Raw genomic sequence first — 51,350 nt, forward strand, 5'->3', positions numbered from 1 at the left:
GTCCGTGAACGATTTCGTACAAATTGGAGAAATCCATTTACCAAACGAAGAAAATAGGGTATTCTTGTCCATGGGTTGGATCCTTTTCGGTGGATTATGGACAGTACTACCTGCCATTCCATTGTAAAGGATCTTTTTTCTGTTCAGATATTTAAATGATAGAAGATTGTGAAGATTCAGAGAAAATTAATGCAACGCTAGTGGTTTTGATTGATAAATTGATGTTCCGTGTAGTAAACGGTTTGTTTACCTTCAGTAAACCTGTCACCGTTTTCTGTTCGGGTGTAAAATGAGTTTCGATATCACCGATACTGATATACCCCTGTGAATCGTGTACCGTGAACATGCTGTCGCTCCCCAGATACACATCAATTTGAGGTTTATCAGGGTCAGAAATGCTCTTTGATCGATAATCAACTGTTGCTCCAGTTGTTTCAGCAAATAGCCGTAGAGGTACATAAGCTTTATTGTTATAATTAAGAACTCCATTTTCACCCGTTCCATCGATTTTCTTCACTTCTCCATTTACATGAAATTGAAGAACGGCAGGAAACAACAATGCCTGAATGGAAGGTGATGCAAACACAGCGGTTGAAGCCGTAAGGCCAATTCCACATATGAGACCTAATATAAATTTTTTCATAACTCCCTCCAATTTCTCATAATTGGGATATTTTCACTTCATACTCGTGTATCTTTATTTTACTCTCCAGACCCAGGCTCGCCAATACTGTAATTCGGAAGCTCTATCGATGGATCGAACGGAAGCTGAACAAGCGAAAACCCACCGCGTAAGGTTGGTCGCCTGACGGTGGGTTACATTTGCTTTTTGTCCGAAAGTCTTTGACTTGTAAAAACGGGACTTTCCATCACATACTCATTTATTTGGCGATGCTCAAATACTCCAGCTCTTCCAGTTCCTTGACCTGAATGGTGAATGCAAACTCCGCCCCTTGCCTAGACGGAACCAGCTCGATCGAACCGCCCATGAGCTGAACCAGATTTTTGCAGATGGCAAGCCCGAGGCCGGTCCCCCCATATTTGCGCGTCAAGGAGGAGTCCACCTGACTAAACGGCTGAAACAGCAATTCCCGCTTCTCCGGAGGAATCCCTATCCCGGTATCCGACACACGGAACTCCAGCGACAGCTTCCCTTCCGTGCGGGCAGCCTCATTGACGGAGACGTGGACGCCCCCTCTTTCTGTGAATTTGACCGCGTTGCCGATCAGATTGATCAGCACCTGCCTAAGCCGGGACTCGTCGGCTACGAGTACCTCCGGGAGACTTGGGTCGATATCGTAAGAGAGCTCCAGGGACTTGTTCTTGCAGTCGGCGTGAAAGATCTCGAAGGTTTCGATCAGGCAATTGCGTAAGTGCACCGAATTCTCTTTCAGCTCCATCTTCCCCGACTCAATCTTGGTTAGATCGAGAATATCGTTGATAATATAGAGCAGAGCGGCCCCGCTGCGTCGGATCGTGTCCGTATATTCCCGCTGTTCGGAGCTCAGATCCGTTTCGTTCAACAGATCGGCCATCGCGATGACCCCATTCAGCGGGGTACGAATCTCATGGCTCATCATCGCCAGAAAGCTTGATTTCGCCTGTGCAGCCTGTTCGGCTTCCTCCTTGGCCCGCTCCAGCTCACGCGACCGCTCGTTCAAAAGCTCCGTTTGCTGCTGCAGCTTCTTCTGAGCTACGTACATACTGACGAAGCCCTCGATTTTGGACTTCAGCGTACGCGGCACGAAGGGCTTCACAATATAATCGATGGCGCCTACCGAATAAGCCGTGAAGGCCAAATCCTGCTCATCAGGCGCAGCCGTAATAAAAATGATGGGAACCGTCTTGGTCCGCTCTCTGGACTTGATCCACTGAGCCGTCTCAAACCCATCCATGCCCGGCATCTGAACGTCGAGTACGATCACGGCGAATTCATGCTTGAGCAAGCAGCGGAGCGCCTCTTCGCCCGAGGTCGCCTTGACCAGATCATAATGGTGATCTTCCAGCACAGCCTCAAGCGCCAGCAAATTCTCTGGTTGATCGTCTACAAGCAATATGCGGATCGCCTCGTCCATTCAAACCCACCTCATTTATACTTCCGATAAATTTTTTCCCGGGCATCGATCGCCTCGTAACCGTCGGCATGACCGGTGAAGGCGATGGACTCCTTATGCCCGAGCACCAGTACGCCGGATATGCTCAAGCTTTCATAGAATAGATGATGCACCTGATTCTGCAGCACATTGTCGAAGTAAATCAAGACATTCCGGCAAAAAATAACATGAAATTCATTAAACGAACGGTCCGTTACCAGATTATGCTGGGCGAACACGATTTTCTCGCGGAGGAACGGGTGAAACGCAGCCATCTCCCCGACGGCCGAATAATAACGGGAGAACGAATCCTTGCCCCCGGCATGCATATAGTTTTTCGTGTAGTCCTGCATTTTCTTCAAGGGATAAGCCCCGCGCTCGGCAACCTGAAGCACTTCCTCGTTAATATCGGTCGCATAGATGCGCACTTTATCGTAAAGGCCCTCCTCATAAAGGAGAATCGCCATCGAGTAGACTTCCTCGCCTGTCGAGCAGCCCGCATGCCAGACGCGAATAGCGGGAAGCTGCCGCAGCAGCGGAATGACCTGCTCCCGAAAGGATGCGAATAGTGTAGGGTCTCTGAACATCTCGGTCACATGAATAACCAGATCGCCCAGCAGTCGTTCCATACAGTCGCGGTCATGCAAGACCCGCTCTTGAAGCGCGGAGACGGTTGATAGCTTCTCTCCATGGACGCGGTGCCAGATCCGGCGTCGAATGGACGGATACGCATAATTGCGGAAGTCGTAGCCGTACATCTGAAACAAGCCTTCCAGCAGCAGACCGATTTCGATCCGCTCCCGTTCCTCCTCTTCCTTGTTGGGCAACGATTCCTCGCTTTGAAGATACACATCGCCCAGTCGACGAAGCGAATAAATTCCCGGCTGGCTCATGCGCAAGTTTTCGTCACTCATTTGCACAACCACACCCTCATCAGAGACAGCAGCTGTTCGGTATGAATCGGCTTGGTGATGTAGTCGGAAGCGCCGGCTTGAATACATTTCTCTCGATCGTCCTTCATCGCCTTGGCCGTCAAAGCAATGATCGGAAGACGATCGAACCGTTCATCGGCCCGGATCGTCCGCATGGCTTCATAGCCGTCCATTTCCGGCATCATGATATCCATCAGCACCAGGTCGAAGTCCGGCTCGCGTTCAAGCTGAGCGAGCGCCTGCTTGCCGGTTTCGGCAAAGGCGACTTCCATATCCAGCCCTTCGAGCAGGTTGGATAAAGCAAATACGTTGCGGATATCGTCGTCGACCAGCAGCACCTTTTTTCCGGAGAACACGGCTTCGATGCTGTGCAGCTTCTGCAGCACCTGCTGCTTCTCCTCCGGAAGCCGAGTCTCGATCCGGTGCAGGAAGAGCGAGGTTTCATCCAGCAGCCTCTCCGGCGACTTGACATCCTTGATGATAATCGACTCGGCATATTTTTTGAGCCGCATCTGATCCCGTTTATCCAGCGTCTTGCCTGTGTACAGGATGATCGGGATACGCCTCAGCGCCTCATCGGCCTTAATCCGGTCGAGGAACTCGTACAAAGCCAGATCGCTGTGTCCATAATCGATCACCATGCAATCGTAAGGCTGCGCCTGCAGCCGCTTAATCGCTTCATTCTCATCGGAGATGGCCGTAATGCTTACGTCGTCATGCGAGATCAGCTCGATCAAAGCGTTATGGTTGGTTTCGGGAGACTGCAGAATCAACAGCTTCCTCAGATCGCTGTTCAGGAAGGTTTGGATATGAGCGAAAGCCTCCTCCAGCTGCTCCTTGCCGGACGGCTTGCGCAGCCAGGCAATCGCCCCCATCGACAGGCCCTGCTGAATCTCATCTACGACCGAGATGACATGGACAGGGATATGACGGGTAGCCGAGTCGCCTTTGAGCTGGACGAGCACCGACCAGCCATCGATGACCGGAAGCTGGATATCTAGCAGAATCGCATCCGGCGTATGCTTTCTCGCCAGATGAAGTCCTGTATCACCCTGCAGGGCTACTATCGTCTTGAAGCCGCGGCTGCGGGCCATCTCGAGCAGAATCGTAGCGAACTGCACATCATCCTCGATGATAAGCAGGACGCGGTCGCCCGGCTCGATGGCATCCCGGTCATCCGTCAAGGAGCCCAGCAGCGGGCTGTTGACCAGCTTGCCGGAGCCCGGATAAGCATACGCGGCTGCCGCTTCCTTCTGTTGAATCGAAGGGTAAGCGGGCGGCTTGCGGAGCATCTCCGAGGCGGAAGCAGCTTCGCTCAAGGCATGATCCTGCTGCTCCACAGGAATATATAAGGTGAAGCAGCTGCCCTTGCCCTCTTCGCTGTCCAGCTCTATAGTACCGCCCAGCAGAGCCGCGAATTGGCGGCTGATCGAAAGCCCGAGTCCGGTCCCGCCATACTTTCGGCTTGTCGTGCCATCGGCCTGCTGGAAGGCTTCGAAGATCAACTCCTGCTTATCGGCCGGAATCCCGATGCCGGTGTCCTGCACCTCGAAGGCCAGCAGCAGGCCTTTCTCCTTCGCCTGATCCTCATGGCGGCGGATCGTCACTTCTACGCTGCCTTTAGGGGTGAACTTCAACGCATTGGACAACAAATTTTTAAGAATTTGCTGCAGGCGGCCATAATCGGTTTCGATCCGGTCGGGAACCCCCTCCGAGATCCGAATGTCAAAGTCGAGCCCTTTCGTGCGGGCAAGCGGCCTGAAGGTTTTATCGATGGAATCGACAATATCATGAATCATAACCTGCTCGGCTTGCACATCCATTCGTCCCGATTCCACCTTGGCCAGGTCCAGCACATCGTCGATCAGCTTCAGCAGGTCGCAGCCCGATGAGTAGATCGTCTCCGCATATTCGACCTGCTTGTCGCTCAGATTGCGGTCCTTGTTCTCCTTAAGCAGCTGAGAAAGGATGAGTAGACTGTTCAGCGGAGTCCGCAGCTCATGAGACATATTCGCCAAGAATTCGGTCTTGTACCGCGAGGCGAGCGCCAGCTCGAGCGCCTGCTCCTCGAGCGACTGATTCACCAGTTCCACCTGCCGGTTCACTTCCTCCGTGGCGGTCACCTGCTCCTCAAGCTCCGCCGATTTGCGCATCAGCGCATCATTGGTTTGCTCAAGCTCTTCCTGCTGGCGCTGCAGCAGCTCCTCCGAGGCTTGCAGCGCCTTCGTCTGCTCTTCCAGCCTTTCATTGGACGCCTTCAGCTCATCCTGCTGGGAGAGCAGCTCCTCGGACTGGGTTTGCAGCTCGTCGGTCAATGCTTGATGAATGCGCAGCAGCTCTTCGATCTTCAGTCGTCCCTGAAGCAGATTAAGCAGTACGCCTACGCGCTCCGCCGCTTCCTCGACCAGCTTCAGCTCCAGCTCCGAGTACTCCTTGAAGCCTACCAGTTCAAATACGGCGATGACTTCGTCCTCATATCGGACCGGCTGTACCGTCACGCTCATCGGCTCCATACCTCCGAAGGCGGAGCGGATCACGCCGTAATCGCCGGCATGCTGGGCGATCTTGATCGCCCGGCCATCCTTCGCGGCCTGGCCGACCAGACCCTCTCCGAGCGCCAGCATCCGGAGAGGTTGATCCTGACCGCTAGCATAGGAACCTGCCAGCTCCATCTTCTTCTCCTTCATGACGTCGGTCTGTACGACGTAGAAGGCGCCGCTGTATGCATCCAGCACGCGGGCTAACTGACTGATGAAGCCGTCGGCGAGCTCCTCCACCTTATCGCTTTCCTGCAGCTCCCTATACAGCTTGTCGGCTTCGGTCTGCAGCCAGAGCATATCCTCATTGATCTTGTTGAGCTCGCGCTCCTTGATCGCGGACTGTTCGAGATCGTCAGCCAGCCGGTTGAACATCCGGGCGACCTGGCCGAATTCGTCATTCGACACCACAGGAATGCGAAATGAGTTTTCTCCCCATTTGCTTCCGCTGAAGCTCGTGATCATGGTGGACAGAATGCCGACACCCTTGCTCATACTGTGGACGATCCAATACATGATGCCCGCACCCATAATAAGGCCGAGCAAAGTCAATATCCCTGTCATGCTAAAGGTCTGTTTATTCTGCACCAGCGTTGAGTTGACCTCACTGTCCATGAACTGCTCTTGAAGCTGATTCAAATCAGCCATGGATTGCATCATATCATCGCGCAGCTTGGTCCCTTCGCCGTTGCGCAGCTGGATCGCCTGCTGCTTCTTGCCCTCTTTGTACATCTGGATGATCTGATCCGCATAGACCAGGAATGCATCGGTCCTGACCTGCAGGTTATCGACCAGCGAACGCTCGGCGGCATCCAGAGGAAGCTTATCGATCGCCTCCAGTTTCTTTTTAATGGAGTCTCCCAGCGTATTCATCCGCTCTATCGTACTGCCATTGGCAGCTTCATCCGTCGCCAGCAGCAAATTCCCCAGTGCCTGCGCGAGTTCGTAAGTTTCCTTCCGCATCTGCATGCTGATTTTCACTTTGGCATAACGGTTTTCATAAATTTCCTTGATACTGTTATCCGTACTGGTAAGACGATTGATTCCGATGCCGGCCAGTGTAAATAAAATGACGAGCAGAATCCCGAATCCCAGCAGCAGCTTCGCTTTCATTTTCATTCCCCGTTACCCATCCTCATCCCCAGCCTTAGGCCTTAGTCTCATACTTCCTCAATGGTAAAGTTAGAACGCATTGATCAGCACCAGGCAGATGTCGTCTTTGCGGGCTTCCATAATTTCCGCGGGCAGCACCTGCTGCACCAGATGCTCCGGACACCGGCCTTCCAGCACATGATCATGAAGGCGGTCGCGCAGAACATCCGCTTCGGAGCTCTCTGCCGGAAAGTCCGGCGGCAGCGGGAGCTCCTCTAGCAAGCCGTCCGTATACAGCACAATCCGGATCGGCTGCTCATAGGCGTACTTGCACTTGACAATATCCATCTGGTCAAAAAAACCGACGGCGCAGCTGCCCTGATCGAGCGCCACCGGCTCCTTCCCTTCTTCAAACAAAAAACCGGGCGGATGGCCGGCATTGACGTATTCGACCGTCCTGTTCTCTGTATCGATCAGCAAGTAGATAGCTGTGAAATAATAGCTTACGCTTGCACTCTTCTGATTCAACTGGTTCATGTACCGATTAAGCTCCGCCACGACAAATTCCGGGGAAACAAAGCGAGTGATCGTGTCTTGCATGACAGAGGAGATAAACATGCATACCAGCGAGGAGGAAATGCCATGGCCCATGATATCCAGAATTATAGCGCCATACCGATGCTTGTCGATGCGGTACCAGGCGTAAAAGTCGCCCGCAAGCTCCGAGGAAGGGTAATAAGCAGCCCCGATCGACAGCTGCTCCTGAATAAGCGGCAAGCTGAGCACGCTGCCCTGAACCTGTCTGGCCAGCTCAAGCTCGCTGCGGATGCGCGCCTCATTCTCCTTGTGCCAGTCCTTCTCGAACTTAAGCCGTAGCGCCACTCGAATACGGGCTATCAGCTCCACCTTATTGACCGGCTTCATGACATAGTCGATCGCGCCCGCTCCCATAGCCTCCGCCAGCTTGTTGGAATCGCCCAGCGCGGTCACGATGATGATCGGGATGTCCTTCATACGCTCGTCGCCCTGAATAATACGGCAGGCCTCTATGCCATCCATCTCGGGCATCATCATATCCAGCAGGATCAAGTCTACCGGAATTTTGCCTTCTTCCGCATGACTGTTCAACCGCTTAAGCAAATCGATCGCTGACGATTCTTTCCAGAAAGATCCATATCCGGCGCTTTTCAAAATCTTCTCGATGACGATAATATTGACCGGATTGTCGTCCACAATCGCGATGTTCATGTCTTGTCGCCCCCAACTTGGTTCAATGCCGATTTCTTGGTCTGGGTTGCGGCCAGCGACTGCCCATGCCCCCGCAATTGTCCTCTTCTAACCATTATAGCGAACTTCCTGATATTATGTAACCGCAACAAGGGCATTTGAAACATAAAGAGCTTGATTCATCGCGGAAAAGGCCGGGTAAATAGGGGACATGCAGGCCGGACTGCACGGCCTCGCCGCTCCAAGCCGTTCCGTCATTCCCTTCTGGCATCGACGGCAGGCATCAAGCGGCAATTCATTTCGGGAGGTACACATTCATGAATACCAAATTCAAGCTGGCAGACCATACGGATCAGGCGATTCGCGCGATTCGCGAATTTCGTGAAGAAGGACACCCGCTGAGTGAAATATACGTGCTTGCCCATGAGAGCGACCGGACGGACGAATTAAGCAAGCTCACCGATGCCAATACGATCGGCATGATGGAGGAAGGCGTCGCGACGGCCTTCGCCAACCTGTTCCGGTCGCGCGGGGACCAGCTCCGCGCCAAGATTGAGTCCTTCGGCATCTCCGCGGCCGAAGCCGGAAGACTGGAGTCTGAGCTCGACAAAGGCAGAGTGCTGGTTCTCGTCCGGCACGACGAAGATAATCATGTGAGAAACGAGGAAGAGGCGGCCTTGCGCCGCGACCGTCGGGAGGAGACGTTCGTTCCCCCTATCGGAGGCTTGTATTGACAAGACCGTCTTCCTTAGCGCGCAACGGGACAAGCTGACGCCTCCGGCACCAGCCGGCAGGGCTTCAGCTTGTCTTGCTGCTTTCCTGCAGTGCGCCCTCCTTGAGATCATCTTGCAACCGTTTTCTTTAACGGACCGAGCCTCTAAATTTTTTCTGCAAATGGACCTAAAAATCATGAACCGCCATTCGATCCGTTTCGTCAAATTAGGTAATCATCCGACTGTCGCATCGCCCCCGGCGGACGCAGCAGATGTAGCCGACGAAAGAGGAAACGGATATGGCAATACGAGTAGAGACAGACCCAAAATGGAAGTGGACCGGAGCTTTCTTCCTGGGCGCCGGAGCCGCACTGATGACTTCCCTGATCTGGAGCGGGTGGATAAACGTCCCGATCCCCCCTTCCGATCCAGCCGATCAGATGGCGTATGTGCGGGAGGGCCCCGTGGAGCCGGGCGCCGGTATCCGAGAGGCGGGTCATCCGGCGGATGTACCGCCAACCGCACGGCATACCCAGCCGCCGGAAGCTGCGGCAGAGCTCGCCTCCGCTCCGCCTGCACGGGCTGAGACCAAGCCTCAGGCCGCGGCACATGAAACAGCCGCCCCTGCTTCAACCAAACGCGCCGCCCTGACGTTCGATGACGGCCCGGATGCCAAGTATACGCCGGCTATACTTGACCTATTGAAGGAGCATCAGGTGAAGGCTACCTTCTTCGTCGTCGGCAAGCAGGTCGATAAGCATCCCGATGTCCTGAAGCGCATCCTTGACGAAGGCCATGCGATAGGCAATCATTCCCTGTCTCATGCTAATTTCTCCAAGCTTACTCCGAAGCGTATGGACGAAGAGATCAGGGAAACGGACCGGAGAATCCAGCAAGCGGCCGGAGTCTCCACCTCCATGTTCCGGGCTCCGTATGGAGCTTCGCCCCACGACCTGAAGACTTACTTGAAGACGACCGACCGGGAGCTCGTAGGCTGGACCGTCGATACGCGTGATTGGGCGGGCACCTCGCCCGGGGATATCCTGACTCTCATCCGGGATCAGACGAAGCCTGGCGGCATTATTCTGATGCATAGCTTCGGCGGCAAGGGAGGCGATCTCAGCAATACGCTCGAGGCGCTGCCCCTGGCGATCGACTATTTGCACGCGGAGGGCTATACCCTGGTGACAGTGCCTGAGCTGGCGGCTCCGTAAGCTCCCGATTCCCGTATCCTGACGGAAACCTCTTTATTAATATCTTCGATCCAAGTACACTGGTAAGAGACTGAACTTTTGCCTGGAACTGATCGTCCAAAGATTAGAGGTGTCCGTTTTGGATTCGGAAGTGAATTTCGATTACTTAAAATACTTGTCCGACAGTACGGACAAAAAAGAGATTTTGAATGAATTGATGACCGCTTACGGTAAGGATGTATGGAATTATGCCTACAGTATCACACGCAAGTGGGATCAGGCTGACGATATTACGCAAGAGGTTTTCATCAAGGTATACCGGAATCTGTACACGTTCCGCAGCGAATCCTCGGTGAAGACGTGGCTGCTCGCCATCACCCGGAATATGACGCTTGATTACCGGAAATCCGCCTTTTTGCGGAAGGTCACGCTCGTGGACGCCTTCTCGGCCAGAGAAGAGCAGGCCGCCGCCTCTTCTGCGGAGCGGGAAGTCCTGGAGCGGATGACTCTGAATGAAGTGTGGGATCTGGTTCTGAAGCTGCCGGTCAAATACCGGGAGGTTTTGATTCTGTTTGCGCATCATCAGCTGTCGATGAAGGAAATTGCGAATGTGCTGGGAGTCAGTGAAGGGACGGTCAAATCCAGACTGTTTCATGCACGCGGCAAAATTTCTAGGTTGAAGGAGAGTCTTGATCATGGAACCGATCGACCCTAAGTGGAAACAGCAACTGACAAACGGCCCTTTCGATCAAGATGGCTTTACCGACGCCTTGCGCCAACGTATCGAAGCTCGTCTGGAAAATATCGTCCCTGCGGCCTCCATTCCTTTGTGGAAACGTCCTTGGACAGCAGCCGCATCCGGCCTAGCCGTCACCCTGGGCTTGGTAGTCCTCGTCCTGGGCGGACAGCAGCTCTTCCCCTCCGCGGACCTGCCTGTGCAGCAGCAGCAGGAGCAAGCACCGCAGACGGCGGTCCAGACGGCGACGGATTACGAATCTACCGTACGCTCCGCTCTGCTGGTTGGGCTCCGGGCCGACAAGCCCAGCGGCGAAGCTGCGGGAGAAGCAAGCGAATACCGCACCCTGCTGGTCGCCCCCGTGGCCAAGCGACTGCAAGTAGCAGCGGAAGGATCAGGTATTCTGATGCCGTATAAGATGGATTTCTGGCGGCTGGCCGAGGAACAGAGCTCGACCCCGGAAGGCGGCTCGATCGCCCGCTGGAAGGCTATGCTGGCGAATGCTTCCCGGTCCCAAAGCCCGCTTTCTCTGAAGATCGCGCCACCCAAAGCCGGTGCGTCTTCCCGATCCGAAAAGCTGCTGTTCGTAGGCAATCGCTATGTAGCCATGGAGCAGCGGATCATCGCGCTGGATGATAAGGGCGGCCAGGAGGATTCCCGCTATGTCTGGGTCAAGGACGTCCCTCAGCTGGCCTCGTCCGCGATGATGGAAGTCGCGCCCCTGCAGCAGCCGCATGTCAAGCTGGAGGACATATTCGGCAGCAGCATCGAGCCCGCGCTTCGGCAAATCACGCCTGTGCTTCCACAGGCGCCCGAGCAATCCAAGGTAAAGGCCGTGAAAGCCGCCTCGGTCGATACATCCGGCGAAAGCTGGACCGTCGCCCGGCAGCCGGGGCGCTGGGTAGCCCAGGTCGCCTCGTACGAGAATGACGCTCCTGCAGGCGAGCCCGATTACCAGCTGAAGGAGCTGCCGCTCGCGCTGCCGGCCGAAGTGGTCTCCCATGACAAGCTGACCCCCGATTGGGTGGAAATCAAGCGTATGCAGCCGGCGGCGGTGGACGCTTATTCCTCCCCTAACCTGGATGTCGTGCTGGTTGTCACGGAGCGCCATCTGATCCTGTATCCGTTCCAGGGCACTCTGATCCCGAGCCCCCTGCTGACCGTCGAGCTTCATGCCAACGAATCGGTCATCATGGCGCATTGGGCGGTTGACCCTTACGTCGAGCTATGGAAGAAAAACGTCCCCGTTCTGCTGGCTCAATAAACGACATGCTCTTCGAATGTCGGCTGATCCGGCACGATCATCACATGCGTTTGTCCCGGCATCAGCGAGATCTCCCGGCCCTGTTCGAACCATCGGATAGGGTCGCTTTCTTGCGCCCGCTTCCACTCTACGGTCCGGACTGTCCCCTGCTGAAACAATAAGGCTGGCCCCGAACCCGTCATGACAACATCCCGTCTTCCTTCATTATCCAACACCCGGTGTTTCGTCCCCATCACCAGCACATTCGCGGCCTTGAGCGTTTCCCCGTTGTTCTGATCGATATGCGGGTTATCATTAATAGACCGCTTGTACAAGCGGGATGTTTCTTCATATTCGTACGACACCCGATAAGACTTGAGCAGGAACGTAATATCCACCTTGGAAGCTTGCTTGACTTCCGAATCCGCGGTCCCCAGCGCTACTCGGGCGGCTTGCGCTTCATCCGCCGGCTCCGGTCGAACAAAGGAATACACGGGAGACATCGGCCCCAGCTCTCCGAACCCGCGCTTGACGGCTCCTTGTCTGGCGCTGTCTATGCTCGTGTACAGATTATGCGGCGCTTGGCGACTCTTATCCCTCCAGAAGTAGGGACCGCTGTTCGTGATCTCATCCAAATTCTCAATTTTCTGCTTTCGGATCGTTTCATACCCGTCAGGGCTCCCTCCGGCATGTACTTGAACGGCGCCGTAACCTTTGCCGAGACTGATGAAGTAGGGGCGGATACTACGGACCGGTCCTACCGGATCCGTGGTGGATTGGCTCTGAAAAAATGCGATCAGCCGTGTGATCTCCCCCTCGGCCAGTACCTCGAACAACAGATCAGCCTGCATCAAACCGCTCTGCGGGCGGGCTTGCGGAGCATTGTTAACGACAACCATGACGGTTCTCGCTTCCTTCCTATCCTCCGACTCCACACCGGTTAACGGGGCCAGATGGGCGGGCCTTCTTACGACCGGCGTCTCCACCGGCTTGATCACAGTCTCGACCGGCTCTTGACCGCTAGGGGCGACGATCGGCGGTTTGTCCGGACTGCAGCCCGCCGCTGTCCATGCCAGCGCGCAGGCAAGCAGCGCGAATAAGGCTCTGCTGCCCTGTCGCTTGCCTTCCTTCATACGGATCACCTCGTTTGCTTGTCTACTTACCTAACCCTAATCTAGCGTTAACCGAACATCCAACTGCTTAACGACAACGAACCGTACTGATATTGACGATGAAGGAGCTTCGCCTTCTTCCCCGTATGAGCCGCCCCCATAGCTATCAGCAGAGGAGCGAAATGCTCGGCCCGAGGGACAGCATCCTTGGCATACGGCGCTTCGAGATCATAGCGGAACAACCGGTGCGTATCCCAGGTCTCCAAACAAGCGGACAGCCATTCATCGAACGCGATGGCCCACTCGTCCGCCGCCGTCTCCTGCCAGGATAGCTTGCCCAGATTATGTACGGTGCCGCCGCTGCCCAGGATCAGCACCTGCTGCTCGCGGAGCGCGCCGAGCGCCCGGCCGATCCGGTACTGCTCCTCCGGAACAAGCCCCGGGTTCACCGACATGGCGACCACCGGAATGTCCGCGTCCGGGTACATCAGCTTCAACACGATCCAGGCCCCGTGATCGAGTCCCCGCTTGTCATCCAGCTCGCAGGAGATGCCCTCCTTCTCCAGCTGCAGACAGATCTGCATCGCCAGAGCCATATCCCCCTTGGCGCGATATTGAGCCGTATACAGCTCGTCGGGATAACCGAAGAAATCATGGAGCGTCTCGTAATAAACGGACGTACCCACACGCTGCGGAGCTGCCTCCCAATGCGAGCTGAAGATCAGGATCGCACGTGGTCTGGGCAGCCTGGAAGCTAGCAAGCCCAGGAAGCGGCCATAGCTGTGAGGCTCCGTAGCCAGTGTCGGTAAGCCGTGTGAGGCAAATAGCGATGGAAGCATGGGACAAAACCCCTTTCCTGCTGAAGCCGCTGCCGAGGGTACCCTGCTTGAACCGGAACGGATCGCATCGAATGACGGGATAGGCCACGTCATAGGTACTCCCTGAGTGTGATTATACAACATTGGCGGGAACAGGCTCCACTAACATTTGCTAGTTCAGGAAATGCCAAAGAGACCGGGACGCATGACGATGCGCCTCCGGCCTCTTTCTGCCCCGCGGATTCTTCGCCCACTTCGGCCAAACAACCAGGGTTAGTTGCGGGCTAGGCTTCTCTTACAGCTGGGACTGAACCCAAGCTTCAAGCTCCTGGGCAGGCCTTACGCCAATCTGGGTTCCCACCTCTACGCCGTTCTTGAACAGCTTCAAGGTCGGAATACTCATTACACCATACTGCCCCGCTGTCTCGGGATTGTCATCCACGTTCACCTTGGCGATCGTGACCGCATCTCCGACTTTGGCATTCAGCTCTTCCAGCACCGGAGCAATCATTTTGCAGGGACCGCACCACGGCGCCCAGAAATCAACCAATACTACGCCTTCCTTCACCGTCTGAGCAAATTCGCTGTCTTTCACATTTACAATAGCCATGTTGGATCTCTCCCTTTATCGTTTTTTAGTTACTTATACTGTAACCAATTTGGTAACAGATGAATCATGACAATACGGAACAGCGGCCCGAACCTAGGGTTTTGCCGCATGCGCCGCTCTCAACCGTTCCAGCACATCCGCGATTTTGACTTGCGCCAGATACGTCAGCATCCGGCTCTCCGCCTCTGAAAATATACCGTCCATCACATCCGCCATGTTACAGGCGATCAGACAGTCCTCCTCGACGTCTCCCGAACACCAGGAAGGCTTGATCGAGCCGATCGAGGTTACCCGATACACCTCGGCAAGCGTTACTTCATGCGGATCGCAGGCAAGCGTGTAGCCGCCGCCGCTTCCTTCCCGCGTCGCCACATGGCCGGTCTTCTTCAGGCAGCTCAAAACCTTACGTACGCGCGCCGGATGCGTGCATACATTGGCAGCGATCATCTCGCTCGTAGCCGTTCGGTCCGGACGATAGGCAAGCAGCACGAGACTATGTACGGCTATGGTGAATTCGCTGTTCAACCTGATCATCCTTTCCTCATCCGACTTACTGTTATTATAAATATTACAGTTCAAATTGTCAATGGCAACGCCAAAGAAAGAGAGAGGTCCAATCTCCTCTCTCTTAAAGTCCGTCCGTTGAATGCGCCCTCCTTAGCTGCCCGAAGCGGCCGGCTGGCGGACCGCCGGATGAACCGGACGCTGCAGTCCGAGATTCTCTCTAAGCGTTTGTCCGGTATAAGCGGTACGGAACAGCCCGCGCCGCCGCAGCTCCGGTACGACCAGATCTACGAAATCCTCCAAGCCTCCCGGCAGATAAGGCGGCATAATATTGAAGCCGTCAGCCGCCCCGCCGACAAACCATTCTTCCAACTGATCGGCGATCTGTACCGGAGTTCCCGCGATTTCCCGATGACCGCGCGCGCCTGCGATCCGCTGATACAGACGGCGAATGGTCAGCCCCTCCCGCTCGGCCAGGTCCTTGAGCAGCTGGAAGCGGCTCTTGCCGCCGTTGATGTCCGCAAGCTCCGGCAGGTCGGGGAGCGGTCCGTCCACCTCGTACGGGGACAAGTCAAAGCTGATGAGATTGGACAGCAGGCTGATGCCGGCGGCCGGCGGGATCAACTCCTCCAGCAGCGCTTTCTTCTCCGCGGCCTCCTCTTCCGTCCGCCCGATAATCGGGAAGACGCCCGGCATGATCTTCAGATCGTCCGGCGAGCGGCCATAAGCCCCGAGGCGCCCCTTCACATCGGCATAGAACCGCTGTCCCTCCTCCAGCGTCTGCCAAGCCGTAAAAATAACCTCCGCCGTCCGCGCCGCCAGCTCCCGTCCCGACTCCGAAGCCCCGGCCTGCACGATAACCGGATAGCCCTGGACCGGTCTGGCTACATTCAGAGGGCCTCGCACTTTGAACCAAGGACCGTCGTGATTCAGCGTATGCAGCTTGCTCCGGTCCGCGAACGTGGCGCCCGGCTTGTCGAAGACGAACGCATCATCCTCCCAGCTGTCCCATAATCCGGTCACGACATCGTAGAATTCCTGCGCCCGTTCATAGCGCAGCGCATGCAGCAGCAGGCTGTCCGCGCCGAAGTTCAGCGCTTCGGCCGGATTCGCCGAGGTGACGATGTTCCAGGCCGCACGCCCGCCGCTCAGATGGTCGAGCGACGCAAACTTGCGGGCTACATGGAACGGCTCATTATAGGTCGTCGATACCGTAGCGACAAGCCCTACATGCTCCGTAACCGCAGAGAGCGCGGACAACAGCGTGATCGGCTCAGGACGAACGGTGACTGTCTGCGCTACCGCCTCGGGGAATTTCTCGGAAACCGCATACCCGTCGGCCAGAAACAGCATATCGAACTTCCCTCGTTCCGCCGTCTGCGCCAGCTTCTTGTAGAACTTGAGGCTCAGCACCTCGGACGCTTCCGTCTCGGGGTACCTCCAAGCCGCCACGTGATGACCGGGCGTCATCAAGAAAGCACCCAATTTCATTTGCCGCTGTTGATCACCCATTGTATATTCCTCCTCGATTCATCGATTACTTATTCGCTATAGGTTTGCTTCCAGCCCGTAAGCCGCCGCTCCACGAAGAGCAGCGTATAGTTAATGATGACGCCAATTACCGAAATGGTAATAATCCCTGCATACATATCAGTGATGAGAAAGCTGAACTGCGCATACTGCACCAGGTAGCCGAGTCCGGACTTCGCGCCCACCATCTCGGCCGCTACCAGCACCAGGATGGAGCTGGCTCCCGCCTGCCGGATGCCGACGAATATCGTGGGGATCGATGCCGGGAGGATGACCTTGCGAAATAGACGTACCGAGGAAAGACCCATCGATCGGGCGGACTTGATCAGCAGCGGGTCGACATTCTTCACCCCGCTGATCGTATTGAGCAGCAGTGGGAAGGCGCAGGCGTAGAACACAATAGCGATTTTGCTCGTCTCGCCCAGACCCAGCAGCAGAATGAATACAGGCAAGATCGCAAGCGCCGCGGTATTGCGCATCAGCTCCAGAAGCGGATTCAGCAGCTCCGCCACGGTCTTCCACCAACCTATCGCCAGGCCCAGCGGAATACTGAGCGCGATGGCAAGCGCAAAGCCGCTGAAAGACCGGGACAAGCTTGCCGCCGTATGCTCGGCCAGGTCGCCCGCCGCAAGCAGCCGCCACCAGGCCTGCACCACCTCCGAGAAGGGCGGGAAGAAGGTGACATTGACCAAGCCGAGCCTTGGCGCCGCTTCCCACACGGTGAGCAGCCCGATAATCGCTATAGAGTTCCTGAGCGCCTTCCGCAGCGAAGACCAGGATCTGCCTTGCTCGCGAAGCCATCCCCGCTTCTCATAGAGAACAAGCGTCTCGCTTCCTCCTCCGTTAGCCATCTCCAGCAACCCCTCTCATCAGACTTGATCTTTCCTTGAAGCTGTCCAGCGTCTTGTGCTTCTCCTGCTCCTGGGCCCGGCTGACCTCATCCTTCAGCAGCTCCCAGATCTCGTGACGCAGACGGACGAAATCAGGATTGGACCGAAGATCCTCCTCGCTCCGCCGCGATTGGAAGGGGATGTCGATGACCTGCTTGATTCTCCCCGGACGAGAGGACATGACCGCTACGCGCTGCCCCAGATACACCGCTTCCTCGATCCCATGGGTGATGAAGATAATCGTCTTCTTCGTCGCCTCCCAGATGCGCAGCAGCTCGCTCTGGAGCGTTTCCCTCGTCTGCGCGTCCAGCGCGGCGAAGGGCTCATCCATGAGCAGCACCTCCGGATCGTAGGCCAGACTTCTGGCGATCGCCACCCGCTGCTTCATGCCTCCGGACAGCTCGTGGGGATAGCGGTCCTCGAACCCCGATAAGCCGACCAGCGCGATAAACCGCCGCGCAATCTCCTGCCGTTCCTTCCTCGGCACCCCTTTGGCCTCCAGGCCGAACTCCACGTTGCCCAGCGCCGTTTTCCACGGAAACAGCGCATACTGCTGGAACACGATGCCCCGGTCCAGATCGGGACCCGTAATGGCTTTTCCATCAAGCAGGATTTGCCCGCTGCTCGGCTTCGTCAGGCCCCCGAGCAGGTCGAGCAGCGTCGACTTGCCGCAGCCGCTCGGACCGACGATGACCATGAATTCTCCCTGTCTGACATCAAGGTTAATATCCTGTAGAGCCGACAGCGGTCGCTGGCTTTCTTTCAGCTGACTAAGGTTGCGCTGAATACGGAATGATTTCTGCACATGCTGGATACTGATCTTATAGGCCATAATCGGAACTGCCTCCTCCCTGATTGCCTTCTCACTTCTTCGCGTAAGGGTTGAATGCGTTGGTATACAAGCCGTCCAGCTTCAGCTGCCCTTTCTTCAGGGTACCCTCGCTCTCCAGCCAGTCGATCCACACCTGGAATTCCTTGTCGGAGATCAAACCACCCTGTCCGGCCACTCCGGTGCTCTGCCAAAATTTCACGGTAGACGTATCCTCCTTTCGTCCACGCTCGTTGATGATCTTCTCGTACCGGGCCACAACCTCATCCCGCGGTGTGGTGCGGGCCCATTCGATCGCCTTGGCCGTAGCTTCGACGAACAGGCGCGCCGCTTGAGGGTTCGACTTGATAAACTTCTCGGTCAGTACATAGCTCCCCGCGCTGAATTCTCCGAATACGTCGATATCCCGGAACAAGGGACGGATGCCTCCCCGCTCCAGCGCCTTATCCCGGAGCACCCCGCCCAAGGTGGCCGCATCGATCTGCTCCGCACGCAGCGTCTGCTCTCCTGTCACCGGAGGCACGACGACCAGCGTAACCTTGTCGATCTCCTCCTTCGTCAGGCCCTCCCTGCGAAGATGCTCGCGAATGACAAATTCATGATGGGCTCCCAGCGTATTGACGGCTATCTTCTTGCCGATCAGATCCCGAGCCGTCTTGATCGGGCTGTTCTCCAGCACGTAGTAGCCGGTCCACGTATTCTTGTCGACTCCGTAGTAAGCAATCACCGGCTTGATCGGAGCCTTGGCCGCAAGCAGCTTGACGATCGCTCCGTTAAAAGCTCCGCCGAAATCCGTATCGCCCGTGACGACGGACTGGATATCCTGCGGGCCGCTGATCGTATTGCCGATGTACTTCAGCTTAAGCGGGGCCAAATACCCGAGATCCTCGGCCAGCTCGGGAAACGTAACGGCGCCTACCGAGCCCTGATAGCGCAGCTCCGTCACCTCGGGAGCCCCGTCTCCCGCAGCGCTGGCTGTCCCTTCCGGCTTCGTGCCGCATGCCGAGAGCAAGAGCGTGGATGCCAGCACAACCGCCAGCGTCGAGCTTGTCAAGGTGCGTGTAGAAATACTCATTCGATAACCTCCTGCTCTCTGCTTAATGTCAAATCCTTATAATTCCCATAGACTTACTCGAATTCAAGTTCTATAATGGAATGTACTACCTTATATTGGAAGCGTCAATGAAAGTGACCACAACTGACCATGAATGACTAGGATTGACCATTCTGACTTAGCCGAATAAGGAGGCGTATAAATCCATGTCGAACCAACGTGCCGATTATTTAACGCTGCATGATGCGATGCACCGCCTGGGCGTCAGCCGCTCTACCTTCGACCGATGGCGCAGAATGAAGCAGCTTCCCTATATCAAAATCGGCAAAGAAATCTGGATTGATCCCGCTGAACTGGAGAGGTGGGTCAAATATCACGCTTCCGGCGTGCCCTATTCCCATATCCGGTCATCGTCCGGGTCGATCGGCTCTCTCCGTCCGGAGGCGGAGACGATTACCGTCGGCTACCAAAGCGGAGCGGCGCATACCTGGACCGCCCTGCTGATGAAGGAGCTGGGCTGGTTCGAGGAAGAACTGGCCAAGCTGACCGGCTCTCCCGCCGTGCAGGTGCGCTGGCTGGATTCGACGGCTAACGGCCCGGTTCTGCTGAAGGGCTTGATCGGCGGTTCAATTCAGCTCGCGTCGCTGGGCGATTATCCCATGGCACTCGGCTTCGGACTCAGCCGCCTGCTGCCGGACTTTCGTCCGCTGCTGCTCGCCTTCGACGGGAAGACGGCCGGCGGTCAGGGCATCTCCCTGGTGCTTCGCAGAGGGCTGACCCTTCGCGGCGCCTCCCAGCTAACCGGTCTAAAGCTTTACAGCGTAGCTCAGTCCAGCGGGAGCAGGCGCATCTCCAGGCTGCTGCAGGAGCTCGGAGGCGGAAGCGGGCAGCTGGAGCACAGGGAAATGAACGAGAGCATGGCCGCCCTCGTAGAGCGGCAGGTCGACGGCTGCGTGCTGACGGAGCCCTACCTCAGTCTCGTCCGACAGCATGGCACGGGCCAGGTACTGTTCCCCGAAGGCATAGGGGGCGATTATCTAACCGGGCTCATCGTCGATGAAAGCTGGGCCCTTCATCATCGGCCCCAGGTGGTCGCTTACTTGAAGGCGCATCTTCGCGTTCATCTTCTGATGCGGGAGGAACCCGCAAGAGCCGCCAAGCTGATAGCCCGCATCAAGGGATTGCCCGCGTCCGTTGTGGCCCGTATCATGGAACAGGTCCGCTGGGATGCCGCGCTGTACAGCAAGGACCTCCAAACCCTGGAGCGGCTGTACCGGGAAAATAGCTATGCGGAAGGCCATATCGGGGGGATGGAGGGCGACATCCGCTACGCCTCCGATTACTTGCAGCAAGCCGCCAAGGCTCTCAAGCTGCCGCTTCCCGTCGACCAGCCCTTCGATGGAGAGTGGCTTCGGGAACAGCTGTAGATTTCAGCAAACCGGCCAGAGAGTGACGGCAAAGGCTCTGGCCTTGGAGCCTTTCCACACGACTAGTCAACTCTGCGCGGGCGCTGGGCCTCCAGTCCTAGCCGCAAACGCCAAAAGGCCGCCCTTCCCCTTGAGGAAGAGCGGCCTTTTATTTCCAGCCATTAATCGCTAATCAGATTAAGGTTTAATCTCATAAATGGTGTACAGCTCGTCAAGCATCAGGTTTGCTGCCTTGACGCCGCCTGCCGTATTCCAGATGACATCATTCACGCGGTGCACCTTGTTGTTCTTCACGGCATTCAGGTTTTTCCACAGAGGATCGTTCAGCCAATCCTTCTCCTGCTGACTGCCTTTGCCGTCACCCGTTTCGTAGGTGAAATACAGAATCATGTCCCCATCGGCTTCAGGCAGACGTTCCTTCGTGATCTCCTCCGCGAAAGTATCCTTGGACTTCACCACAGGACGAGCGATCCCGATCTGCTTGAAGATAATGCCGGTAAACGTATCGGCCAAATAAATACGGGTCTTGCCTGCCATAAAGCGCACGACCGATACTTTCTGCTGCAGCTTGTCGCCTGCTTTTCCTTTGAAGTCCTCGATCCGGCTGTCAAAGGCAGCGATCACCTTCTGACCTTCTTCTTTTTTGCCCAGCGCTTCCGCATACAGCATTACGATTCTGCTCCAACTGTTCATAGGACTGCTTAATCGTGGATAAGGTCTCAATATGACGATATATATTATTTCCTGCGGTAACTAGCACGGATAACATAAGCAAACCGATTAGCACTTTTTTACCCAAGCCCCGACGGATACGAATTACGAAACCTCCACCCAACAGGAAGATTGCAAACAGATAATGTCCTGCATACAGGTACATATCGTATTGAAACGCAGCAAGACCGAAGCCCACGACAACGTGAAGTAAGAAGGCAAACAAAATATGGGGAACGAGGGTCCACACTTCACGTTCACGAATGCCCTTGATGAATCCTATGAGTGCCAGCAGTAAAATGAAGATACCTGTAACCTGCACATAGATTGGATTGGAAACGGACAGATCCGTAACAAAGGCGACCATACCCGGGTCCAATAAATGCACCTTCGGAGACAACATCGGATTGATGGCTAACTGCGTCAATGCTTTCCAGTGAACTGCGAATTGGAATGGTGTTGCATAGCTGGTTCCTCCATTTTGAATGCCCAACAGCCAGTTACTAACCCAGCTGCGACCTCCAAATGCAACATACTGAATGCCGGTAAACATGACAATGATCAGAACTGCTAGCACCATGATGCCAATATATTTCTTCCAACTCGCCTTATTGCGCCATGCATTCATGTTGAAGAATGTGGCAGCAGCAAACGGTACGATATTGGTCGAGGTTAGTCCGAAGTTAATCGATGCAAGCAATGCATTGGGTACATAACGTACGTCCTGACGCTCACGAGTATACTGCATGTAAACCACAGAGAGCAGGATAACGAATTGTACATAAGGATACGAGTCCGGGATCAATGCGGTATACATCAAGTAGGAACTGAAACCAAATAGTAAGCCGAGCAACGACGGTGTGATGGTTGATTTCCCTTCTATTTGACTTAAAAACAGAAATACTAACATAACCGAACCTGCATTAACCACAGATTGCAGGACTAGAAAGAACCAATTACCTCCAATTACCTTCGCTACAGCCGCAAGTATGACTGATAGAAAGGAAATTAGCGGATGAATCACCGAGGAACTGTTTTCCCCGTAATACATCGAAGGATCAAAGTTGAATAGATTGATTGGAAATAAAGTCGTATTAAATGGGGTATACGCCCCCAGCATCTCTGCATGATTTTCAATATACAGAACATACGAGCCGTTCATTAAACCATAGAACAGAGCGAACCCCGCAAACAGAAAAAAAGCTGTCCAGTTGTTTCTACGATTGTAAAATAAGTAATCTAAAAATTTCATACTTTCACATCCAGTTTCGAATAAGTTCTAGAACACCAATAAACATAGCCCGCCCATCATACATGCCACACCTGTCCAGCGTAAAGGGCCCACTGTCTCCTTAAATAACAATCTCGCAATGATGAGGGTCCAGACATACGTTAATGCGTTGGCAGGCAGTACGACGGTTAATGGAAGAAACTTCAACAACACAATGTTCAGTAACGCACCAATTCCGTAAAATCCGAGTCCCATGAGCACATGCAGACGATTGCGACTTGTCGCATAAGCTTTCAATCCTGCCCCGCCTATTGCTCCACACAATGTCATGAGAATTAAAACGGCAACCATCCAGCTATCGATCAACACTGGTTAATGTCACCCCGATTCCAAGCAGCACAACCGCAGCCAGCTTCTGCACCGTAATTTCTTCCCCAAGCAAAAAATATCCATAGATTAAGGCAAACACGTAGCTGGCACACATCAGCGGATAAGCAACCGAGAGTTTTTCCAGAGCAAAAGCTTTGATCATCAGAATCGCTCCAAGTCCATAGCAAAGAAAACCAATGCCTAGGTAGATCCACTCCGTTAGTCCCCATTTCCAGAACAATTGACCCGTTGCTGTCAGAAAAGCAGAGACCAACATCAGCCATTTACCTGTATGTCGCGACTTTATCTCCCCCACGATAATTCCTCCATGTCCGGAACACGCTTGTTAATAAAGTACCTCAAAATATAAACACAGCCTGCGACGAGGCTAAATAGAATAAAACCAAGCAATGTCGCTAGTATGGTTTCAGTCCGAATCTCCTCAAAAGAGAATAGTAATGCTGCAAATAACAACAGATTTTTGGTCCATTGTTTAGGTCTTAACAGTCTAACTAATCCTGATACTGTACTGCCTGCTCCTGTAGCCGGTGAAGATACTGTATTAGTTCGTGATGATAACAATTGTAATAACTCCCTTCAAGAACAACTTCTGTATATATCTAATAACGTAAAGATCTAATCATATGTTGTTTGTATAATTTTGTAAATAGAGTAAATAAAACATGACATATGCACTTCGAGGTAAACACTGGTAAATATCTGGTCTAGGTGTAATCCAAAGAAGCATGAGGTAGTGCTCAGGCCAAAATAATTCAATAAGTCTTGCAAACTTCCGTACATTTGTGTCACAATCAATGGAGATTCGTCGGTTGCCCTTGTGGTTGACCGCGCGAACCTGGCAACGAGTGTGGAAGAGGCCGCGAACCATTTCGCCGTGGGTGTAGCCTCCATCATCACTCGTTTTTTCTTTGTTCAATTCAAATAGAGCAACCGCCAGAAGTGTCTCCGCTGTGAAAAGCAATTCGAAATGCGCATGGTGATGCGTCTCGGATTCGGAATGGCAGCTTTCAAAAGCCAGTTCTTGTTTAGCTGTTCGAAAAAACACCTCGATCCGCCAACGCTTCACGTAAGTTTGCAAGGCTTCTTCGGGAGCGTCAAAGCGGTTGCTAATGAGTAAATACGCTCCTCTGTAGGTAGCCGGAGCTTCGTCCTCAGACGCGTTCAAATCGCACTCTTCGTTATCTTTCAACCGCATGACAGCTACAGCAGCCACCTGGACATATCGCTGTTTCATATAGATGTCGGGAATCGCCATCGACACCAGACCCTGGGACGCACCGCGAGTTAGGGTTGTGAACACTTCACGGATCAGCATAACCGGCGTGAGGGGCACGTATCGTTCTCTACCCGTCAGTGGCTCGATCACCTTGCGGAATAAGGCCGTATTGCGCTTGGCCTTGGTCACCCAATCAAAGCCATGTACTTCCAGAAACGCGAAAAACTCTTTACATAAATACCTGCGATCCATGGCGACCCATAGCCTGCAGGCCGTGGATTCTCGCAGCATAAGAAGCATTTGTTTGGCGAAATCGATTTTCGTAAGACCTTCACCCTTGATTGCAGGTTGATGCCACACGCGATAAAACAAGGGATATTCCAGGCCACTTTTCAGCACCGCTTGAATCACAACCACATTCATCGCCCATACATAGGCTTTCTTTGAGGAATCGAACAGCCACGCCAGAAACGGAAGTTGTTTGGCGTAAGGATGAGCGAGGTGAGTGTCGTCCAGATTAATTACATCACCATCCTCAAGCCGGGTGAGTTCATCTTGCTGAAGGCGAGCGACGCGGTTCTTGCCAAAGGTCGTCCATGCATGGGGGTTCGAAAGAAACCGGCTTTATTCCTCTGCTGAACAAAAGCAGACGTCGTTGCGGTGTTAACGTCATAGCCCTGCGATTCCAAGAGTTCCTTATATAGGCTGTTGCCGCCCATTGAGATCAAGAGCTGCATAACCGTTTCAAAGGGCAGCTTCTTCTTTCGGAAAAAATCTTTTTCAGGGTTTTTGACATAAGGCGCTGGTGCGGCTGCCATTTCTCGTATGAGGGATATCAGCGTTTGTTTTAGCGATTTCGCGTACTCATTCATTGGCGAAACCTCCTCGTTTTTTCTAGGGGCCACGCTACACACTTCCACCTTCTTGTCAAGTCCTATTTTTCATTTTCGTGCAAAAAAAGAGCGGCTATCTTTCGATAACCTGCTCTTTTTCTTTATTTTGACTCTGTGCCCTAACTTAATGACATTGAGTTCCGGTTTCCTCTCTTTTGAAGTCCAACGTTCTTTCTTCCGCCGAGCGCATCACCCGCCCAATTGTCCCATAATTCGGCCACGACATCGTAGATTTCCTGCGCCCGTTCATAGCCCAGCGCATGCAGCGGCAGGCAGTCCTAGCCGCAAACGCCAAAAGACCGCCCTTCCCCTTGAGGAAGAGCGGCCTTTTATTTCCAGCCATTAATCGCTAATCGGATTAAGATTTAATCTCATAAATGGTGTAAAGCTCGTCAAGCATCAGGTTTGCCGCCTTGACGCCGCCTGCCGTATTCCAGATGACATCATTCACGCGGTGTACCTTGTTGTTCTTCACGGCGTTCAAGTTTTTCCACAGGGGATCGTTCAGCCAATCCTTCTCCTGCTGACTGCCTTTGCCGTCACCCGTTTCGTAGGTGAAATACAGAATCATATCGCCATCGGCTTCAGGCAGACGTTCCTTCGTGATCTCCTCCGCGAAAGTATCCTTGGACTTCACTTCAGGACGAGCGATGCCGATCTGCTTGAAGATAATGCCGGTAAACGTATCGGCCAAATAAATACGGGTCTTGCCTGCCATAAAGCGCACAACCGATACTTTCTGCTGCAGCTTGTCGCCTGCTTTTCCTTTGAAGTCCTCGATCCGGCTGTCAAAGGCAGCGATCACCTTCTGGCCTTCTTCTTTTTTGCCCAGCGCTTCCGCATACAGCATGTAGTTGTTCTTCCACTCGCCGCGCAGCGTCTCCGAGAACACGGTCGGCGCGATCGCCTTGAGCTGATCATACACTTTTTCCTGACGCATCTTGTTGCCGATGATCAGATCCGGCTTCAAGGCCGCGATCTGCTCCAGATTCGGCTGGCTTTCTTCCCCGAGCACCGTCACGCCTTCCATGTCGGCTTTAATATGGTCATACCATGGATTTCCCGTAAAGGACTTCACCGCGCCCACCGGCTTGACGCCCAAAGACAGCAGCGCTTCCGTACCTTCGTTCGTCAGGATCACGACGCGTTTGGGCGCGGCCGGAACTTCCGTTTCGCCCATCGCATGCTTAACGATATGAGGAGCTGCCGTGGAAGCTGGCGTTTCAGACTTGTTCCCGGCTGCCCCTCCAGATGTATCGGCCGAACCGGCCGGCTTCGATCCGCAAGCGCTGATCGCGAGAGCGAACGTAAGGATGACGGCAAGTATAGCGGTGGACTTGATATTACGAATAAAAGCCATGATGTAAGATTCCTCCAGTTTCATATCTTTTCCTTCAGCTGATAATGATAATAGTTATCACTTTGAACCCTATTTATCGTAATGGCTGTTCACGCCGCTGTCAACAAAAATCTGATAATGATTCTCACATTCATTGACTTATGATAGAGGTTCTCCTACAATAAACTAGGAACTTTAATTACGTTAACTATTGCAGTTATAAATGAAAGAACTAAGTTAATGCCATGTATAGAACAGGACGGGGCTTTATGCAGAATCTTTTACCCAACGCCGCACTTCGCTTGACCGGCCTGCTTGCGGGCCTTATTCTGCTTGCTCTGGCCATGCTCGCCAGTGTCAAGTACGGTGTCAACACCTATTCGTGGGAGCGCATCCTGTCCTCCTTCACGGCTTACACCGAGGCGAACGACCATCTGATTATCCGTACGTCACGCGTCCCTCGTACGCTCATAGCTGCCATCGTAGGCGGCAGTCTGGCCATAGCGGGCGCGCTCATGCAGGCAGTAACCCGCAACCCGCTCGCCTCCCCCAGCTTGTTCGGAGTGAATGCAGGGGCATCCTTCGCCATCGTCTGTTCGGTCGCCTTCCTGCAGATCAGCGGCTTGACCGCCTTCACCTGGGTTGCGTTCATCGGGGCGGCCGTCAGTGCAGGAGCGGTTTACTTTCTCGGCTCGATAGGCCGGGACGGTCTTACTCCGATCAAGATTACGCTAGCCGGATCAGCCCTCTCCGCCTTCTTCGCCTCCCTGACGCAAGGCATCTTGCTTGCTGACGGGAAGGCGTTCGACCAGGTGCTGTTTTGGCTGGTCGGGTCCGTGTCGGGACGTACGATGGAGATGCTGACGGCTGTGCTTCCGTACATGGCCGTTGCCTTCCTGGGAGCCTTGCTGCTGGCGCCGCATATGAATGTGCTGTCGATGGGCGATGATGTCGCCAAGGGACTTGGCCAGCGCACGGTTATCGTCAAGGCCGCAGCCGCTGTCGTCATCGTCCTGCTTGCAGGAGGCTCGGTGGCGGTAGCGGGCCCCATTCTGTTTATCGGGGTCATCATTCCGCATGTGGTCCGTTTTTTGGTCGGGATCGATCACCGGTGGGTCATTCCCTATTGCGCCGTCTTTGGAGCGCTGCTGCTCGTAGCCGCCGATGTCGGAGCGAGATTTATCGCCATGCCTACCGAGGTGCATGTCGGCGTCACGACTGTGCTGATGGGCGTGCCGTTCGTCGTTTATATCGCGCGCAAGGGAGGCCAACTCGGATGAGCAGATCTCGCTTGCCTGATATGATCATACGCAACCGCCTGTTTTCCGTTCTGATCAGCAGAAAGGCCCTCAGGGTATCCTTGCTGCTGACGGCGGCTCTCCTCGCCGCTATGATCATCTGCACGGGGTTCGGCAGCCTGTATATCTCGCCTTTGGAAGTCATCCGGTCCGTATTCGGCTATGGCTCGGATACGAACGAGATGATTATCCGCTCGCTTCGTTTGCCGCGGATTGTGATCGCGGTCCTCATCGGCGGATCGCTGGCCGTAGCCGGCGCGATTCTCCAGGGAGTCGTGCGCAATCCGCTGACTTCGCCCGATAATGTCGGTATTACCGGCGGCGGTGTGTTAGGCGCGGTATCCTTCTTCTTCTTTTTCTCCGGCAAGCTCAGCATTCATTGGCTGCCTCCGTTCGCCATCGTCGGCGCTTTGGCCGCCACCCTGTTGATCTATGCGCTGGCCTGGAAGAAGGGCGCCTCCCCGCTCAGACTCGTACTGATCGGGATATCGCTGACCGCCGCTATGAATTCCTTGTCGTACATGATGATGATTATGGGGCCGATTATTTTGGCGAATCAATCGCTTACCTTTATGACGGGGAGCATCTATGGTACCTCCTGGGAAAAAGCGGTGCAGCCTCTCCTTCCGTGGGTGGTCGTATTGCTTCCGCTGCTGCTTATCTACTCGCGCCATGTGAACGTGCAGGGGCTCGGAGACGATGTCGCCCGCAGCGTAGGAAGCGCCGTGCAGCGCCAGCGCTTCATCCTGATTCTGCTGAGCGTTGCGCTGGGAGGCGCGGCCGTCGCCTTCGGCGGCGCGATCAGCTTCATCGGATTGATGGCCCCGCATATGGGACGACGCCTGGTGGGACCGAGCTTCGGAGCGCTGCTGCCGGTGTCCGCGCTGATCGGCGCGATCCTGCTGCTGCTGGCCGATCTGGCCGGGCGCACCCTGGTGCCTCCGCTCGATATTCCCGCAGGCGTATTCACCGCTGCGGTCGGAGCGCCCCTATTCGTATACCTGCTCTATCGCAGCCGTAACCGGTAAACCCGGCTTTTACTCGAAACCACTCTTAAGGAGACGATCCCTAGTGACCGCTATACAATCCCATGACCTCTGCCTCAGCTACGGGGACACGACGATCTTCCAGGGGCTTAATCTGTCTTTGCCCAAAGGGCAGGTCACTGTGTTTATCGGGGGGAACGGCTGCGGAAAGTCTACCCTCCTGCGCTCGCTCGCCCGCCTGCTCAAGCCGCAGAAGGGCCAGGTCGTGCTGGACGGCAGCGATATCGCCACGCTCGGGACCAAGGAGGTCGCCCGCCGGATGGCCATCCTTCCTCAAGGTCCTTCCGCTCCGGAAGGACTTTCCGTGCTGCAGCTCGTCAAGCAGGGCCGATATCCTTACCAAAATTGGCTGCAGCAGTGGTCGGAGGAAGACGAGCGTGTCGTACGGCGCGCCCTAGAGCTGACTCATATGGAGGAACTCGCGGGCCGAAGCGTCGACTCCCTGTCCGGCGGTCAGCGCCAGCGCGCCTGGATCGCCATGACCCTGGCGCAGGGAACGCCGACCATCCTATTGGACGAACCGACGACCTATCTGGATCTGGCGCATCAGATCGAGGTGCTGGACCTGCTTCACGAGCTCAACGAGCAGGAGCAGCGCACCATCGTTATGGTGCTTCATGATATTAACCTGGCTTGCCGGTACGCCCACAACGTCGTCGCTATCCGGAGCAGCAAAGTATATGCCCAAGGACGGCCCACGGAGATCATCAACGAACAGCTGATCCGCGATGTATTCGATCTGGAATGCCGGCTGATCGAGGACCCGCTGTTCGGCACCCCCCTGGTCGTGCCCTTCGGCAAAGGCAAGCAGCCGCTGGCCGGAGCGCTGCAGGAGAAACAGATGGAACAGCCGGTAACCGGGTAATCACACATTATCGCACAAAAAAAGCTGCCCCGGACAAGTAACCTCTACTTGTCCGGGTACAGCTTTTTTTCGTTTTAGTTAGACAAGCGCACGCTTGGCAATATCGGTGCGCGCATGCTTGCCTTCGAAATAGATGCGGTCCGCCGCCGCATAAGCCTTCTGACGCGCCTCGGCAATATCCGCGCCGAGTCCGGTCACGCCGATCACGCGGCCTCCGCTGGTGACCAGCTTGCCGTCTCCATTCAATGCCGTCCCCGCGTGGAACACCAGGGCGTCCTCTACCCGGTCGATCCCCTCGATCGGCAAACCCTTCGGGTAGGAGGCGGGATATCCCGGCGAAGCGAGGATGACGCAAACCGCCGCCTCATCGCTCCACTCGATCTCCATTTGATCCAGCCGTCCGTTCAGACTGGCCAGGAAAATATCGAGCAGATCCGTTTTCAACCGGGGCAGCACGACCTGCGTCTCCGGATCTCCGAAGCGCGCGTTGAACTCGATCGTCTTCGGTCCGTCCGGCGTCAGCATCAGACCCGCGAACAGCACCCCGCGGAACGGACGGCCTTCGGCGACCATCGCTTTCGCCGTCGGCTTCACAATCGTCTCGATCGCCTCGTCGATGACCGCCTGCGAGATATGCGGCAGCGGCGAATAGGTGCCCATGCCACCGGTGTTCGGGCCTTGATCCCCGTCATAGACCGCCTTATGATCCTGCGCCGGCGACATCGGACGGACGACCTCGCCGTCCACGAACGCCAGAATAGACATTTCCTGACCGGTCAGGAACTCTTCGATCACAACTTGATTCCCCGACTCGCCGAATACTTTGGCTACCATAATTTCCTGCAGCGCCTTGTCAGCCTCTTCCAGCGTTTGGGCGATAATAACGCCCTTGCCTGCGGCGAGGCCATCCGCCTTGATCACATAAGGCGCACGCAGCTGATCGAGATAGGCGCGTGCCGGCTCATAGGCGTCGAAGGACTCATAGGCGGCTGTCGGTATGTTGTACTTTTTGAGCAGCTGCTTGGTGAATACCTTGCTTCCCTCGATAATCGCCGCATTTTGCCGAGGTCCGTATACGGTCAGGCCTTTGCCTTCCAGATGGTCGACAATGCCTGCAGCCAGCGGATCGTCCGGTCCGATCACAACCAGATCGATCGATTGATCCAGCGCAAACTGGGCGATCTCCGCGAATTTGTCCACAGAGATCGGCACACATTCGGCTACCGCAGCGATCCCGCCATTACCTGGCGCACAATACAGTTCACTTACTTTCGGGCTTTTCTTCAACGCCCAGCATATCGCATGCTCCCGGCCGCCGCCGCCTACTACCAACACTCGCACCTGTCCCACGCCCCCATTCGTCGTTCTGCCCTGCCGTGCGGTCACGGTCAGGTCAGTCTTCAACCGGCCAAGCCGGCCTAGGTTTCATCTATTGAATTAGTCTTTATTTCGGACCAGCAGCTCGCTTGCTCCGTCCTCGATCCGAATCGTCTTGACCAGCAGCGAGATTTTATTTTCTTCATTCAAGGCGTTCCAGTACATGTCCACGATTTCTTCCGCATTATTCGCCAGCGGAACCAATGCCGGCTCTCCCTGGAACGAAGGCAGCGGGTTGCCGTCGCCTTCATACGTATGGATGCAGTGGCCGTAGCCGGGCAGCGCCTTCTCGTACGTATAGGTGTGACGAAGCGTTTGCTCCTCCGTATTGCCTGCAGACTTCAGGATAGAGAGCTTGTAGGCGAACTGCTCGTCGTTCAGATCCACGATGCCGCTGATGCGCGGAGTAAAGTTGGGAGCATCCGGCTCATAGGTCCGCGTCGCGAGCGCCGACTCGAACGAGCCGCCTGCCAGCAAGGCCTCGTGGATGGTATCCGTTTGATCCCCGTTGGTCACGATATGAGCTCCGTTCGCATGCTTCACCGGGTAATAAATAATGAGCGATGGATCGGTCAGCTTCGCCGGGTCCTTCGCTTCCGTGCGGAGGAAGCCATTCGGCTCCTCGATAAATACGCGGTTGCGGCTGTTCTCGCTGCGTCCCATGATCCAGTATACCTGGACCAGGCGGGTACCGTCCGGCGTCAATCCGATGATGATGCCCCGTCCGGGGTATACGTTCTTCTGCAAGCCTGCTGCATAGGCTTCCGCTTGTGCGGCTCTTGTACTTGTCACGGCTTATCCATGCCTCCCGAGAATGAGTTTGATTCTAATGATGGAACAAACGGACGCCCGAGTAGGACATAACCATCCCGTAATCGTTCGCGGCTTGGACGACTTCCTCATCGCGCATGGAGCTTCCGGCTTGAACGACATATTTCACGCCGCTGCGGCTGGCGCGGTCCAGGTTGTCGCGGAACGGCAGGAAAGCATCCGAGCCATACGAGACGCCTTGAAGCCTGGAGAGCCATTCGCGCTTCTCTTCACGCGTCAGACGGGCCGGAACCTCGTCAAATGCCGCTTCCCATGCCGCTTGCTCCACGGGAGTCAGCTCTTCCTCCAGCCACAGATCGATCGCATTGTTCTGCTCTGCGCGGGAGAGGCCTTGACGGAATTTCATACTAAGCGCCGTAGGATGCTGACGAAGGAACCAGCGGTCCGCTTTGTCTCCAGCCAGACGCGTACAGTGGATACGGGACTGCTGTCCGGCTCCGATCCCGATGGTTTGACCATCCAGGGTGTAGCAGATGGAGTTGGACTGCGTATATTTGAGCGTGACCAAGGCGATCAGCATATCGCGCTTCGCGTGATCCGGCAGCTCTTTGTTCTCTGTCACGATGTGCTCCAGGGCGCTGGCGTCGATGGTGGCATCGTTGCGCTCCTGCTGCAGCTTAAGGCCAAACAAGGTACGAAGCTCGACAGGGTCCGGCACATAATCCGGATCGATCTGAATGATCAGGTATTTGCCGCCTTTCTTCGCTTTCAGAATATCCAGCGCTTCCTCCGTATACCCCGGAGCTACGACCAGGTCGGAAACCTCGCGCTTCAGCAGCTGGGCCGTGGACGCATCCACGATATCGCTCAGCGCGGCGGCATCGCCGAAGGAAGACATCCGGTCCGCGCCGCGGGCGCGCGCATAGGCGGTAGCCAGCGGAGACAGCTCCAGGCCGTCGACGAAGTAAGCCTTGGCCAGCTCAGGCGTGAGCGGAGCCGCGACGGCTGCCCCGGCCGGGCTGACATGCTTGAAGGAAGCCGCTGCCGGCAGTCCGGTAGCGCTGCGCAGCTCGCGGGCCAGCTGGAAGCCGTTCAGCGCATCCAGCAGGTTGATGAAGCCCGGATCGCCGCTTAGGATCCGGATCGGAAGCTTTCCTTCCGTGAACAATCTGGCTTGCTTCTGATGCGGGTTCATGCCGTAACGCAGTTCGAGCGAATTGCCCGTATGTTCAGTCTGGCTCATGGGTTATTCATCCTATCTATAGTAGAGTTATGATCCTTCGCAATCCGGTCCAGATCGATCGCGCCTTGCACAATGTCCTGGATCACCTGCGGATACAGGTCATGCTCAATCGGATGGATGCGCTTCTCCAGGTCTTCCTCAGTATCTCCGTTTTCGATGGCGAGCGCGCGCTGCGCCAATATGGGGCCGCTATCCAGCCCCCCGTCCACCAGATGCACCGTGACTCCGGTCACCTTCACGCCGTGCGCCAGCGCTTGACGAACCGCGTGAAGCCCCGGAAACGATGGCAGCAGCGAGGGATGAATATTGAGCATCCGCCCCCAGTAGGCCTCGACCAGCACTTCCGTCAGGATGCGCATATACCCCGCCAGCACGACAAGCTCAACCTGCTTATCCTGCAGCTGGCGGAGAATCTCCTGCTCGTAGGCCTGCCGCGACGCATACTCCTTCGGGTTGAATGTAAAGACGGGAATGCCCGCCTCCCGCGCCCGCTCCACGACCTTGGCCTGCGGCCGGTCGCAGACCAAAAGCTCGATGGTGACATCGAGCCGGCCTGCCTTCACGGCATCTGCGATCGCTTGGAAATTGCTTCCGCTCCCCGAGGCGAATACGGCGATGCGAAATGGGGCTTTTCTCATACCTCTACACCTTTAAAGGTAACGATTCTTTCGCCGGCCGTTACGCGGCCAAGCGTATAAGGCGTCTCGCCATGCTGAGCGAACAGCTCGGCGGTCCGGGCTGCATGCTCCTCGGCTACGATCACGACCATGCCGATCCCCATGTTGAACGTGCGGAACATATCATTATGGCTTATGCCGCCCTCGCGCTGCATAAGCTCGAAGATCGGCAAGATCGGCCAGGAACCGTAATCGATCTCAACGTTGACGCCTTCAGGAAGCGCACGCGGGATGTTCTCCAGGAAGCCTCCGCCTGTAATATGAGCCATTCCCTTGATCGGCACTTCCTGCAGCGCAGCCAGCACTGGCTTAACGTAGATCTTGGTCGGAGCCAGCAGCGCATGGCCCAGCTTGCCGCCCAGCTCATCGATCGTATCGTGCAGGCTGTAGCCCTTCTGCTCCAGCAGAAGCTTGCGCACGAGCGAGAAGCCGTTGCTGTGCACGCCGCTAGATGCCAGACCGAGCACAACGTCTCCCGGCTTGATCGTGCTGCCGTCGATGATTTTCTTCTTATCCACGATACCGACGGTGAAGCCCGCGATATCATACTCGCCTTCGCTGTACATACCCGGCATTTCCGCCGTTTCGCCGCCGATCAAGGCTGCACCCGCTTGCACGCAGCCATCGCTGATGCCTTTCACGATCGCTTCGATCTTCTCGGGGATGACCTTGTCGCAGGCCAGATAGTCAAGGAAGAACAAAGGCTCCGCGCCCTGTACGATAATATCGTTCACACACATGGCGACGGCGTCGATGCCGATCGTATCATGCTTATCCATCGCGAACGCAATTTTCAGCTTCGTGCCGACTCCGTCCGTACCGGATACGAGCACCGGCTCGTCGTATTTGTCCTTGTTCAAGCCAAACAGCGCGCCGAAGCCGCCAAGATCCGTCAGCACTTCTGGACGCATGGTCGTCTTGACGTGCTTCTTCATGCGTTCTACCGCTTCATTGCCGGCGGCGATGTCCACTCCGGCTTGTTTATATGCATCGGACACGTGAGATTTCCTCCTCGAATTGGGAACGAATGCGGCCGGGATAAGGGAATGGGAGCGTACGTGCTCCTTGCGCCCAGCCGTCCATCTGACCCGGGGTAATAAGCGAACGGGACTGCCCCGCGCCCGCCCGCAAAGCTGCCGCCAGCTCTAGTCGCAGCCACAGCCAAGAGCCGCTTCGTCGGGCACAGGCGTCGGGTACTTGTTATCAAAGCATGCGGTACAGAGACCGCGGTTATATTCGCCGCTTGGACGACCGATGGCTGTCAGCAGGCCTTCCTTGCTCAGGAAGTGCAGCGAGTCGGCATTGATCGCCTGCCGAATTTCTTCGACCGACTTCACGGCGGCGATCAGCTCTTCCCGGTTCGGCGTATCGATGCCGTAGAAGCATGGATTTTCGAACGTCGGGGAGCTGATGCGTACGTGTACCTCGGAGGCTCCCGCCTCGCGAAGGAGATTGACGATCCGCAAGCTTGTCGTGCCGCGCACGATCGAATCGTCGATCATGACGACTCGCTTGCCTTCGACGATGCTGCGCACCGCCGACAGCTTCATCTTCACGCCCTGCTCGCGCAGCTCCTGGCTCGGCTGGATGAACGTGCGGCCCGTATAGCGGTTTTTGATCAGGCCGAGCTCGTAAGGAATCCCCGTCTGCTCGGCATAGCCGATAGCCGCCGAGATCGAGGAATCCGGCACGCCCGTTACGATATCGGCGTCCACGAACGCTTCCATCGCGAGCTGTCGTCCCATCCGCTTGCGCGCGGAGTGAATATTCGTCGCGTCGATATCGCTATCCGGCCGGGCAAAATAAATATATTCCATCGCACAGATCGCGCGCTGCTTGATCGGCGAGAACCGGTCATGCGTCACGGCGCCTGTCTTCAGATCGAGCACCAGCATCTCGCCTGGCTCAATATCGCGCTCGTACTTGGCGCCGACGGCGTCGAACGCACAGGATTCCGAAGCGAAGAGCCGTGCCGTGCCAAGCCGTCCGGCGACAAACGGGCGCAGCCCATGAGGATCGCGCGCCACGATCAGCTTGTCGCGCGTCAGGAACATGAAAGCGAAGGCGCCTTCCACCTGCAGCAGCGCGTCCTTCACCGCCAGCACGACATCGTCATGCTTGGACCGGGCGACCAGATGCGCCACGACCTCGGTGTCGCTCGTCGTCTGGAAGATCGAGCCCTCGCGCTCCAGCCGCTTTTTGATATCCGGAGCGTTGATCAGGTTGCCGTTCGTCGCGATCGCAAGATCGCCCTCGCGATACTTGAACACGAGCGGCTGGGCATTGGCCAGCTTGCTCTCGCCGGCCGTCGAATATCGCACATGCGAGATCGAGCAGTTGCCTACCAGCGTGCTCAGCGTATCGTTGTCGAACACTTCCTTGACAAGCCCCATATCGCGGTGATAGTTGAACGTTTCGCCGTTCGTCGCACAGATGCCTGCGCTTTCTTGTCCCCGATGCTGGAGCGCATGGAGTCCATAATAACTCAGCGAGGCCGCCTCGGCATGGCCAAACACGCCAAATACTCCGCATTCCTCGCGCAGTTTATCGAACAATCCGTCGTGCGCATGCACGCCTTCATTGTAATACTCGCCCGTCCAGAGGTGCGGCGAAGCCGCACCCTCCGTCTTCCGGCGGCGGTCAGGCGCTAAGCCTGCTGCCTGACCCACTGCTTGTCCTTGCCTGCCAAACTGTACTTGCAGCTCTTGCTTAAGCTCTGGCTCTACCCCAAGTCCTTGTCCGCCGACGATCAGTTCATCAGACATGGAATCGCATCCTTCCAAACCTTTTCTAGTTGTGTGACAGATGCATCAATCGCAGATACCGCATTAACCGACACTTGCAGCTTCTCGCCGCCGACCGTACCGAGCGCTTGCACCGGCACGCCGCGGGAGGACAGGAACTGCTCCAGCTCCGCCGCTTTCTCAGGCGATGCGCTGAGCAAAATACGCGACTGGCTTTCGCTGAACAACGCGAGATCCGCACGCAGCTCGGTCTCGAAGTTCACCTTCGCGCCGATGCCGCCGCTGATGCAGCTCTCCGCCAGCGCGACAGCGAGGCCGCCGTCAGACAAGTCATGCGCCGACGCAACCAAGCCGTTCTGGATCGCCGAGAGTACGGAATCCAGCAATACCTTCTCCACATCCAGGTCGATGGCCGGAGGCCGTCCTTCCGTTACGCCATGAATGACATATTGGAATTCGCTGCCGCCAAGCTCCGCTTTCGTATCGCCCAGGAGCAGAACCACGTCGCCCTCGCGCTTGAAGCCTTGAGTCGTGATGTGGTCGAGGTCGTGCACCAGGCCGACCATGCCGACAACCGGCGTCGGGTAGATCGCGCCCTTGGCATTCTCGTTGTACAAGCTGACGTTGCCGCCGATAACCGGAGCATTCAGCTTGCGGCATGCTTCCGCCATTCCGTCGGTCGCCTTCTCCAGCTGCCAGAAAATTTCCGGCTTCTCCGGACTTCCGAAGTTCAGGTTATCCGTAATCGCAAGCGGCTCGGCGCCCGTACACACGTTGTTGCGCGCCGCTTCCGCAACCGCGATGCGGCCGCCCACTTCAGGGTCCAGGTACACGAAGCGTCCGTTGCAGTCCGTGGACATCGACAGCGCCTTGCGCGAGCCGCGGATCGTTACAACCGCCGCATCCGAGCCCGGCTGAACGGCTGTGCTCGTCCGCACCATGTAATCATATTGGTTATAAACCCATTCCTTGCTCGCTACCGTAGGGGAAGCCAGCACCTTGGACAGGGCATCGTTCAAGTCCGTCACTTCCGGGTAAGCCGACGTATCGACGGAAGCATTCGCCTCGTAATAAGCCGGAACCGCGGATGGCTTGTGGTACATTGGGCATTCGTCGACCAATGCCTTGACCGGCATGTCGGCGACCAGCTCGCCCTTGTGGTACAGCTTCAGGTTGCCATCGTCGGTTACCTTGCCGACCTTCGGACAATCCAGGCCCCAGCGCGCGAAGATCGCGCGGGCTTGCTCCTCATGCTCGGGCTTGACGACGAACAGCATGCGCTCCTGAGATTCGGAGAGCATCATCTCGTAAGGCGTCATGCCTTCCTCGCGCTGCGGCACCTCATCCAGATACAGCTCCATACCGTTGCCCGCCTTGCTCGCCATCTCGGAGCTGGAGCATGTGAGGCCGGCCGCGCCCATATCCTGGATACCGACGACGATACCGGAGTTGATCAGATCCAGACATGCTTCCAGCACCAGCTTCTCCATGAACGGATCGCCGACCTGGACCGCGGAGCGCTTGGACTCCGACTCGGCCGTCAAGTCCTCGGAAGCGAAAGTCGCGCCGTGGATGCCGTCGCGGCCGGTAGCCGGACCGACGTAGAAGACCGGATTGCCGACGCCCTTGGCGACACCCTTCTGAATCTTGTCATGGTCGATGATGCCGACGCACATCGCGTTGACGAGCGGGTTGCCCTCATAGTTCTCGTCAAACATAATCTCGCCGCCGACCGTCGGGATGCCGATGCAGTTGCCGTAGCCGGCGATACCGGAGACGACATGCTCGAACAAGTATTTAACCCGTTCATTGGTCAGGCGTCCGAAGCGCAGCGAGTTCAACACCGCTACAGGACGCGCTCCCATCGAGAAAATATCGCGGATGATGCCGCCCACGCCTGTTGCGGCGCCTTGGTAAGGCTCGACCGCCGACGGATGGTTATGGCTTTCGATCTTGAAGACGACGGCCTGGTTATCGCCGATATCGACGATCCCCGCGCCTTCGCCGGGGCCCATCAGGACGCGCGGTCCCGTGACCGGAAACTTCTTCAGCACGACCTTGGAATTTTTATAAGAGCAGTGCTCGGACCACATGACGCTGAATACGCCGATCTCGACATAATTCGGCTTGCGGCCGAGGAATCCGCAAATTAACTCATATTCGGAATCGGACACGCCAAATTGCTTGTAGATTTTCTGTTCTTCGATTTGCTGAGCCGTGGGCTCCTTAGCCGATAGCTGCTGCGCCATGCTTTTCCCTCCAAGTGCTCAAAATCGATGTAAACATCCGGCGTCCATCCGCCGAGCCCAGAATTTCGTCGATCGCACGCTCTGGATGCGGCATCATGCCGACCACGTTGCCTGCCTTGTTGCTGATGCCGGCGATATCGTCGACAGAGCCGTTCGGGTTGTTGCCCGCTTGATAACGGAATACGATCTGGTTGTTCGCTTTCAATTCAGCCAGCGTCGCGTCATCGCAGTAATAGTTGCCTTCGCCGTGCGCGATCGGAATGTCGATCAATTCGCCCTTCGCATACTCGTGCGTGAACGGGTTGTCGTTGTTCTCGACGGACAATAGCGTGTGATGACAGCGGAATTTCATCGAGTTGTTGCGCAGCAAAGCACCCGGGAGCAAGCCCGCCTCTGTCAGGATCTGGAATCCGTTGCAGATGCCCAGTACGTATTTGCCTTGGGCGGCCGCTTCCACCAGCGCATTCATCACCGGCGCAAAGCGCGCAATCGCTCCGCAGCGCAGGTAATCGCCGTAGGAAAAGCCTCCGGGAACCAGGATACAGTCATATTTCGATAAGTCGCTCTCTGTATGCCATACATAGTCTACAGGCTGTCCGATCGTGTCTTCGACGGCCTTGAAGCAGTCGATATCACAGTTGGAGCCGGGAAATACCAATACTGCGAAATTCATCGCTTTCGCTCCTCCTTTGTCTTAAGCCTCGATCAAGTCGAACCGGTAATCCTCGATCACGGTATTCGCAAGCAGCTTCTCGCACATCGCCTTCACGCGCTCTTCGGCCGCCGCGCGGTCCGTCGTGTTCAGATCGACCTCCAGATACTTGCCGATCCGCACCTTGCCGACTTCATCGAAGCCCATCGAATGGAGCGCGCCTTGAACGGCCGTCCCCTGTACATCAAGTACGCTTTGCTTAATCGTTACATACACGGTAGCTTTGAACATTAGGAATGATTCCTCCCGCAAAATGGTTAGTTGGATGTCAAACGGTTAAAAATATCGCGATAGCGGCGGCTTGTTTCTTCCACCACGTGGGCAGGCAGCGGCGCAGGCTCGCTGTTCTTATCCCAATCCGTAGAAGCTAGGTACGTGCGCACCGGCTCCTTGTCCATACTGTCGATCTCGGTATCGAGCTCGTAGTTGTTCTTATCCCAGAAGCGGGAGGAGTCCGGCGTGAAAATCTCGTCGATCAGAATGATCTCGCCATCGATCAGACCGAACTCGAACTTCGTATCGGCCTGGATGATGCCGCGTTCCTCGCACCGGGCATGCGCGAACTCATAAAGCCGAATGCTCTTCTCCCGCAGCTGCTCGGTCAGCTCGGCACCGACCAATTCCTTCATCCGCTCAAGCGAGATGTCCTCGTCGTGGCCGACGTCGTTCTTCGCCGCCGGCGTGAAGATCGGTTCGGGGAAGCGCTCGTTCTTGCGCAAGCCCCCCGGCAGCTTGTACCCGTTCACCTCGCCGGTAGCCTGATACTGCCGCCAGCCGCCGCCGGTGATATAGCCCCGTACGACACACTCGATATCGATGCGCTGCGCTTTTCGGGTCACCATGAAGCGATCTTTCATGATATCCGCATCCGTGACCAGATCCGCGATCCGCTCGATATCCGCATGCACCACATGGTTCGGCTGAATCGCCGCCGTACGCTCGAACCAGAGCTTGCTGAGTGAGTTCAGCACGTTGCCCTTGTGGGGAACCGCCGGACTGAGCACCCAATCGAATGCGGAGATGCGGTCAGTGACCGCGATCAGATAATGCTCTCCGAGATCGTACAGCTCCCGGACCTTGCCTTTATACAGCAGCGGCGCCTTGACATACTCCTGCGCACTGGAAATCGCCTTGACCTGCTTCTCTCCCATGACCTTGTGGTCCTCCTAACCTGACTCGCCGGACTTAGCTTAAGCCTAGACGTTTGAATATCGTGTCGACATGCTTCAGATGCCAGCTCGGATTGAAGGCATCCTCAATCTCTTCGGCGCTGAGCTTATCGGTGATGGCCGGCGTCTCTAGCACGATGGAGCGGAATGAGCGCTGCTCCTCCCATGCCTGCATCGCACGAGGCTGAACGGTGTCATACGCCTGCTCGCGGCTGAAGCCCTTGTCGATCAGCTTCGTCATCACGCGGCCGGAGAACGGTACGCCGTACGTGCTCTGCATGTTGCGCTTCATGTTGTCCGGAAAAACAGTCAGGTTCTTCACGATGTTGCCCAGACGGTTCAGCATATAGTTGAGGAGAATCGTCGCATCAGGCAGGATGATCCGCTCCACGGAGGAGTGCGAAATATCGCGTTCATGCCACAGGGTTACATTCTCATAAGCGGACACCATATGGCCGCGGATTACGCGGGCAAGGCCGGAAATGCTTTCGCAGCCGATCGGGTTGCGCTTGTGCGGCATGGCCGACGAGCCCTTCTGGCCCTTGGCAAACGGCTCCTCCACCTCGCGGAACTCGCTTTTCTGAAGAGCGCGGATTTCGGTCGCAAACTTGTCCAGCGACGTAGCGATCAGCGCCAGCGTAGCCATGTACTCCGCATGACGGTCGCGCTGCAGCGTCTGCGTCGAGATCGGCGCCGGCTTCGTGCCCAGCTTGCCGCACACATACTCCTCGACAAACGGGTCAATGTTTGCGTAAGTGCCGACCGCTCCGGAAATTTTACCGTACTGGACGCCATCGGCCGCGAAGCGGAAGCGCTCCAGGTTGCGCTTCATTTCCTCATACCAGAGCGCCATCTTCAGCCCGAAGGTCGTCGGCTCGGCATGAACGCCATGCGTCCGGCCCATCATCGGAGTGTCCTTGTAAGCAATCGCCTGATGGCGGACGATCTCTATGAAGTTAGTCAGATCGCGCTCCAGGATTTCATTAGCCTGCTTCAGCAGATAGCCGAGCGCCGTGTCCACGACATCGGTGGAGGTCAGGCCGTAATGCACCCATTTGCGCTCCGGTCCTACCTTCTCGGACACGGCCCGGGTGAAGGCGATCACGTCATGCCGCGTCTCCTGCTCGATTTCGTAGATACGGTCGATGTCGAAGGCCGCATTCTTCCGCAGCTCCGCTACATCCTCCTTCGGAATCACGCCGAGCTCCGCCCATGCTTCGCAAGACAGAATCTCGACCTCCAGCCAAGCCTTGAATTTATTTTCCTCGGTCCATATTGCGCCCATCTCGGGTCTTGTATAACGATCGATCATCGGTTCGGCCTCCGTATTCTCTTCTCTTGGGATCGAGCTTGCTAGTTATCCTTAGACTCCCATATCCCGGAAGCCTCTATCCAGCGAAATGCCGATTCCGGCGTGTCGGCCAGCACATTCACGTGACCCATCTTGCGCCCGTTCTTCGCCTCGGCCTTGCCGTACAGATGGACTTTGGCTGTAACCCCAGGCTCCAGATTCTCCGACTCCGGCTTCACGATCCAATCGAGAAGAGGCTGCACATGCTCGCCCAGCACATTGACCATCACGACGGGCTGCATCAGCCCCGGGTCGCCTAACGGCATATTGCAGATCGCGCGCACATGCTGCTCGAACTGTGATGTACGGCAAGCCTCCATCGTATAGTGACCCGAATTATGCGGACGCGGGGCGAGCTCGTTCACGTACAATTCGCCATCCGCCGTCAGGAACAATTCGACGGCGATCAGTCCGATCACGTCCAGCCCTTTGGCGATATCTGCCGCCATCCGCTCCGCCCGCTCCACCACATCGGAAGGCACCCTTGCAGGCACGATGGACAGATGCAGAATATTGTTCACATGCTCGTTCTCCGCAGCCGGGAAGGTCCTTATCTCGCCTCGCGGACTTCGCGCCGCGATAACGGACAGCTCCTTCTCGAATCGGATGAACTGCTCCAGAACCAGCTCGGTGCCGGCCCGGGCTAAGGTTTCATAGGCTTCGCCAATTTCGGATTCGCTGCGAATCACCCACTGGCCCTTGCCGTCGTAGCCGCCTGTTGCCGTCTTGAGCACGCACGGCAGCCCGAAGCGCCCGACCGCCGCGCGAAGCTCGTCTTCGCTGCGGATCTCCGAATAGGGCGCCACCCTGACGCCTGCGGCCTCGATAGCCCGCTTCTCCCGAAGCCGGTGCTGCGTCGTGTAGAGCAAGCTGCTGCCTTGCGGCACGTAGGACTCCTTCATTAGAAGCTCGGTCACGTCCGCATCGACATTTTCAAACTCATACGTGATGACGTCGGACAGCTCGGCAAGCTGCCGGGCCGCGCCCGCATCGTGATAGGGCGCCGTCACCTGCTTGTCCGCCACTTGACCGCAGGGCGAGTCAGGCGTCGGGTCAAGCGTGGCGAAGCGGTAGCCCATCGCCCGGCCTGCGAGCGCCAGCATACGGCCGAGCTGGCCTCCGCCAAGCACCCCGATGGTCCCCCCCGGCGCAATCACCTTGTCAGGGTCATATGCTCTTGCTTCCCGTTCGGTGCGCGGCGTCATTCCAGCACGCTCTTCTCTATCACGGTTTGGGCAATCCGCTCGCGCCGCTTCGCAATTCGCTGCTGCAGCTCCGGATCGAAGGCCGCCAGGATCTGAGCGGCATACAGCCCTGCATTCGTAGCTCCCGACTGCCCGATCGCCATCGTGCCCACAGGGACGCCGCCCGGCATTTGTACAATAGAATAGAGCGAATCAAGCCCGCTCATCGTGGAGGATTTCACAGGTACGCCGATAACAGGCAATACCGTCTTAGACGCTACCATCCCCGGCAGATGCGCAGCGCCGCCGGCGCCAGCAATAATGAGCTTCAATCCCCGTCCGGCAGCGGATTCCGCATACTCGAACATGAGGTCCGGAGTACGGTGCGCGGATACGACTCTCTTCTCGTAAGCAATCTCCAGTTCATCGAGAATGTCGCACGCATGCTTCATCGTCTCCCAATCGGACTGGCTTCCCATAATAACTCCAACCTGCACCGTCATAGTAACCTCCGTTTGCCGCTTGGTTGTTTCGCAGCGGTCGTTTTGAGCTTTATCAATAAAAAACGCCCTCGAGGATAACGGAAGCGCTGAGCTCTTCGGCTATCGGAAGGACGACAAGAAACACCCTTAAGCGCAAGTTAAGGCCAAGCACAACTTGTGCCGACCTCTTACCTGACGCTTACTCGTAGTCCAAAAATTTAAGGTTTTCGGGTAGAGACTTTCGGGCCATATCCCCGACGTTATACGAGATTATTCAACTCATCGATGGCATCGACTTGCCAATCTTTCACTCTCCCAGTTTAGCAGGGATCGACATATCATGTCAACCAAAAAACCCGAACATTCTATAAATATTAAGCAGTAATAGTTCGTATTTATCTCGTCTATTCCTCAGTTACCGTTTATTTACAATCCGCTTCTTCATTTCGGCGAGCTCTTCCCGGGTTTGCTCCACTTCTGCTCTCGATAGGCCGCCGATCGTTAACTGATCCTCATCCAGCTTGGTCCATTTCTCATATCGCTCAAGACTCATTTCCAGAAGCTTCAGCCGTTCCTCCGATGACTCCGGACTCTCCCCTTCTTCCGCATCCAAACGATGAAAAAGAGCATCCTCCGCCTTGGCCAATCGGCCTGTTTCTTCGTAATAGGGAATAAGCAGCTCCAGCAGCTCCTTGCTTATCGGGCTTCTGCCTATGGCCTCTAATCCCGATTCGATGCGCTGATCGATTTCCTGAAGCAGCGTCTCTTCTTCCTCGCTCGCCCGCACCCGGAGGAGAAGCTCTACCCATCTGGCCGCTTCCTCTAAGGCCTGCTCCGCCGACGAAGCGCCCTCCTCCTTCAGCAGCTTGCCCCGCGCCATCATCATATCGCTGATGGCGAGCGCCTTGCCGGTATCCGGCCGGCCCCCCTGCGAGATAAGCTCCAGCAGATCGCGTACAGCAAGCCCCAATACCAGCCTGGAATCGAGCCCCACCAGCCGTTTCATCGCTTGATTCAGGATATTCAGCCGCTCCTGCAGCGCTTGCCCCCGTTTATTGATAACCTGCGCGATGACTTGAGCCATCTGTTCAATTAACCGCATAATGTAGTCCCGCTGATACATGGCCCCCAGCTCCCTGTCTTCAGATTTCCTTCCATTGTACCATCCGCCTGTCTTGTTCAGAAGCAAAGTCTAGATCATACAGGAAAAACCGCCAGTATCCGGAAAAAGCTGGATGAAATTATGCATTGAAGGAATGATCAGGGACATGGTACAGTCTTAAAAGCCGAATCGAACAGTTTTTTATGAACGTACGGGGGACGCTTTACATGGGGTGAATAGACGATCCGGAAGCATTACGTGCAGGATCGAGCTTAGGGAAATCCTCTTCCCGAACCCGACAACTAACCTCGGAGGCCCGATAGGAGGGACATCAAGTGAATAAGCGTATCAAAAACATCCTGCTGGCAAGCTTGCTTTTGCTGCCCGCGGCGGTGACTTCTTCCGTACCTGCGCATGCGGAGCTTTTCCATCAGGAGACCGACATCAAGGTACAGATCAACGACCAGCTTCTGCAATTCCCCCAGACACCACCGGTAATTGACGACCGCTCCAAGCTGCAGGTTCCTGTCCGGACCCTTGCCGACAAGCTTGGCTATGATCTGGACTGGCAGAAGACCGGCTCTGAAATCTCCATAACGGTTGCGAGTGAGGGGCGTAAGCTATCGCTCACTACCGGCGAGCGCCAAGCATCCATTAACGATAAGCCTGCCGATCTGGATACTCCTGCCCGCCTCGTCGATGGTCGGGTTTATGTGCCGTTCCGCTTGGTTGCCGATGCCTTCGGCTCCCTGACCCAATGGGATTCGAGCAATCGGATCGCTATTCTTTCGACAGACGGCAAGTACTACGCTCCGGCTTGGTACCGTCCCAAAACGCTTGCTAGCAATTACTCGAAAGTAATTGTTGCAAAAGCATCCGCTTATACCTCTTCCGCAAGTGAAAACGGCGGCTTCGCTTCGCTGGATTATATGGGCAATCAACTCCAGCTTGGAACCATCGCCGTTGATCCTTCGGTTATTCCTTTGGGAACCAAGGTGTATGTTGAAGGCTATAAGCATGACGGATTGCCTGCCGGGGGCATGTACGCAACAGCAACCGACACCGGCAGTGCGATCAAAGGCAATAAGATCGATATCTTCCTCCCCCAAACTCGCGACCAGGCGATGAAATTCGGCATTCAACAGGTTAAGGTATACCTCCTCAACTCGTAGAAGCAGTCTCCGGACTGCTTTTTTCTATTCATCCAGGTATTAGCTGCATACGTTTAACCCTGCCATCGGACACTATGCCTATAGCTTCAAGGGAGGTTGTCTGTAGTGAAGAAAACGATGCTGCTGTTGGTTTGTTGGATGCTGCTGACCCCTCATGGCTCAGCCTGGGCCGCTCCGGCACGCGATGAGGTCGTGTGGAATGTGGATACGGACCAGAAGCTGATCGCCCTAACCTTCGACGATGGCCCCAATCCTGTGTATACGCCGCAAATTCTTGATCTGCTGAAAGCGTATGAAGCCAAGGGAACTTTTTTCGTCCTGGGCAAACGGGTACAGATGTATCCGGCCATCGCCATCCGCGAAGTAAACGAAGGACACGAAATTGCCAATCATACGTTTGACCATCACTATTTGAAGCATGTGCGCCCTGAGCGGCTCGTCCAGGAAATTCGACAAACTCAAGAGGTTATCTTCGATATCACCGAGCAGCTGCCCCATGTATTTCGTCCCCCCGGCGGATTCTATAACGATCAGCTGTTAAGCTCTATGAAAGAAGCTAACCTGACGGTTGTTATGTGGTCCTGGTACCAAGACACCCAGGATTGGCGCAAGCCCGGGACCGACAAAATTGTAAATCAGGTACTCAGCAATGTGCATAACGGAGATATCGTGCTTTTTCATGATCTGGAGGGCGATTGCACCCAAACCGTGGAAGCTCTGAAAATTATCCTGCCCGAGCTGAAGGCCCGGGGCTATCAATTCGTTACTGTATCGGATCTGATCTCCCGCACGCGGCATTAGCACGGATGACCAAACCTGAAGAACAGGCCGGCTGTGATTAGTCAGCTTGTTCTTTTTCGATTCTCGGCAGATGTTGTGATTTTTTTCACATACATAGTTGTTCCTTCGGATTATACTAAAGTCAGAAAGAACAAAGGAGATGGTTTACATGATGAACTGGCTTAGAGAAAACCGATACGCTGCCGTATTGTTGACCTTCATTCGACTGTATCTCGGATTCAACTGGATGATTCACGGATGGGAAAAGCTTACCGCTGCAACCCCATTCAACGCGGCAGGATTTATGAAAAACGCCGTCGCCAATCCCGTAGTTGACAAAACGACGAAAGAGCTCATCTATCCGACCTATACCGCTTTCGTCGAAACTTTCGCCTTACCGAACGCCAAGCTCTTTAACTTCCTGATCCCGCTCGGCGAATTCCTAGTCGGACTTGGTTTGATCCTCGGCGCTCTGACTACGGCTGCTATGTTCTTCGGCCTCCTGATGAACTTCATGTTCATGTTCGCCGGAACAATCAGCACCAACCCTTGGATGGTTCTGGTAGGCTTCGTTATCCTGGCCGCCGGCGCCAATGCAGGGAAGTTCGGACTTGACTACTACATCCTTCCGTACACCAAAAAAATGATCCGCGCCGCGTTCCACAAGAACGATCCCGGTACTAAAGGCAAACCCATCGGCGGCAACCCTTTGAACCGTGCGGCTCATTAAACAAAGTCTCGACTCCACGATAAGCTGGCCCGACTGTTCAGCAAGCACCCCCTTCCTTCAGAGAACAAGGAAGGGGGTGTTTTTCATAACTGGATTCGAACATAGGTTCGTGTTATAGTAAAAAGACATCGTAACGCTAGTTATCCTGGCAGTTGACTCTTCCTATGAAAGGACGGTTCCCCTTGCAATCAACAGGCCGTGATCCTTACATCCGCAGCGTGGAGCTGCTTCGCGACCGCATCCCTTCTTTCGCCGGCTATCCTTTCCATCTGGATGTTCTGCGCAACTTCTCCAGCCTTCCGCTGCATCCGAAGGTCACCTATCTGATCGGCGAGAACGGGTCAGGGAAATCTACCCTGCTGGAGGCGATAGCCATCGCCTGGGGGTTCAATCCAGAAGGCGGAACGTTGAATTTCACCTTCTCCACTCAGGACTCCCACTCCGAGCTGCATCGCTATATCCGCTTGGTTCGCGGGATTAACCGGCCGCGGGACGGCTTCTTTTTCCGGGCTGAGACCTATTATAACTTGGCTACCAATATTGACGAAATGGATAAAGAACCGGGCGGAGCAAGAATCATCGACTCCTACGGTGGCAAATCGCTGCATGCCCAGTCCCATGGCGAATCCTTTTTTGCGGCATTCGTCCACCGCTTTAGCGGCAACGGCTTATATATTCTCGATGAGCCGGAGGCGGCCCTGTCTCCATTCAAGCAGATGTCCATGCTAGCCCGTATTCATGCGCTCGTGAACAAGAACTCGCAGTTCATTATTTCTACGCATTCGCCCATTCTGATGAGTTATCCCGATGCCGCCCATTTTGAATTATCCCCGGAAGGCTTGCAGCCTAAATCACTGGAGGATACCGATCATTATATCTTCACCAAGCAGTTCATTAACAACCGCGAGCGCATGCTGAGGCATCTGCTTGAAGATTCGGTTGGCGAGGAGGAGGACTAGTCTGCCCTTCTCCCCTATTGCCGGACGCTATACTCGCTCTTCAGCGGGCGGTGTCCGGCTATTTGGCTTCTGTATACTCTCCTTCGTTGATAAGCGGACGTTGACAATGGGGCATATGAGGTTTATGATCTAATACATAGATTTACGATGCATCCATTAACTATGTATAATTGAAGGTGGTGTTATTGGGATGAAAATCAATAAGGAGCTATTAAAGGGAACGACCGCTACTATGATACTTACGCTCTTGACCAAGCAGACTATGTATGGTTACGAGTTGGTTAAGGAGCTTGAAGCCCGGTCTGACGGTGCGTTCAGCTTGAAGGAAGGCACTTTGTATCCTCTGCTCCATGCTATGGAAGCGGAAGGACTTGTCGAGGCATCATGGTTCGAAGCGGATGGACGTAAGCGTAAGTACTATCACATCACCAATGCCGGGCGCTCCCGTCTTGAGGATAAGAAAGCGGAATGGATATTTTTCCGCAAAGCTATGGATCAGGTACTCGGGGAGGGAAAAGCGTGATTAGATACAATGAAGCCGTGCGCCAGTTTCTGAATGAAGTATGCTCCGAAATCCGGTCGCGCGAAGCTCACCCCCATATCCGTCAAGAGCTTGAAAGCCATCTGGAATGCTTGGCGGAAGAAAGGGAAAGCCTTGGAGCCGATCGGGAGGAAGCTCTTAAGTGGGCAGTTGCTCAGATGGGCGATCCGCGGCTAATCGGGAAGGATCTACACCGAATTCATCGCCCTAAGCTTGAGTGGGGGCTGCTGGCAACCATTATAGCCTTTATCGGCTACGGAATTATGGCTATCTATGCACTCGATAAGGGGGTGCCTGTGTCCAGCTCAACCTGGGGCTCGGAGATGTTGTTTCTTTCCAAGCTTGCTGCTGCCGGACTTGGCCTGGTCATCATGGTTGCCTTGTACTACTTCCCTTACCGCAAGCTCCAGGATTTAACCTGGCTCTTATACGCCGTACTTTTAATCGGTCTATGTCTCGTCTTGTTTCTTGGCAGTCCTATCAATGGTTCTCCGCGCTACCTTTCTATCGGATTCTTTTATATAGACTGGCCCGGAATCAGTTCTTTTTTGTTTATTCTGGTAGCCGCCGGCTGTCTCCCCGCCTGGTTTGCCGAGCGAAACCATTTTTTCCTCAGAAATGTTGCTCTGCTCGCGCCTGTTGTCGGCCTGCTGGCCTTATGTAAGACGACGCCTGCCATGGTTTTGGTTTTAGTCGGGTACTTTACCGTTTTGGGATCGGTAACTAAGCGATGGAAAACTTCATTCGCGTTAAGCTTAGGAAGTCTGATTACCTTCTGCTGGCTGCGGCTGGCCTCGAACCCGTTCGAAAAGGACCGCCTCCTGGCCTTTCTGAATCCTGATATGGATTCGTATGGGAGCGGATATTCCTATTATAGGATTGCGGAAACGATTAAGGCCGGCGGATGGCTGGGGCAGGGACTGGGTTCCCCCTTACCGCAGTTTCCAAGTATGCATAGCGAATTAATTTTTACATTTAGCCTGTACAGCTTCGGGTGGCTGGCCGGAATCGGGTTAGCTGTCGTCGTGCTGTATATGATTTCCCGTTTCTGGCATTCGTTCGCTCAGGTCCGTGACCCGTTCGGAAAGCATCTCGTCCTCGGTCTGGCTTCTATACTTGTTTTCCAGCTTGTATATAATCTGTTAATGTCCGTGGGATTGCTTCCTCATCTCGGCATTCCGCTTCCCTTTGTCAGCTACGGATTCTATCACATGTTGTACGAGATGTCGGCCATCGGTATTATATTGAGTATTTACCGGCGCAAAGATCTCTCCGCAGGCTCCGCTGGTCCGGCCTCTGCTTCCTAGGCGGAAGGGATTGCTCGCTCCATAAAAAATGCCAGGATACTCTCTTTTCCCTTCGTTTCCAAGTAAGGAGGGGGTAAGACAGGTCCTGGCTTCATTCTATTTATATGGCTCTGTTTTCTTTAATTGTTGATTCTCGAGCAAAAGAAATTCGCCGCATAAACAAGGCGGCTAATCTAAACGATTTGTTTTCGTAAACAACCCTCTACCTATTACATTCGCTGATACTGGTTGAAGCCCAATCTCTCTTGCCCATATGGATAGCTGACCCATATGATGAATTTCATGTGCAATTACATGGCGTAATATTTCACCTTTGGTATAACGCCCTTCAGTCCACGGAACAATTATAGTTTCGTTATCCATTTCATTTGACCATGTATTCAAGAACGCTTGTGTTTCATTTAGCCAAGAATCGGAAAGTTCCTTTACTTGACCGAGCGTCTTATAATTCTCGTATTGAACTTGGATATCGGGCTTGCCTTGTATTCCACGAATCCAACTATATTCCACGTCCGAAATATGGAATAGTGTATACAGAATAGAACCTGAACCACCAATTCGATTACGCAACAATTCCTCCGTTGGAATTTGCATACACAGTTCAAACCATTCATCTCTTACCATCCAGTTATACGGAAACAATTTTATCAACTAAACCGCCCCTATCAGATATGTCTAACTATTTCATACGGCAGTCTTTCACTCACAATGAACATGATATCTGTCTTAAAGTGGTCAATCCATTTTTTCAGGCGGCTCTGTAACTGTTGACGCTTGAAGAGGGGAATAGGATCCGCAATGATGTTACCCTTATTATAGAACGAACGTTCGCAAACATCAAATATCATTAACATGTTTTAACATAGCTTTTTATATAAGGCAATAACGAAACAGCCCGTATGGATTTGTCCATACGGGCTGTTTCTAATTGGCTTGGCGACGTTCTACTCTCCCAGGACCCTTCGGTCCAAGTACCATCGACGCTGGAAGGCTTAACGTTCGTGTTCGGGATGGGTACGCGTGGTTCCCTTCCGCCATCATCACCAAACCGGATTTTTCGAGGAGAACTCCTCTGAAATCTCTGCGAGAAAATATCCCCGCTTTCTCAAGGCGGCTTGCACCTTGAAAACTGGATACGAAACTTAGCATGCTGAATGCTGTTAGCTTATTTGGATAAGCCCTCGACCGATTAGTATTCGTCAGCTACACGCGTTGCCGCGCTTCCACCCCGAACCTATCAACCTCGTCGTCTACAAGGGGTCTTACGAATT

Annotated in this window: 47 protein-coding genes, 2 rRNA genes, 1 pseudogene and 2 riboswitches; of the genes and pseudogenes, 14 read left to right on the top strand and 36 right to left on the bottom strand. The window is 55.1% G+C overall.

Annotated elements, in window-relative coordinates:
• Positions 1-151: 151 nt before the first annotated feature.
• From GSF01_RS25945 to GSF01_RS25965, 5 genes are all read right to left on the bottom strand, one after another.
• Positions 152-643, bottom strand: coding sequence for a hypothetical protein (locus tag GSF01_RS25945; RefSeq protein ID WP_159888171.1), 492 nt, complete (start codon positions 641-643; stop codon positions 152-154).
• A 238-nt stretch (positions 644-881) separates the two neighbouring features.
• Positions 882-2,075, bottom strand: a complete 1,194-nt coding sequence (locus GSF01_RS25950; RefSeq protein ID WP_159888172.1) for an ATP-binding protein — start codon at positions 2,073-2,075, stop codon at positions 882-884.
• An 11-nt stretch (positions 2,076-2,086) separates the two neighbouring features.
• Positions 2,087-2,986 (bottom strand): CheR family methyltransferase, encoded by a 900-nt coding sequence (locus GSF01_RS25955; protein WP_159888213.1) that lies wholly within the window; start codon positions 2,984-2,986, stop codon positions 2,087-2,089.
• 17 nt (positions 2,987-3,003) lie between these two features.
• Entirely contained in the window at positions 3,004-6,681 is a 3,678-nt protein-coding gene (locus tag GSF01_RS25960) for a response regulator (protein WP_159888173.1), read from the bottom strand.
• A 63-nt stretch (positions 6,682-6,744) separates the two neighbouring features.
• Entirely contained in the window at positions 6,745-7,902 is a 1,158-nt protein-coding gene (locus tag GSF01_RS25965) for a PP2C family protein-serine/threonine phosphatase (protein ID WP_159888174.1), read from the bottom strand.
• A 296-nt stretch (positions 7,903-8,198) separates the two neighbouring features.
• Here GSF01_RS25965 and GSF01_RS25970 point away from each other — a divergent pair, with 296 nt between their 5' ends.
• The 4 genes from GSF01_RS25970 to GSF01_RS25985 all read left to right on the top strand — a co-directional run bounded on the left by GSF01_RS25970 (position 8,199) and on the right by GSF01_RS25985 (position 11,787).
• Positions 8,199-8,615: a general stress protein gene (locus GSF01_RS25970; RefSeq protein WP_159888175.1), complete on the top strand. Its 417-nt coding sequence runs from the start codon at positions 8,199-8,201 to the stop codon at positions 8,613-8,615.
• A 278-nt stretch (positions 8,616-8,893) separates the two neighbouring features.
• Positions 8,894-9,808, top strand: a complete 915-nt coding sequence (locus GSF01_RS25975) for a polysaccharide deacetylase family protein (protein WP_159888176.1) — start codon at positions 8,894-8,896, stop codon at positions 9,806-9,808.
• Between the two features lie 118 nt (positions 9,809-9,926).
• A complete protein-coding gene (locus tag GSF01_RS25980; RefSeq protein ID WP_159888177.1) occupies positions 9,927-10,502 on the top strand; it encodes an RNA polymerase sigma factor in 576 nt (191 codons plus the stop codon).
• A complete protein-coding gene (locus tag GSF01_RS25985) occupies positions 10,483-11,787 on the top strand; it encodes a hypothetical protein (protein ID WP_159888178.1) in 1,305 nt (434 codons plus the stop codon). The genes GSF01_RS25980 and GSF01_RS25985 overlap by 20 nt, the downstream gene beginning before the upstream one ends.
• Here GSF01_RS25985 and GSF01_RS25990 read toward each other — a convergent pair.
• The 8 genes from GSF01_RS25990 to GSF01_RS26025 all read right to left on the bottom strand — a co-directional run bounded on the left by GSF01_RS25990 (position 11,781) and on the right by GSF01_RS26025 (position 19,134).
• Positions 11,781-12,899 (bottom strand): DUF3048 domain-containing protein, encoded by a 1,119-nt coding sequence (locus GSF01_RS25990; protein ID WP_159888179.1) that lies wholly within the window; start codon positions 12,897-12,899, stop codon positions 11,781-11,783. The genes GSF01_RS25985 and GSF01_RS25990 overlap by 7 nt on opposite strands.
• 47 nt (positions 12,900-12,946) lie before the next feature.
• Entirely contained in the window at positions 12,947-13,717 is a 771-nt protein-coding gene (locus tag GSF01_RS25995) for a DODA-type extradiol aromatic ring-opening family dioxygenase (RefSeq protein ID WP_159888180.1), read from the bottom strand.
• Between the two features lie 274 nt (positions 13,718-13,991).
• Positions 13,992-14,306 (bottom strand): thioredoxin, encoded by a 315-nt coding sequence (trxA, locus tag GSF01_RS26000; protein WP_159888181.1) that lies wholly within the window; start codon positions 14,304-14,306, stop codon positions 13,992-13,994.
• Between the two features lie 93 nt (positions 14,307-14,399).
• The gene (locus GSF01_RS26005) at positions 14,400-14,831 is read right to left on the bottom strand and encodes an RrF2 family transcriptional regulator (protein ID WP_159888214.1); all 432 of its coding nucleotides are present in this window, start codon (positions 14,829-14,831) and stop codon (positions 14,400-14,402) included.
• A 132-nt stretch (positions 14,832-14,963) separates the two neighbouring features.
• Positions 14,964-16,322: an LLM class flavin-dependent oxidoreductase gene (locus GSF01_RS26010; protein ID WP_159888182.1), complete on the bottom strand. Its 1,359-nt coding sequence runs from the start codon at positions 16,320-16,322 to the stop codon at positions 14,964-14,966.
• A gap of 29 nt (positions 16,323-16,351) precedes the next feature.
• Positions 16,352-17,191 (bottom strand): ABC transporter permease, encoded by an 840-nt coding sequence (locus tag GSF01_RS26015; RefSeq protein ID WP_159888183.1) that lies wholly within the window; start codon positions 17,189-17,191, stop codon positions 16,352-16,354.
• Entirely contained in the window at positions 17,184-18,062 is an 879-nt protein-coding gene (locus GSF01_RS26020; protein ID WP_159888184.1) for an ABC transporter ATP-binding protein, read from the bottom strand. Before GSF01_RS26020 ends, GSF01_RS26015 begins: the two co-directional genes overlap by 8 nt.
• A 31-nt stretch (positions 18,063-18,093) precedes the next feature.
• On the bottom strand, positions 18,094-19,134 hold the full coding sequence (locus tag GSF01_RS26025; protein WP_159888185.1) for an ABC transporter substrate-binding protein: 1,041 nt from the start codon (positions 19,132-19,134) through the stop codon (positions 18,094-18,096).
• Positions 19,135-19,319: 185 nt separating this feature from the next.
• Here GSF01_RS26025 and GSF01_RS26030 point away from each other — a divergent pair, with 185 nt between their 5' ends.
• Positions 19,320-20,540, top strand: coding sequence for a helix-turn-helix domain-containing protein (locus GSF01_RS26030; protein ID WP_159888186.1), 1,221 nt, complete (start codon positions 19,320-19,322; stop codon positions 20,538-20,540).
• Between the two features lie 177 nt (positions 20,541-20,717).
• On the opposite strand, the pseudogene GSF01_RS26035 reads toward GSF01_RS26030, so the two are convergent.
• From GSF01_RS26035 to GSF01_RS26065, 6 genes and pseudogenes are all read right to left on the bottom strand, one after another.
• Positions 20,718-21,209, bottom strand: a pseudogene (locus tag GSF01_RS26035) (ABC transporter substrate-binding protein); the annotation flags it as partial.
• Positions 21,148-22,503 carry a DUF6080 domain-containing protein gene (locus tag GSF01_RS26040; RefSeq protein ID WP_159888188.1) on the bottom strand — a complete coding sequence of 452 codons (1,356 nt, stop codon included), beginning with the start codon at positions 22,501-22,503 and terminating at the stop codon, positions 21,148-21,150. The gene GSF01_RS26040 and the pseudogene GSF01_RS26035, both read right to left, overlap by 62 nt.
• A 334-nt stretch (positions 22,504-22,837) precedes the next feature.
• Positions 22,838-23,128 (bottom strand): EamA family transporter, encoded by a 291-nt coding sequence (locus tag GSF01_RS26050; protein WP_090810048.1) that lies wholly within the window; start codon positions 23,126-23,128, stop codon positions 22,838-22,840.
• 363 nt (positions 23,129-23,491) lie between these two features.
• Positions 23,492-24,511: a transposase gene (locus GSF01_RS26055; protein ID WP_235941745.1), complete on the bottom strand. Its 1,020-nt coding sequence runs from the start codon at positions 24,509-24,511 to the stop codon at positions 23,492-23,494.
• 98 nt (positions 24,512-24,609) lie between these two features.
• Positions 24,610-24,960 (bottom strand): hypothetical protein, encoded by a 351-nt coding sequence (locus tag GSF01_RS26060; protein ID WP_159888190.1) that lies wholly within the window; start codon positions 24,958-24,960, stop codon positions 24,610-24,612.
• Between the two features lie 379 nt (positions 24,961-25,339).
• A complete protein-coding gene (locus GSF01_RS26065; RefSeq protein ID WP_159888191.1) occupies positions 25,340-26,341 on the bottom strand; it encodes an ABC transporter substrate-binding protein in 1,002 nt (333 codons plus the stop codon).
• A gap of 248 nt (positions 26,342-26,589) precedes the next feature.
• Between GSF01_RS26065 and GSF01_RS26070 the strand changes: the two genes are divergently transcribed.
• The 3 genes from GSF01_RS26070 to GSF01_RS26080 are packed head-to-tail and all read left to right on the top strand — an operon-like array spanning position 26,590 to position 29,529.
• Complete coding sequence (locus tag GSF01_RS26070) at positions 26,590-27,600, top strand: FecCD family ABC transporter permease (RefSeq protein WP_159888192.1); 1,011 nt, start codon at positions 26,590-26,592, stop codon at positions 27,598-27,600.
• On the top strand, positions 27,597-28,646 hold the full coding sequence (locus GSF01_RS26075) for a FecCD family ABC transporter permease (RefSeq protein ID WP_159888193.1): 1,050 nt from the start codon (positions 27,597-27,599) through the stop codon (positions 28,644-28,646). Before GSF01_RS26070 ends, GSF01_RS26075 begins: the two co-directional genes overlap by 4 nt.
• Before the next feature lie 43 nt (positions 28,647-28,689).
• The gene (locus tag GSF01_RS26080; protein WP_159888194.1) at positions 28,690-29,529 is read left to right on the top strand and encodes an ABC transporter ATP-binding protein; all 840 of its coding nucleotides are present in this window, start codon (positions 28,690-28,692) and stop codon (positions 29,527-29,529) included.
• A 78-nt stretch (positions 29,530-29,607) separates the two neighbouring features.
• Here the strand turns inward: GSF01_RS26080 and purD are convergent, their stop codons facing one another.
• The 14 genes from purD to GSF01_RS26150 form a co-directional block, all read right to left on the bottom strand.
• Positions 29,608-30,870 carry a phosphoribosylamine--glycine ligase gene (gene purD / locus GSF01_RS26085; protein ID WP_159888216.1) on the bottom strand — a complete coding sequence of 421 codons (1,263 nt, stop codon included), beginning with the start codon at positions 30,868-30,870 and terminating at the stop codon, positions 29,608-29,610.
• A 96-nt stretch (positions 30,871-30,966) separates the two neighbouring features.
• Entirely contained in the window at positions 30,967-31,698 is a 732-nt protein-coding gene (locus GSF01_RS26090) for an IMP cyclohydrolase (RefSeq protein ID WP_159888195.1), read from the bottom strand.
• Positions 31,699-31,732: 34 nt separating this feature from the next.
• The gene (locus GSF01_RS26095) at positions 31,733-32,920 is read right to left on the bottom strand and encodes a phosphoribosylaminoimidazolecarboxamide formyltransferase (protein WP_159888196.1); all 1,188 of its coding nucleotides are present in this window, start codon (positions 32,918-32,920) and stop codon (positions 31,733-31,735) included.
• Entirely contained in the window at positions 32,917-33,558 is a 642-nt protein-coding gene (purN, locus tag GSF01_RS26100) for a phosphoribosylglycinamide formyltransferase (RefSeq protein ID WP_159888197.1), read from the bottom strand. Before purN ends, GSF01_RS26095 begins: the two co-directional genes overlap by 4 nt.
• The gene (purM, locus tag GSF01_RS26105; protein ID WP_159888198.1) at positions 33,555-34,595 is read right to left on the bottom strand and encodes a phosphoribosylformylglycinamidine cyclo-ligase; all 1,041 of its coding nucleotides are present in this window, start codon (positions 34,593-34,595) and stop codon (positions 33,555-33,557) included. The genes purN and purM overlap by 4 nt, the downstream gene beginning before the upstream one ends.
• A 147-nt stretch (positions 34,596-34,742) precedes the next feature.
• The gene (gene purF, locus GSF01_RS26110; protein ID WP_159888199.1) at positions 34,743-36,362 is read right to left on the bottom strand and encodes an amidophosphoribosyltransferase; all 1,620 of its coding nucleotides are present in this window, start codon (positions 36,360-36,362) and stop codon (positions 34,743-34,745) included.
• Entirely contained in the window at positions 36,347-38,590 is a 2,244-nt protein-coding gene (purL, locus tag GSF01_RS26115) for a phosphoribosylformylglycinamidine synthase subunit PurL (protein ID WP_159888200.1), read from the bottom strand. Before purL ends, purF begins: the two co-directional genes overlap by 16 nt.
• The gene (gene purQ, locus GSF01_RS26120; RefSeq protein WP_159888201.1) at positions 38,568-39,263 is read right to left on the bottom strand and encodes a phosphoribosylformylglycinamidine synthase subunit PurQ; all 696 of its coding nucleotides are present in this window, start codon (positions 39,261-39,263) and stop codon (positions 38,568-38,570) included. The genes purL and purQ overlap by 23 nt, the downstream gene beginning before the upstream one ends.
• 21 nt (positions 39,264-39,284) lie before the next feature.
• Complete coding sequence (gene purS / locus GSF01_RS26125; RefSeq protein ID WP_159888202.1) at positions 39,285-39,533, bottom strand: phosphoribosylformylglycinamidine synthase subunit PurS; 249 nt, start codon at positions 39,531-39,533, stop codon at positions 39,285-39,287.
• A gap of 26 nt (positions 39,534-39,559) precedes the next feature.
• Positions 39,560-40,453 (bottom strand): phosphoribosylaminoimidazolesuccinocarboxamide synthase, encoded by an 894-nt coding sequence (locus tag GSF01_RS26130; protein WP_159888203.1) that lies wholly within the window; start codon positions 40,451-40,453, stop codon positions 39,560-39,562.
• A gap of 34 nt (positions 40,454-40,487) precedes the next feature.
• Entirely contained in the window at positions 40,488-41,783 is a 1,296-nt protein-coding gene (gene purB / locus GSF01_RS26135; RefSeq protein ID WP_159888204.1) for an adenylosuccinate lyase, read from the bottom strand.
• Positions 41,784-41,824: 41 nt separating this feature from the next.
• Complete coding sequence (gene purK, locus GSF01_RS26140) at positions 41,825-43,027, bottom strand: 5-(carboxyamino)imidazole ribonucleotide synthase (protein WP_159888205.1); 1,203 nt, start codon at positions 43,025-43,027, stop codon at positions 41,825-41,827.
• Positions 43,024-43,509: a 5-(carboxyamino)imidazole ribonucleotide mutase gene (gene purE / locus GSF01_RS26145; RefSeq protein ID WP_159888206.1), complete on the bottom strand. Its 486-nt coding sequence runs from the start codon at positions 43,507-43,509 to the stop codon at positions 43,024-43,026. The genes purK and purE overlap by 4 nt, the downstream gene beginning before the upstream one ends.
• Before the next feature lie 165 nt (positions 43,510-43,674).
• Positions 43,675-43,776, bottom strand: a riboswitch (purine riboswitch).
• Positions 43,777-43,903: 127 nt separating this feature from the next.
• Positions 43,904-44,611, bottom strand: a complete 708-nt coding sequence (locus GSF01_RS26150; RefSeq protein WP_159888207.1) for a DUF6483 family protein — start codon at positions 44,609-44,611, stop codon at positions 43,904-43,906.
• 151 nt (positions 44,612-44,762) lie between these two features.
• A riboswitch (cyclic di-AMP (ydaO/yuaA leader) is annotated at positions 44,763-44,922 on the top strand.
• 3 nt (positions 44,923-44,925) lie between these two features.
• On the opposite strand from GSF01_RS26150, the gene GSF01_RS30225 reads away from it, so the two are divergent.
• The 6 genes from GSF01_RS30225 (at position 44,926) to GSF01_RS26180 (ending at position 50,079) form a co-directional block, all read left to right on the top strand.
• Positions 44,926-45,762, top strand: coding sequence for a stalk domain-containing protein (locus tag GSF01_RS30225; RefSeq protein WP_159888208.1), 837 nt, complete (start codon positions 44,926-44,928; stop codon positions 45,760-45,762).
• A gap of 105 nt (positions 45,763-45,867) precedes the next feature.
• Complete coding sequence (locus GSF01_RS26160; RefSeq protein WP_235941746.1) at positions 45,868-46,563, top strand: polysaccharide deacetylase family protein; 696 nt, start codon at positions 45,868-45,870, stop codon at positions 46,561-46,563.
• 148 nt (positions 46,564-46,711) lie between these two features.
• Entirely contained in the window at positions 46,712-47,272 is a 561-nt protein-coding gene (locus tag GSF01_RS26165) for a DoxX family protein (RefSeq protein WP_201305487.1), read from the top strand.
• 182 nt (positions 47,273-47,454) lie between these two features.
• Positions 47,455-48,231, top strand: coding sequence for an AAA family ATPase (locus GSF01_RS26170; protein WP_235941747.1), 777 nt, complete (start codon positions 47,455-47,457; stop codon positions 48,229-48,231).
• Between the two features lie 190 nt (positions 48,232-48,421).
• A complete protein-coding gene (locus GSF01_RS26175; RefSeq protein WP_159888210.1) occupies positions 48,422-48,754 on the top strand; it encodes a PadR family transcriptional regulator in 333 nt (110 codons plus the stop codon).
• Positions 48,751-50,079, top strand: coding sequence for an FtsW/RodA/SpoVE family cell cycle protein (locus tag GSF01_RS26180; protein WP_159888211.1), 1,329 nt, complete (start codon positions 48,751-48,753; stop codon positions 50,077-50,079). Before GSF01_RS26175 ends, GSF01_RS26180 begins: the two co-directional genes overlap by 4 nt.
• A gap of 168 nt (positions 50,080-50,247) precedes the next feature.
• Here GSF01_RS26180 and GSF01_RS26185 read toward each other — a convergent pair whose 3' ends face one another.
• The 3 genes from GSF01_RS26185 to GSF01_RS29435 all read right to left on the bottom strand — a co-directional run.
• On the bottom strand, positions 50,248-50,730 hold the full coding sequence (locus GSF01_RS26185) for a DinB family protein (protein WP_159888212.1): 483 nt from the start codon (positions 50,728-50,730) through the stop codon (positions 50,248-50,250).
• 280 nt (positions 50,731-51,010) lie between these two features.
• A 5S ribosomal RNA gene (gene rrf / locus GSF01_RS26190) occupies positions 51,011-51,127 on the bottom strand.
• Between the two features lie 121 nt (positions 51,128-51,248).
• A 23S ribosomal RNA gene (locus tag GSF01_RS29435) occupies positions 51,249-51,350 on the bottom strand; the annotation flags it as partial.

This window comes from Paenibacillus puerhi (genome assembly GCF_009846885.1).
GTDB lineage: Bacteria > Bacillota > Bacilli > Paenibacillales > NBRC-103111 > Paenibacillus_G > Paenibacillus_G puerhi.

Bases quoted from the DNA above. Each gene is read 5' to 3' on its own strand.
- GSF01_RS25945 (WP_159888171.1), bottom strand. From the start codon at position 643: ATGAAAAAATTTATATTAGGTCTCATATGTGGAATTGGCCTTACGGCT.
- GSF01_RS25950 (WP_159888172.1), bottom strand. From the start codon at position 2,075: ATGGACGAGGCGATCCGCATATTGCTTGTAGACGATCAACCAGAGAAT.
- GSF01_RS25955 (WP_159888213.1), bottom strand. From the start codon at position 2,986: ATGAGCCAGCCGGGAATTTATTCGCTTCGTCGACTGGGCGATGTGTAT.
- GSF01_RS25960 (WP_159888173.1), bottom strand. From the start codon at position 6,681: ATGAAAATGAAAGCGAAGCTGCTGCTGGGATTCGGGATTCTGCTCGTC.
- GSF01_RS25965 (WP_159888174.1), bottom strand. From the start codon at position 7,902: ATGAACATCGCGATTGTGGACGACAATCCGGTCAATATTATCGTCATC.
- GSF01_RS25970 (WP_159888175.1), top strand. From the start codon at position 8,199: ATGAATACCAAATTCAAGCTGGCAGACCATACGGATCAGGCGATTCGC.
- GSF01_RS25975 (WP_159888176.1), top strand. From the start codon at position 8,894: ATGGCAATACGAGTAGAGACAGACCCAAAATGGAAGTGGACCGGAGCT.
- GSF01_RS25985 (WP_159888178.1), top strand. From the start codon at position 10,483: ATGGAACCGATCGACCCTAAGTGGAAACAGCAACTGACAAACGGCCCT.
- GSF01_RS25990 (WP_159888179.1), bottom strand. From the start codon at position 12,899: ATGAAGGAAGGCAAGCGACAGGGCAGCAGAGCCTTATTCGCGCTGCTT.
- GSF01_RS25995 (WP_159888180.1), bottom strand. From the start codon at position 13,717: ATGCTTCCATCGCTATTTGCCTCACACGGCTTACCGACACTGGCTACG.
- trxA (WP_159888181.1), bottom strand. From the start codon at position 14,306: ATGGCTATTGTAAATGTGAAAGACAGCGAATTTGCTCAGACGGTGAAG.
- GSF01_RS26010 (WP_159888182.1), bottom strand. From the start codon at position 16,322: ATGGGTGATCAACAGCGGCAAATGAAATTGGGTGCTTTCTTGATGACG.
- GSF01_RS26015 (WP_159888183.1), bottom strand. From the start codon at position 17,191: ATGGCTAACGGAGGAGGAAGCGAGACGCTTGTTCTCTATGAGAAGCGG.
- GSF01_RS26020 (WP_159888184.1), bottom strand. From the start codon at position 18,062: ATGGCCTATAAGATCAGTATCCAGCATGTGCAGAAATCATTCCGTATT.
- GSF01_RS26025 (WP_159888185.1), bottom strand. From the start codon at position 19,134: ATGAGTATTTCTACACGCACCTTGACAAGCTCGACGCTGGCGGTTGTG.
- GSF01_RS26030 (WP_159888186.1), top strand. From the start codon at position 19,320: ATGTCGAACCAACGTGCCGATTATTTAACGCTGCATGATGCGATGCAC.
- GSF01_RS26040 (WP_159888188.1), bottom strand. From the start codon at position 22,503: ATGAAATTTTTAGATTACTTATTTTACAATCGTAGAAACAACTGGACA.
- GSF01_RS26050 (WP_090810048.1), bottom strand. From the start codon at position 23,128: ATGTTGGTCTCTGCTTTTCTGACAGCAACGGGTCAATTGTTCTGGAAA.
- GSF01_RS26055 (WP_235941745.1), bottom strand. From the start codon at position 24,511: ATGAATGTGGTTGTGATTCAAGCGGTGCTGAAAAGTGGCCTGGAATAT.
- GSF01_RS26060 (WP_159888190.1), bottom strand. From the start codon at position 24,960: ATGAATGAGTACGCGAAATCGCTAAAACAAACGCTGATATCCCTCATA.
- GSF01_RS26065 (WP_159888191.1), bottom strand. From the start codon at position 26,341: ATGGCTTTTATTCGTAATATCAAGTCCACCGCTATACTTGCCGTCATC.
- GSF01_RS26070 (WP_159888192.1), top strand. From the start codon at position 26,590: ATGCAGAATCTTTTACCCAACGCCGCACTTCGCTTGACCGGCCTGCTT.
- GSF01_RS26075 (WP_159888193.1), top strand. From the start codon at position 27,597: ATGAGCAGATCTCGCTTGCCTGATATGATCATACGCAACCGCCTGTTT.
- GSF01_RS26095 (WP_159888196.1), bottom strand. From the start codon at position 32,920: ATGAGCCAGACTGAACATACGGGCAATTCGCTCGAACTGCGTTACGGC.
- purN (WP_159888197.1), bottom strand. From the start codon at position 33,558: ATGAGAAAAGCCCCATTTCGCATCGCCGTATTCGCCTCGGGGAGCGGA.
- purF (WP_159888199.1), bottom strand. From the start codon at position 36,362: ATGTCTGATGAACTGATCGTCGGCGGACAAGGACTTGGGGTAGAGCCA.
- purL (WP_159888200.1), bottom strand. From the start codon at position 38,590: ATGGCGCAGCAGCTATCGGCTAAGGAGCCCACGGCTCAGCAAATCGAA.
- purQ (WP_159888201.1), bottom strand. From the start codon at position 39,263: ATGAATTTCGCAGTATTGGTATTTCCCGGCTCCAACTGTGATATCGAC.
- purS (WP_159888202.1), bottom strand. From the start codon at position 39,533: ATGTTCAAAGCTACCGTGTATGTAACGATTAAGCAAAGCGTACTTGAT.
- GSF01_RS26130 (WP_159888203.1), bottom strand. From the start codon at position 40,453: ATGGGAGAGAAGCAGGTCAAGGCGATTTCCAGTGCGCAGGAGTATGTC.
- purB (WP_159888204.1), bottom strand. From the start codon at position 41,783: ATGATCGATCGTTATACAAGACCCGAGATGGGCGCAATATGGACCGAG.
- purK (WP_159888205.1), bottom strand. From the start codon at position 43,027: ATGACGCCGCGCACCGAACGGGAAGCAAGAGCATATGACCCTGACAAG.
- purE (WP_159888206.1), bottom strand. From the start codon at position 43,509: ATGACGGTGCAGGTTGGAGTTATTATGGGAAGCCAGTCCGATTGGGAG.
- GSF01_RS26150 (WP_159888207.1), bottom strand. From the start codon at position 44,611: ATGTATCAGCGGGACTACATTATGCGGTTAATTGAACAGATGGCTCAA.
- GSF01_RS26165 (WP_201305487.1), top strand. From the start codon at position 46,712: ATGATGAACTGGCTTAGAGAAAACCGATACGCTGCCGTATTGTTGACC.
- GSF01_RS26175 (WP_159888210.1), top strand. From the start codon at position 48,422: ATGAAAATCAATAAGGAGCTATTAAAGGGAACGACCGCTACTATGATA.